Below are 45,656 nucleotides of genomic sequence, written 5' to 3' on the forward strand. Positions count from 1 at the left end.
CAGGTGACCGGGAGTCCCTCGGGGCCGGCGCCGCGCACCGATCGGTTCAGCTTGCGGTCGTCACTCCACAGGAAACAGCGCACGCCCCGGTCGCCCTCCTCCCACTCCCGCTGTGACGGCGGGTAGAAGATGGATCCGGCCCGGTACGGCAGTTCGGCGTTGTCCGGCACCTCGGCGAACGCGGCGATGAGCGTCATGCAGCGCCGGTGCGTGGCGGGCGCGCCCTTGGTGAACTCCGCCCAGCTCATGTCGCGTTCCTCGTACACGCCGACGAACTCCGCCCGGTGCGGTTCGGTGCACAGCACCGGGGCCATGTAGTTGAGGTTCTGGCCGATCAGCTTCGGGTCGAAGCACCTGTGCACCAGCGGGTTGTCGCCGACGAGCGCGCCGCGCAGGCTGCCGACCCGGTTGACCGGGCGGGTGTTGTCGATGCTGTCGGTCTCGGCCAGGTCGCAGCGGAACCAGCGGGCGCCGGACGTCCAGGCGGTGACGGTGGGCAGCGCGATGTTCAGTGTCAGCCGGGCGGCCCGCCAGTCCCCGCCGATCATCTCCCGGGCCCGCTGGTCGCACTCGGCGCGCGCGGTCCGCAGCGCCGGTGAGCCGGGTTCCGGGCGTACGCCCTGCGCCGCCGCCGGCCCGGTGAACCGGCCGACGTGCACGGTCTCGGCCAGGTGGCTGCCCGCGCAGTTGACCGTCTCGTAGGTGGCGGCGGCCACCACGGTGCTCAGCCGGGGCAGGCAGGCCTCGGTCGCCGGGACGAACAGCTGCGGCACCGGCAGCGCCGCCCAGTCGTCGATCAGGTCGCCGTCGGCCCGATGCACCTGAGCGCAACCCGCGAGCACCGCAGTCGCGGCGCCGGCCAGCGCGAGCACGTGGAGCCACCGTCGCATCGTCCGCCCCTTCCGGGAGAGATGACAGCCGGTCGTCATAGGCCCGACCGGCGTCCCCCGCGCCCGGGCGTGCAGCATACGTGACCGTCCCTGTAGGAGTTTCGTCATCTTTCAATCGATCGGCCAGTCACCGGCGACTATTCGTGCCGATTTTCTCTCCGGACGGCCGGATCGTGCACCACGGGTGACGGAAGGATCACCGCTGGTCGCTCCGGGAGCCGTGCCGCTACCTCCGGATCACCGCGTTCGTACACTGGCCCCGTGACCGTACCGCCGCCGATCGTCGCGCCCAGCATCCTGGCCGCCGATTTCGCCCGCCTCGCCGACGAGGTCCGTGCCGTGGAGCCCGCCGCCGACTGGCTGCACGTCGACGTCATGGACAACCACTTCGTACCCAACCTGACCATCGGGCTGCCGGTGGTGCAGAGCCTGCGCGCCGTCACCGGGATCCCGTTCGACGTGCACCTGATGATCACCGACCCGCGCCGCTGGGCGCCCGGGTACGCCGACGCCGGGGCGTACAACGTCACGTTCCACGCCGAGGCGTGCGACGACCCGGTGGCGCTGGCGAAGGACCTGCGCTCGGCCGGGGCGAAGGCCGGGCTGGCGATCGACCGGGACACCCCGATCGAGCCGTACCTGGAACTGCTGCCGAGCTTCGACACGCTGCTGATCATGACGATCAAGGCCGGCTTCGGCGGCCAGCGCTTCCTGCCGCAGCTGCTGGACAAGGTGCGCGCGGCCCGCCGGCACGTCGACAGCGGGCACCTGGAGCTGCGCATCGAGGTCGACGGCGGCATTGCCGCGGACACCATCGAGCAGGCCGCCGCGGCCGGCGCCGACGCGTTCGTCGCGGGCACCGCCGTCTACGGCGCCGACGATCCCGCGGAGGCGGTGCGCCGCCTGCGGGGCCTGGCGGAACGCGCGATGACCGGGGCCTGAGATGGAGCCGGCCGACGAGCGACCCGACGTGATCCTCGTCGTCGACGACGACGAGGACATCGCCCGCTTCGTCGAGTTCAACCTGCGCCTGCACGGCTTCGAGGTGCTGCACGCCGCCGACGGCCAGGAGGCGCTGGAGGTCATCGAGCGGCAGCGGCCCGACCTGGCAGTGGTCGACCTGATGATGCCGCGCATCGACGGGCTGGAACTGACCCGGCGGCTGCGCGCCGACCCGATGACCTCGGCCCTGCCGGTGATCATGCTGACCGCCAAGGGGATGACCCAGGACAAGGTCAACGGGCTCAGCGTCGGCGCGGACGATTACCTGGTCAAGCCGTTCGACACGCTGGAACTGGTGGCCCGGGTCAACTCCACGCTGCGGCGCAACAAGGAGTTCCGGGAGGTCTCGCCGCTGACCGGGCTGCCCGGCAACAGCCGGATCCGGCGGGAGATCAGCGACCGGGTCCGCAACGGCGTCGACTACGCCGTCGGCTACATCGACATCGACCGGTTCAAGAGCGTCAACGACCGGTACGGCTTCGTGCGCGGCGACGAGTTCATCTCGGCCCTGGCCCGCAGCCTGCACCGGGCGGTGGTGTCGATCGGGATTCCGCCGGCGTTCCTCGGCCACGTCGGCGGCGACGACTTCGTCATCGTCTGCGCCCCCAGCCAGGTCCGGCCGCTGACCAGCCGGGCCGTCGTCGACTTCGAGAAGGCCGCCGACGCGCTGTACGACGCCACCGACCGGGAACGCGGCTTCGTCGAGCTGAAGGACCGGCGCGGCAACATCCGCCGCGCCGCGCTGGTGACGCTCTCCATCGGCGTGTCGCTGTCCGATTCCGGCAAGCGGTTCACCGACCCGCTGGAGGCGATCGCGGTGGCCTCGGAGATGAAGACGGTGGCCAAGAGCCAGCCCGGCTCGTACGTGGCGGTGGACCGCCGGCGCGGCGTCACCTGACCGGTCCTGTGAGGTAGCTCGCCTCTGTGGCGCGCACCCGGGCGGAACGTGTAAGACTTCCCGTATACCCACCACGCGCTGGCGGGGCTCGGTGAAATTCCGAACCGGCGGTGATCCACGGTCCGACCGTGGTAAGCCCGCGACCCGGACGGCTTCGGCCGGACGGTGGACCTGGTGAGAATCCGGGGCCGACGGTTGGGGTGCGGCTCGTCCGCCCCCAGAAAGTCCGGATGGGAGACAGCGCGCGGAACGGGGGAGGCCCCTGCCGGCCGCTGAGCACCCTCAGCCGCCGCGTGGGCTCCCCGGGGTCGGCGTCGCCGTCCCCGGGTTCCCGCCGCCGCGTGTCCGCGGCATCCCTGCCGCTGCTCCCGAACCGCCCGCGCGCGACCGGCGAGCGGGAGGACAGGCGGCCATGGCGAGCGTCTCCGTCGACGAGGCGATGCGCCGTGCCATCGAACTGGCCGCGCGCGGCCTCGGCACCACGAGCCCCAACCCGGTGGTCGGCTGCGTGCTGCTCGACACCGAGGGCGAGGTCGTCGGCGAGGGCTTCCACGCGTACGCCGGCGGCCCGCACGCGGAGATCGTCGCGCTGGCCCAGGCCGGCACGCGCGCCCGCGGCGGCACCGCGGTGGTCACCCTGGAACCCTGCGACCACACCGGCCGCACCGGCCCCTGCAGCCACGCCCTGATCGCCGCCGGGGTGTCCCGCGTGGTGATCGCCGTGCCCGACCCCAACCCGGTCGCCTCCGGCGGCGCCGCCACGCTGCGGGCCGCCGGGGTCCAGGTCGCTCTCGGGGTACGCGCGCAGGAGGCCGAGGCCGGCAACGTCGCCTGGCTCACCTCGATGCGCCGCGGCTGGCCGTACGTGATCTGGAAGTACGCGGCCACGCTCGACGGGCGTTCCGCCGCGGCCGACGGCACCAGCATGTGGATCACCTCCGAGGCGGCCCGGATCGACGTGCACGCGCTGCGCGGCACCGTCGACGCGGTGCTCGCCGGCGTGGGCACCGTGCTCACCGACGACCCCCGCCTGACCGCCCGCAACCTGCGCGACGGCACCCTCGCCATCCGGCAGCCGCTGCGGGTGGTGGTGGACAGTTCGGGGCGTACCCCGGCCGACGCCCGGGTCCGCGACGGCGCCGCCCGCACCTGGGTGGCGACCGCCGCGGAGGTCGGCGCCGGGCCGGACGGCCGGGTCGACCTGGCGGCGCTGCTGGCGGAGCTGCACCACCGCGGCGTGCGGGCCGCGCTGCTGGAGGGCGGGCCGACGCTGGCCGGCGCGTTCCTCGCCGCCGGCCTGATCGACAAGATCGTCGGGTACGTCGCGCCGAAGCTGCTCGGCGCCGGCCCGACCGCGCTGCTCGACGCCGGCGTGAGCACCATCGCCGACGCCATCGATCTGGAGATCACCGACGTTACGCGGGTCGGTCCCGACCTGCGGATCACCGCGCTGCCCCGGAAGAGGGAGGGCTGACATGTTCACCGGCATCGTCGAGGAACTGGGCGAGATCGTCCGGAGCACCGAGACCGGCGACGACTCCGCGCTGGTCGCCATCCGCGGCCCGCTCGTCACCTCGGACGCCCGGCACGGCGACTCCATCGCCGTCAACGGCGTCTGCCTCACCGTGGTCGACGTCGACGGCGGTGTGTTCACCGCCGACGTGATGGGCGAGACGCTGCGCCGTACCGCGCTCGGCGCGCTGCGCCCCGGCGACCCGGTCAACCTGGAACGGGCCGCCGCGCTGAACAGCCGCCTCGGCGGCCACCTGGTGCAGGGCCACGTCGACGGCGTCGGCGAGATCGTCGCCCGGGAGCCGGCCGCGCAGTGGGAGACGGTCCGGTTCCGGCTGCCCGCCGGGCTGGCCCGGTACGTGGTGGAGAAGGGCTCGATCACCGTCGACGGCGTGTCCCTGACCGTCGCCGAGGCGGGCGACGACTGGTTCTCGGTCGGCCTGATCCCCACCACGCTGAAACTCACCGTGCTCGGCACGAAGCGGATCGGCGACCCGGTCAATCTGGAGGTCGACGTGCTGGCCAAGTACGTCGAGCGGCTGCTCGGCGACCGCAGCGCGGGGGGTGCCCGGTGATGGGCCCGCTCGGCTGGCTGCTCGACGCCCAGGTGCACCTGGCCGGCTCGCCGGTGCTGGTCCGGGAGATCGTCGGCAACGTCTTCGGGCTCGGCTCGGCGCTGCTCGGGCTGCGCCGCGTGGTCTGGGCCTGGCCGGTCGGCATGATCGGCAACGCGCTGCTGCTCACCGTGTTCCTCGGCGGCGTCTTCGTCACCCCGCAGGCGCACGACCTCTACGGCCAGGCCGGCCGGCAGGTCTTCTTCTTCGCCGTCAGCGTGTACGGCTGGTGGCGCTGGTCGCGCAACCGGCGTGCCGGTGGCGGGGACGAGCCGGCCGTGGTGCCGCGCTGGGCCACCTGGCCGGAGCGGCTCGGCCTGCTCGTGGCCGCCGCCGTCGGCACCGCCGCGGCGTACCCGGTGCTCGCCGCGCTCGGCTCGTGGGGGCCGCTGCCGGACGCCTGGATCCTGGTCGGCAGCCTGCTCGCCACGTACGGCATGGCACGCGGCTGGGTCGAGTTCTGGCTGATCTGGATCGCCGTCGACGCGGTCGGCGTACCGCTGCTGCTGCGCGGCGGCTTCTACCCGTCGGCCGCCATGTACCTGGTCTACGGCGCGTTCTGCGCCGCCGGCCTGTACAGCTGGTGGCGCACCTCCCGGGCCGTCGCGACCGCGCCCGCCCCGATCCCGGCGACGTACTCGGAGGCCGTGGCATGAGCACGTTCGGTTCGATCGAGCAGGCGGTGGCGGACATCGCCGCCGGGCGTCCGGTGGTCGTGGTCGACGACGAGGACCGCGAGAACGAGGGCGACCTGATCTTCGCGGCCGAGCTGGCCACGCCGGAGCTGGTCGCGTTCATGGTCCGCTACACCTCCGGCTACATCTGCGTGCCGCTGACCGAGGACGAGTGCGATCGGCTCGACCTCCCGCCGATGCACCACACCAACCAGGACCGGCGCGGCACCGCGTACACGGTGACCGTGGACGCCCGGGAGGGCGTCAGCACCGGCATCTCGGCCGCCGACCGGTCGCACACCATCCGGCTGCTCGCCGACGCCGCCACCGGCCCGACCGACCTGGCCCGGCCCGGGCACGTGGTGCCGCTGCGCGCCCGCGCCGGCGGGGTGCTGCGCCGTCCCGGGCACACCGAGGCGGCGGTGGACCTGACCCGGATGGCCGGGCTGCGCCCGGCCGGGGTGCTCTGCGAGCTGGTGAACGACGACGGCACCATGATGCGCCTGCCGGACCTGGAGAAGTTCTGCGCCGAGCACGGGCTGACGCTCGTCACCATCGCGGACCTGATCGCACACCGGCGGCGTACCGAGAAGCAGGTCGAGCTGGCCGCCGAGGCCCGGATGCCCACCCCGTACGGCGTGTTCCGGGCGCTCGGCTACCGCGCCGAGCACGACCCGGCCGAGCACGTCGCGCTGGTCATGGGCGACCTCGGCGACGGGCGGGACGTGCTGGTGCGGGTGCACTCCGAGTGCCTCACCGGCGACGTGTTCGGCTCGCTGCGCTGCGACTGCGGGCCGCAGCTGCAGGCCTCGCTGGCCCGGGTCGCCCAGGAGGGGCGCGGCGTGGTCCTCTACGTGCGCGGGCACGAGGGCCGGGGCATCGGCCTGCTGCACAAGCTCCAGGCGTACCAGCTCCAGGACCAGGGCCGCGACACCGTGGACGCGAACCTCGACCTGGGCCTGCCGGCCGACGCCCGCGACTACGGCACCGGCGCGCAGATCCTCTACGACCTGGGCGTCCGGTCGATGCGGCTGCTCACGAACAACCCGGCCAAGCGGGCCGGGCTGGAGGGGTACGGCCTCACCGTGACCGGCCGGGAGGGGCTGCCCGTGCGGTCCAACCCGGAGAACGTGCGCTACCTGCGCACCAAGCGGGACCGGATGGGTCACCTGCTGGACGGACTGGACGAGGTGACCGAGGCGCCGATGGGCCGCCCGGTCGCCGGTGACGAGATCGGAGCGTAGGGCGATGGCGGGTTTCGGTGAGCCGGGCGTGACCGCGGTGGACGCCGCCGGGATGACGGTCGGCGTGGTGGCCGCCCGGTGGCACGGCGACCTGACCGACCACATGACCGAGCGGGCGGTGGCCGCCGCGCAGGCCTGCGGGGCGCGAGCCGTGGTGGCCCGGGTGGCCGGTTCGGTGGAGCTGCCGGTGGTGGCCCAGGCGATGGCCCGCCGCTTCGACGTGGTGGTCGCGCTCGGCGTGGTGGTACGCGGCGCGACGGCACACTTCGACTACGTCTGCAAGTCGGTCACCGAGGGGCTGACCCGGGTGGCGCTGGACGAGGGCAAGCCGGTGGCGCACGGGGTGCTCACGGTGGACACCATCGAGCAGGCCCGGGACCGGGCCGGGCTGCCCGGCTCGGCCGAGGACAAGGGCTGGTCGGCGACGGTGGCCGCGCTGGACGCGGCGCTGGCCGTCCGCGCGCTGGACGCCCAGTCCGCCCACCGGGTCGGCTTCGCCTGACCCACCCGGCCCGTCACCGGGAGCGGCTGGAAGAATCGCCTTCCGTGAAGACGTTCGAGGAGTTGTTCGCCGAGCTGCAGGCCAAGGCCGCCGCCGGCACCCCGGGCTCGGGCACGGTCGAGGCGCTCGCCAAGGGCGTGCACTTCATCGGCAAGAAGGTCGTCGAGGAGGCGGCCGAGTCGTGGATGGCCGCCGAGCACGAGGGCCCGGAACGGGCCGCCGAGGAGATCTCCCAGCTGCTCTACCAGGCGCAGGTGCTGATGCTCGCCACCGGCCTGGAACTGAAGGACGTCTACCGACATCTGTGAGTGCCCGTCCGCTGATCATCCGATCGAACGAAGGAGCACTCCCATGCTGCGTGTCGCAGTACCCAACAAGGGCGCCCTGGCCGAGTCGGCCGCCGGGATGCTGCGCGAGGCGGGCTACCGCCAGCGCACCGACCCGAAGGACCTGGTCTGCCGGGACGAACCCAACGACATCGAGTTCTTCTACCTGCGTCCCAAGGACATCGCCACCTACGTCGGCTCCGGTGACCTGGACGTCGGCATCACCGGCCGCGACCTGCTGATCGACTCCGGCGCGCCGGCCGAGGAGGTGGTCGACCTCAACTTCGGGCGGGCCACCTTCCGGTTCGCCGCCCGGCCCGACGACGTCGCCTCCGTCCAGCAGCTCGGCGGGCACCGCATCGCCACCGCGTACCCCGGTCTGGTCGAGCGGCACCTGGCCGAGCTGGGCGTCAAGGCCGACGTGATCCGCCTGGACGGCGCGGTGGAGAACGCCATCCGTCTCGGCGTGGCCGACGTGGTCGCCGACGTGGTGGAGACCGGCGCGACGCTGCGCCAGGCCGGCCTGGTGGTGTTCGGCGAGCCGCTGCTGCGCTCCTCGGCGGTGCTGGTCCGCCGCGCGGGAGCGACGGGCGGCGCGCAGCAGGAGCAGTTGCAGCGCCGGCTGCACGGCGTGCTGGTCGCCCGCCGGTACGTGATGCTCGCCTACGACGTGCCGGCCGGCCTGCTCGACCGGGCCAGCTCGCTGACCCCCGGCATCGAGTCGCCGACCGTCTCGCCGCTGCACCGGGAGGGCTGGGTCGCGGTGCAGGCGATGGTGCTCCGCGACGACGTGCACCGGATCATGGACGAGCTGTACGAGCTGGGCGCCCGCGCGATCCTCGTCACCAACATCCACGCCTGCCGGCTGTGAGGCCGCTGCCGCTCCCGGCCGCGCTGGCCGTGGTCGTCGCCGGTGGCGTGGCCTCGGCCGCCCAGGGCGCGGTGAACGCCGAGATGGGGGAGCGGACCGGCGCCCCGGTCCTCGGCGCGGTGGTCAACAACCTCGGCGGCTGCCTGCTGGTGCTGGCCGGGATCGTGGCGCTGCCGTCGATGCGCGCCGGGCTGGCCGGGCTGCGCCGCTCCGGGCTGCCGTGGTGGGCGTACCTGGGCGGGGTGGGCGGTGCGGTGATCGTGCTGGTCGCCCCGGTGGTGGTGCCGGTGCTCGGGGTGGCGGTGTTCACGATCGCCCAGGTGGCCGGCGGCAGCCTCGGCGGCCTGGCGGTGGACCGGGCCGGGCTGGCCGCGACCGGGCGGATGCCGCTCACAGTGCCCCGGGTCGGCGGTGCGGTGCTCGGCGTCGGCGCTGTCGCGCTCGCGCAGCTCGGCCGCCCGATCGGTGACCTGGCGGTCGGACTGGTGCTGCTCTGCGTCCTGGGCGGGCTGGCGGTGGCCGGGCAGTCCGCGCTCAACGGCCGGGTCGCCGCCTCGGTCGGCCCGGCCGCCGGCCTCGCCGTCAACTTCGCGGTCAGCACCGTGGTGATCGGCGCCGTCGCGGCGCTGACCGGCGCGCTCGCGGGCCAGCCGCGCTGGCCTGCCCAGTGGTGGCTCTACCTCGGCGGCCTGCTCGGCGTCGGCATCGTGCTCTCGCTGCTGGTCGGGGTACGCGCCGCCGGGGTGCTGCGCACCGGCCTGGCGCTGGTGGCCGGGCAGCTCGGCGGCGCGCTGCTGCTGGACCTGGTGCTGCCCGGCGGCCCCGGTGTCCGGCTGCCGGTGCTGGCCGGCGCCCTCCTCACGCTGCTCGCCGTGGTGGTCGCCAGCCTGCGCCGACGTGGCGCGGACCGTGTGGCGGCCGAAGGCGCGCCCGAACCGGATGGCAGACTGGTCGGGTGAGCGATTCCGTGGTGACCGTGCGACCCCGCCGCGTCCGGGTCGTCTGCTGGGCCTCGGCCGTCACGCTGATCGTGGTGTTCAGCCTCGTTGCGACGTCGCTGACCGGCGCCACCGGCAACGGCTACGGCACGTTCCAGCGCGGCGACCAGTTCGCCATGATCGGTCTGGGTGTCTTCGGCGCGCTCGGCTTCTTACTGTTCACCCGCCCCCGGGTGATCGCCGACGCCAAGGGCGTCCGGGTGCGCAACGTGTTCAGCTCGTACGAGCTGCCGTGGGAGGTCGTCCGCGGTGTCCGGTTCGACAGGGGCGCACCGTGGGCCAGCCTGGAGCTGCACGACGACGACCTGCTGCCGATGGTCGCGTTGCAGGCCGCCGACAAGGAGAGCGCGGTCGAGGCGGTCCGCGCGCTGCGCCGCCTGCACCAGGCGCACCTGGTGGCGCTGTCCGCCGGCCAGTCGGCACCCCGCTGACCAGCGAGCCCGGTTTGGGCGGGCCTGGGCCGAGGGTGTAGTGTTGCGGAGTCGACCAGACTGCCCCCGTCCCTGACGCGCGGGCGGTCGAGAAGCGGAGCGCCCGCTCCCACCCGAGTCGCCGCCACGGTGGCCGGGTCCGGTCCCCGGTTTCGGGCACGTCCCGACGCCGGATGCGCGATCCTGTGATCGTGCCGACCGGTCGAGTGGGCCCTGGCATACGCCGGGGCCTTCTGCTTTCCGGGTCGGCTCCCACCCGGGAGCCCACGGAGTCGGCACCGTAGGAGACTCGACTCGAGGAGGCCCCATCAGCGTCGAACCACGCGTGAACGAGCAGATCCGGGCACGTGAGGTCCGACTGGTCGGCCCTGAGGGTGAGCAGGTGGGCATCGTCCCGCTTGAGCGCGCCCTGCAGCTGGCCGCGGACGTCGACCTGGACCTGGTCGAGGTTGCGCCGATGGCGCGCCCGCCGGTGTGCAAGCTCATGGACTTCGGCAAGTTCAAGTACGAGAGCGCACTGAAGGCGCGCGAAGCGCGGCGTAACCAGCAGCAGACCGTCATCAAGGAGATGAAGCTCCGGCCGAAGATCGACCCGCACGACTACGAGACCAAGAAGGGTCACGTGGTGCGGTTCCTCAAGGCCGGCGACAAGGTCAAGGTGACGATCATGTTCCGCGGTCGCGAGCAGAGCCGCCCGGAGCTGGGTTACCGGCTCCTGCGCCGGCTCGAGTCCGAGATCACGGACCTGGGATACGTCGAGGCCGCGCCGAAGCAGGACGGCCGAAACATGATCATGGTTCTCGCTCCGCACCGGGCCGTCAAGGCCTCCGCGGTCGCCGCCACGGCGTCCCGCGGTGGACCGCGCGACCGGGCGGCGGAGGAACCGGCCGCTCCGGCCGGCGAGACCCCGGCGGCCGGCGACACCGCAGCAGCCGGCGAGACCGGTACGACCGCTGAGACCAGCGGCCAGTAACAGGGGAGAAGACGTTCCAATGCCGAAGATGAAGAGCCACACGGGTATGGGCAAGCGGGTCAAGGTGACCGGCAAGGGCAAGATCGTTGCCCAGCAGGCCGGCCTTCGCCACAACCTGGAGAAGAAGCCCAGCACCCAGACCCGTCGGCTGACCGGCACCGTCGAGCTGGCCAAGGCCGACACCAAGCGCATCAAGAAGCTGCTCGGCCGCTGACGCGAGCCACCTGAACCGAAGAAGGAGTTGAGATGGCACGCGTCAAGCGGGCTGTGAACGCCCAGAAGAAGCGTCGTACCCTGCTGGAGACCGCGAGCGGCTACCGCGGTCAGCGCTCCCGGCTGTACCGCAAGGCCAAGGAGCAGGTGCTGCACTCGATGCAGTACTCCTACCGGGACCGTCGCGACCGCAAGGGCGACTTCCGGCAGCTCTGGATCCAGCGGATCAACGCCGGCGCCCGGGCCAACGGTCTGACCTACAACCGGCTGATCCAGGGCCTGCGCCTGGCCGGCATCGAGGTCGACCGGAAGATCCTGGCCGACATGGCCGTCAACGACGCCGCCGCGTTCGCGGCGATCGTCGAGCTGGCCCGCGCCGCCGTGGCGGCCGAGGGCACCGGTGGCGCCGCGGCTCAGGCCGCCTGACCCACCCCGTACGGCAGATCGAGGCGTCTCCCATGCAGTCACCGTCGCAGGGGAGGCGCCTCGACGCCGTTCCCGGACCGTTCACCCCGCGTACCCCCAGGGTCGTTGCCGCCCGCCGGCTGCAGCGCCGGCGCGACCGCGATCAGACCGGCCGGTTCCTGGCCGAGGGACCGCAGGCGGTCCGGGAGGCGCTCGCCCGCACCGGCACCGTGGTCGAGCTGTTCGGCACCCCGCCGGCGCTCGACAGGTACGCCGACCTCGCCGCCGCGGCCGCCCGGGCCGACGTGCCCGTCTCCGAGGTGACGGACGACGCCCTGGCCGCGCTGGCCGAGACCGTCGCGCCGCAGGGACTGGTGGCGGTGTGCCGGCACCTCGACGTACCCCTGGAACAGGCGGTGGCGCGCGGGCCGCGCCTGGTAGCGGTGCTCGCCGGGATCCGCGACCCGGGCAACGCCGGCACCGTGCTGCGCACCGCCGACGCGGCGGGCGCGGGCGCTGTGGTCTTCGCGGGCGAGGCGGTCGATCCCTACAACGGCAAGTGCGTGCGGGCCTCCGCCGGCAGCCTCTTCCACGTCGACGTGGTGCGCGCCGCCGACCCGCTCGCCGCCGTCGAGGCGCTGCGGGCCGCCGGCCTCACGATCCTGGCCACCACCGGGTACGGCGACAGCGACCTGGACGACCTCGCCGACGCCGGACGGCTGGCCGCCCCCACCGCGTGGCTGTTCGGCTCGGAGGCGCACGGCCTGCCCGAGGAGCTGACCGGCGCGGCCGACGCCCGGGTCCGGGTGCCGCTGCACGGGCGCGCGGAGAGCCTGAACCTGGCTGCGGCGGCGGCCGTCTGCCTGTATTCTTCCGCCAGAGCACTGCGTGTCCCCCGGGGCACGCGAGAGACAGCAGGGGAGTCCGCCTCGTCATGAACGCGCCACGGCGTTCGTTTAGCCAGCCCGCCGGTGTCGGCGGGCGGCGGGCCTGACCCTTCCCCCTGCACGACTCCTCACCGGCGGGCTGCGGCGAAGCCGCGCGTCCGTAGACTCGCCTAGCCACCCGCGAGGGTCGGCGCCGCCGTGAGGGAGTGCCCGTTCACCATGAGCTACCGCAACGATCCGTACGACCCGAAGCAGGTCGCCCTGCTCGACCCGGACGCCCTGGCCGCAGCAGTGGCCGACGCCGAGAAGGCGTTCGCCGACGCCACCGACCCGGACGCGCTCACCGCGCTGCGCCCCGCGCACCTCGGTGACCGGTCCCCGGTGTCGCTGGCCCGCCGGGAGATCGGCGCGCTGCCGCCGGCCGCGAAGGCCGACGCCGGCAAGCGGGTCAACGAGGCCCGCCGGACGATCGAGTCCGCGTACGCCGCCCGGCAGGAGATCCTGGACCGGGAACGGGCCGCGCGGGTGCTGGTCGAGGAGCGGGTCGACGTGACCCTGCCGTACGACCGCCGGCCGCGCGGCGCCCGCCACCCGCTGAGCGTGCTGATGGAGCAGATCAGTGACCTGTTCATCGGCATGGGCTACGAGGTGGCCGAGGGCCCCGAGGTCGAGCTGGAGTGGACCAACTTCGACGCGTTGAACATCCCGGCCGACCACCCGGCGCGCGGTCTGATGGACACGTTCCACATCGCACCCGAAGGCTCGGGCCTCGTTCTGCGCACGCACACGTCGCCGGTGCAGGCGCGTACCATGCTCAGCCGCAAGCCACCGATCTACGTGGTGGTGCCCGGCCGGGTCTACCGCACCGACGAGCTGGACGCCACCCACGCGCCGGTGTTCCACCAGGTCGAGGGCCTGGTGGTGGACAAGGGCATCACCATGGCGCACCTGCGCGGCACGCTCGACCACTTCGCCCGGGCCATGTTCGGCGAGGGCGCGAAGACGCGCTGGCGGCCGCACTACTTCCCGTTCACCGAGCCGTCGGCGGAGTTCGACGTCTGGTTCCCGGAGCACCGGGACGGTCCGCAGTGGGTCGAGTGGGGCGGCTGCGGCATGGTCAACCCGCGGGTGCTGCGCGCCTGCGGCATCGACCCGGAGGTCTACTCCGGATTCGCGTTCGGCATGGGCATCGACCGGACCGTGATGGTCCGGCACGGCGTCAGTGACATGCGGGACATGGCCGAGGGCGACGTGCGGTTCACCCGCGCGTTCGGCGCCTGAGCTACGGGAACGGTGGTTTAACAGTCATGCGAGTCTCTGTCAGTTGGCTGCGGGAGTACGTGGACCTGCCGGCCGACCTGCCCACCGGCGACCTGGAGCAGGCGCTGGTCGACCTCGGCATCGAGGTCGAGTCCGTGGTGGACCTGCGCGAGTCGGTCACCGGCCCGCTGGTCGTCGGCGAGGTCCTGGAGATCGAGGAGCTGACCGGCTTCAAGAAGCCGATCCGCTTCTGCCGGGTCGACGTCGGCGCCGCGAACGGCACCGGTGAGCCGCAGGAGATCGTCTGCGGGGCGCGCAACTTCGCCGTGGGCGACAAGGTCGTGGTGATCCTCCCCGGCGGCGTGCTGCCCGGCGGGTTCGCGATCGGCGCGCGCAAGACATACGGGCGCAACTCCCACGGCATGATCTGCTCGGCGCAGGAGCTGGGGCTCGGCGACGACCACTCGGGCATCGTCGTGCTGCCCGAGGACGTCAAGGCCCAGCCCGGTGACGACGCCCGGCCCGTCGTCGGCCTGGACGACGTCGTGGTCGAGATGGAGATCACCCCGGACCGCGGGTACGCGCTGAGCGTGCGCGGCATCGCCCGGGAGCTGTCGCACGCGCTCGGCGTGCCGTTCCGCGACCCGGCCGACGCGCCCGCGCCCGGCGCCACCGCCGAGCCGGCCTACCCGGTGCAGGTCCGCGACACTGTCGGCTGCGACCGGTTCGCGGCGCGGATGGTGCGCGGCGTCGACCCGACGGTGGAGACGCCCGGCTGGATGCGGCAGCGGCTCACGGTGGCCGGGGTGCGCAGCATCTCGCTCGCCGTCGACATCACCAACTACCTGATGCTGGAACTCGGCCAGCCGATGCACGCCTTCGACGCGGACCGGATCGCCGGGACGCTCGTGGTGCGCCGCGCCGAGGCGGGGGAGAAGCTGACCACGCTGGACGGGGTGAACCGCACGCTGTCCGCCGAGGACCTGGTGATCTGCGACGAGACCGGTCCGATCTCCCTGGCCGCGGTGATGGGCGGCGAGACCAGCGAGGTGCTCGCCTCCACCACGAACGTGCTGTTCGAGGCGGCGCACTGGGATCCGGCCACCGTCGGCCGTACCGCGCGGCGGCACAAGCTGTTCAGCGAGGCCGCGAAGCGGTGGGAGCGGGGCGTCGACCCGGCGCTGCCGCTGGTCGCGCTGGAGAAGGCGGTCCGGCTGCTCACCGACCTCGCCGGCGGCACCGCGGGCGAAGAGGTGCTCGACATCGACCACGTCGTGCCGCGTACGCCTGTGACGCTGCCGGTGGACCTGCCGTCGCGGCGCGTCGGCGTGACCTACTCGCCGGACCGGGTGGTGGAGCTGCTGGAGCAGGTCGGCTGCACCGTCGCCCGCGGCGCCGACCGGCTCGCCGAGGACCCGGGCACCGTCGGCACGAGCGGATCGAGCGCCGGTGAGGTGCTGACCGTGACGCCGCCGAGCTGGCGTCCCGACCTGACCGACCCGGCCGACCTGGTGGAGGAGGTGGTACGTCTCGACGGCTACGACCGGGTGCCGTCGGTGCTGCCCACCGCGCCGCCCGGCCGGAGCCTGACCTGGCAGCAGCAGCGCCGCCGGGCGGTCGCCCGCTCGCTCGCCGAGCGCGGCTACGTCGAGGTGCTGGCGCAGCCGTTCGTGGCGCCGGAACTGGTCGACCAGCTCGGCCTGCCCGCCGACGACCCGCGCCGCCCCGCGGTACGGCTGGCGAACCCGCTGTCGGAGGAGGAGCCGCTGCTGCGCACCACGCTGCTCGGCCCGCTGCTCGGCATCGTCAAGCGCAACGTCGGCCGGGGCCAGCGGGACGTGGCGATCTACGAGATCGGCACCGTCTTCCACCCGCGTCCCGGCGCCGGTGCCCCGCCCGCGATGGGCGTGGACCGGCGGCCCACCGACGAGGAGTTCGCCGCCGCCGACGCGGTGGTGCCCGCCCAGCCCCGGCACGTCGCGGTGGCGCTCACCGGCGAGATCGAACCGGCCGGCTGGTGGGGCGCGGGCCGCACGGCCGGCTGGGCGGACGCCGTCGAGGCGGGCCGGGCGGTGCTCGACGCCGCCGGGATCCCCGCCGACCGGGTGACGGTACGGGCCGGCGAGCGGGCGCCCTGGCACCCGGGCCGCTGCGCCGAACTGGTGGTGGACGACGTGGTCGTCGGCCACGCCGGTGAGCTGCACCCGGCCGTGCTGGCCGCGTTGGAGCTGCCCCGGCGTACCAGCGCCATGGAACTGGACCTGGACGCGCTGCCCGCCGCCCCGCTGGCGGCCGGCCCGACCATCTCCACGTTCCCGCCGGCCCTGATCGACGTGGCGCTGGTGGTGGACGACGCGGTGCCGGCCGCCGAGGTGCGGGCCGCGCTGGTCGAGGGCGCGGGGCCGCTGCTGGAGGACGTCCGCCTGTTCGACGTCTACACCTCCGAGCAGCTCGGCGAGGGACGCAAGTCGCTGGCGTACAAGCTGACGTTCCGTGCCCCGGACCGGACCCTCGCGGGCGAGGAGGCGGTGGCCGCGCGCGACGCGGCGGTCGCTGTCGCCGCCGAGCGCTTCGGCGCCACGCTGCGCGGCGCCTGACGCCCTGCCCGTCGTGGAGTTGCGGCCCGGTTCCGGGCCGCAACTCCGCAGCTGGCGAGAGACCCGCCTCATTCCTATGCACTCGACTGTATGACCTTGCGGTGGTGTGGCCCCGGCAGGTAACCTTCTCTGCATAGTCATGCGGAGGTGGGTATGGGCATTCGGGTTGCCGTGGCCGGGGCGAGTGGATACGCCGGGGGCGAACTGCTGCGCCTGCTCGCCGGTCACCCCGAGTTCGAGCTGATCGCCGCCACCGCGCACAGCCAGGCCGGCCAGCCAGTCACCGCCGTACACCCGCACCTCGCGGGCCTCGACCTGGTGTTCGCCGCGACCGAACCGGCGACCCTCGCCGACGCGGACCTGGTCTTCCTGGCCCTGCCGCACGGGCAGTCCGCGGCGCTCGCCGCGGCGCTGCCCGACACGGTCAAGGTGGTCGACCTCGGCGCGGACCACCGGCTGCGCGACGCCGGCGCCTGGTCCCGCTACTACGGCGGCGAGCACGCCGGCGCCTGGACCTACGGGCTGCCCGAACTGCCCGGGCAGCGGGCCGAGATCGCCGCCGCGACGCGGGTCGCCAGCACCGGCTGCTACGCGGTGGCGACCACGCTGGCGCTCGCGCCGCTGATCGCCGCCGGCACGGTACGCCCCGACGACGTGGTGGTGGTCGCCGCCTCCGGCACCTCCGGCGCGGGCCGGGCCGCCAAGGCCCACCTGCTCGGCAGCGAGGTGATGGGCGACCTGACCCCCTACAAGGTGGGCGCGCACCAGCACGTGCCGGAGATCAAGCAGGCCACCGGCGCGACCGGCCTGTCCTTCACCCCGGTGCTCGCGCCGATGCCCCGGGGGATCCTGGCCACCGTCACCGCGGTGCCCACCGGCGACGCCGACCCGCGCGCGGTGCTGGCCGCCGCATACGCCGACGCGCCGTTCGTGCACGTGCTGCCCGAGGGATCGTGGCCGCACACCGCGGCCACCGCCGGGTCGAACTCCGGCCACCTCCAGGCGACTGTGGACGTCGACTCGGGGCGGGTGATCGTGGTCAGCGCGATCGACAACCTGGGCAAGGGCGCGGCCGGTCAGGCCGTGCAGAACGCCAACCTGATGGTGGGTCTCCCCGAGACCACCGGTCTGTCCGTGTTTGGAGTGGCCCCGTGAGCGTCACCGTCCCCCGTGGGTTCCGCGCCGCAGGTGTCGCGGCCGGACTGAAGTCCTCCGGCGCCGCCGACGTCGCCCTCGTGATCAACGACGGCCCGGACGCCGGCGTGGCCGGTGTGTTCACCGCCAACCGGGTCAAGGCCGCGCCGGTGCTGTGGAGCCAGCAGGTCGTGCACGGCGGCGTCGTGCGCGCCGTGGTGCTCAACTCCGGCGGGGCGAACGCCTGCACCGGCCCGGCCGGCTTCCAGGACACCCACGCCACCGCCGAGCACACCGCCGCCGCGATCACCGCGGCGAACGCGCGGCTGATCGTCGGCGCGGGCGAGGTCGCGGTCTGCTCGACCGGCCTGATCGGCGAGCGGCTGCCGATGGACAAGCTGCTTCCCGGCGTACGCGAGGCGGTGCGCGGCCTGTCGCGCGACGGCGGCCCGGCCGCGGCCGAAGCGATCATGACCACCGACACCCGGCCCAAGACGACAGTGGCGCAGGGTACGGGCTGGACCGTCGGCGGCATGGCGAAGGGCGCGGGCATGCTCGCCCCGGCCATGGCGACCATGCTCTGCGTGCTCACCACCGACGCGGTGGCCGGGCCGGACGCCCTGGACGCCGCGCTGCGCGCCGCCACCCGGATCACGTTCGACCGGATCGACTCCGACGGCTGCATGTCCACCAACGACACGGTGCTGCTGCTGGCCAGCGGCGCCTCGGGCATCGAGCCGACCGAGGCGGAGCTGACCGCCGCGGTCACCGCCGCCTGCCACGACCTGGCCCAGCAGCTCCTGGCCGACGCCGAGGGCGCGACCAAGGAGGTAGCGATCGAGGTGGTCGGCGCGGCGAGCGAGGACGACGCGGTCGAGGTGGGCCGCACGGTGGCCCGCAACAACCTGGTGAAGACCGCGCTGTTCGGCAACGACCCGAACTGGGGCCGGATCCTCGCCGCGGTCGGCACCACGGCCGCCGTGTTCGAGCCGGACGGCGTGGACGTCGCGGTGAACGGCATCTGGGTGTGCCGGGGCGGCGCCGCCGCCGAGGACCGCGCCAAGGTGGACCTCACCGGCCGAGGCGTCACGGTCCGGATCGACCTGCACGCCGGTGCCGACGCGGCCACCATCTGGACCAACGACCTGTCGCACGCGTACGTCCACGAGAACTCGGCTTATTCGACGTGAGCGCGAGGAACGCAGCGAAGCGGAGTCCCGCAGTCGCGAACGAAAGGCGGGCTCAGCATGAATCTGAGTGCTGACCTCACCCGGGCCCAGGCCAAGGCCGCCACGCTGATCGAGGCGCTGCCCTGGCTGGCCCGTTTCTCCGGCGCCACGGTCGTGGTCAAGTACGGCGGCAACGCCATGGTCGACCCCGAACTCCAGCGGGCGTTCGCCGCCGACATGGTGTTCCTGCGCTACGCGGGCCTGAAGCCGGTCGTGGTGCACGGCGGTGGTCCGCAGATCTCCGCCATGCTCGGCCGCCTGGGCATCGCCAGCGAGTTCCGGGGCGGCCTGCGGGTCACCACCCCGGAGGCGATGGACGTGGTCCGGATGGTCCTGGTCGGTCAGGTCGGCCGGGAACTGGTCGGGCTGATCAACGCGCACGGCCCGTACGCGGTCGGCCTCTCCGGTGAGGACGCCGGGCTGTTCACGGCGGTGCGCCGTCCCGCGTACGTGGACGGGGAAGCGGTCGACGTGGGCCAGGTCGGCGACGTGGAGTCGGTGAACGTCTCGGCGGTGACCGACCTGATCGAGGCCGGCCGGATCCCGGTCATCTCGACAGTCGCGCCGGACGCCGACGGGGTGCTGCACAACCTCAACGCGGACACCGCCGCCGCCGCGCTCGCGGTGGCGCTGGACGCCCGCAAGCTGGTCGTGCTGACCGACGTGCCCGGCCTGTACGCGGATTGGCCGGACACGTCCAGCCTGGTCAGCGAGATCACCGCGGACGACCTGGCGAAGCTGCTGCCGTCCCTGGAGTCGGGCATGGTCCCGAAGATGGAGGCCTGCCTGCGGGCGGTGCGCGGGGGAGTGCCCGCCGCGCACGTCGTCGACGGCCGGGTCGCCCACTCCACGCTGCTGGAAGTGTTCACGTCGGAGGGCTTCGGAACGATGGTGATCGAGTCATGAGCACGCTCGTGCAGCGGTGGAACGCCACCATGATGGACAACTACGGCACGCCGCCGCTGGCGCTCGTGTCCGGCTCCGGCGCCGTCGTGACCGACGAGGCCGGCCGGGAGTACGTCGACCTGCTCGGCGGCATCGCCGTCAACGCGCTCGGCCACGCCCATCCGGCGGTGGTGGCCGCCGTCAGCAAGCAGGTCGCGACGCTCGGGCACGTGTCGAACCTGTTCGTCGCCGAGCCGCCGGTGGCGCTGGCCGAGCTGCTGCTCGCGCTGGCCGGCCGCCCGGGCCGGGTGTTCTTCGCCAACTCCGGCGCGGAGGCCAACGAGGCCGCGTTCAAGCTGTCCCGGCTCACCGGCCGCCGGCACGTGGTCGCCACCCACGGCGGGTTCCACGGCCGGACCATGGGCGCGCTGGCGCTGACCGGGCAGCCCGCGAAGGCCGACCCGTTCCGCCCGCTGCCCGGCGACGTGACGCACGTGCCGTTCGGCGACGCCGACGCGCTGGCCGAGGCCGTCACCGACGACACCGCCATGCTGATCATCGAGCCGATCCAGGGCGAGAACGGCGTGGTCGTCCCGCCGCCCGGCTACCTGGCCGCGGCCCGGCGGATCACCGCCGCGCACGGCGCTTTGCTGGTGCTGGACGAGGTGCAGACCGGTATCGGCCGCACCGGCCACTGGTTCGCCCACCAGGCCGAGGGCGTCGAGCCGGACGTCGTCACGCTCGCCAAGGGCCTCGGCGGCGGCCTGCCGCTGGGTGCCTGCCTGGCCTTCGGCCGGGCCGCCGACCTGCTCACCCCCGGCTCGCACGGCACCACGTTCGGCGGCAACCCGATCAGTTGCGCCGCCGCGCTCGCGGTGGTCTCCACGATCGCGCACGAGGGCCTGCTCGACCACGTCAAGCGCGTCGGCGAGCGGCTGCGGCGCGGCGTCGAGGCGCTCGGGCACCCGCTTGTCCGCGAGGTGCGCGGTGCCGGGCTGCTGCTCGGCGTCGTGCTCGACCAGCCGGTCTCCGCCGCCGCCGCGGCGGCGCTGCGCGAGGCGGGTTTCCTGGTCAACCCGGTGCAGCCGGACGTGGTCCGGCTCGCCCCGCCGCTGATCCTCACCGCCGCGCAGGCGGACGCGTTCCTCGCCGCGCTGCCGGCCGCGCTGTCCGCCGCCGGGCCGGCACCGTCCACCACCGGCACCGCCGCGCCGGCCGCGGCCGCCGTGCCCGGCCTTCCCGCCGACACCGCCGCGCCCGACGCCACGACCCCGACGGAGGCTCCCGCATGATCCGCCACTTCCTGCGCGACGACGACCTCACGCCCGCCGAGCAGGCCGCCGTGCTCGACCTCGCCGCCCGGATGAAGGCCGACCGGTACGCGCACCAGCCCCTGACCGGGCCGAAGTCGGTGGCGGTGCTGTTCGACAAGCAGAGCCTGCGTACCCGGATCTCGTTCGACGTGGGCATCGCCGAGCTGGGCGGGCACCCGCTCGTGGTGGACACCCAGGTCACCCACTTCGGCCGGGGCGAGACGCTGGCCGACGCGGGCCGGGTGCTGTCCCGCTACGTCGCCGCGATCGTGCTGCGCACTCACGGCGACGACCGGATCGCCGAGGTCGCCGAGCACGCCACGGTGCCCGTCGTGAACGCGCTCACCGACACGTACCACCCCTGCCAGCTGCTGGCCGACCTGCTCACCGTGCGGGAGCGTTTCGGCGGCACCGCCGGGCGGATCGTGACGTACGTGGGCGACGCGGCGAACAACATGGCCCACTCGTACCTGCTGGCCGGGACGACCGCCGGGATGCACGTGCGGATCGCCGGCCCGGACGGGTTCCAGCCGGACCCGGAGATCGTGGCCCGCGCCGAGAAGATCGCCGCCACCACGGGCGGGTCGGTGCAGCTGTTCACCGATCCGGTCGAGGCGGTACGCGGCGCGCACGTCGTCGCCACCGACACCTGGACGTCGATGGGGCAGGAGGACGACGGGCTGGACCGGATCACCCCGTTCCTGCCGTACCAGGTCAACGCCGCGCTGCTCGGCCATGCCGACGCCGACGTGATCGTGCTGCACTGCCTGCCCGCGCACCGGGGCGAGGAGATCACCGACGAGGCGCTCGACGGCCCGCACAGCGCGGTGTTCGACCAGGCGGAGAATCGGCTGCACGCCCAGAAGGCGCTGCTGACGTTTCTCCTGGAGGAATCCGTATGACCGCTCCGCTGACCCGCGCCGCGCGGCACGCCCGCATCGTCGAGCTGATCCGCGACACCCCCATCCACTCGCAGACCGAGCTGGCCGACCTGCTCGCCGGGGACGGCATCCAGGTCACCCAGGCCACGCTGTCGCGCGACCTGAAGGAACTGGGAGCGGTGACCGCGCGTGGCGGCGACGGGCGGGGCGTCTACCTGATCCCGGAGGACGGGCACCGGCCGCTGCGCGACGCCGAGGGCGCACCGGCCCGGCTGGTCCGGCTGCTGCGTGAGCTGCTCAACGGCGTCGACTCCAGCGGCAACATCGCGGTGCTGCGCACCCCGCCGGGCGCCGCCCAGTACCTCGCCAGCGCGCTGGACCGGGCCGGCCTGTCCGAGATCGTCGGCACCATCGCCGGCGACGACACCATCCTCGTCGTGGCCCGCGAGGCCGACGGCGGCGCCGCGCTGGGTGAGCGGCTCGCCGCGTGGGCCCGCCGCGACGACACAGTCGAAGGGGGCACCTCGTGACCGGGCGGGTCGTGCTCGCGTACTCCGGGGGGCTGGACACCTCGGTCGCGATCCCGTACCTGGCCGAGCGGACCGGCGCGGAGGTGATCGCGGTCGCCGTCGACGTCGGTCAGGGCGGCGAGGACATGTCAGTGATCCGGCAGCGCGCGCTCGACTGCGGCGCCGTCGAGTCCGAGGTGGTCGACGCCCGCGACGAGTTCGCCGCCGACTACTGCCTGCCGGCGATCCGGGCCAACGCCCTCTACATGGACCGCTACCCGCTGGTGTCCGCACTGTCCCGGCCGCTGATCGTCAAGCATCTGGTCGCGGCGGCGCGCGCCCACGGCGGCACGATCGTGTCGCACGGCTGCACCGGCAAGGGCAACGACCAGGTCCGGTTCGAGGTCGGCCTGGCCGCCCTCGCGCCCGACCTGACGGTCGTCGCGCCGGCCCGGGACTTCGCCTGGACCCGGGACAAGGCGATCGCGTACGCCGAGGAGAAGGGCCTGCCGATCGACGTGTCGGCCAAGTCCCCGTACTCGATCGACCAGAACCTGTGGGGCCGGGCCGTGGAGACCGGCTTCCTGGAGGACATCTGGAACGCCCCGGTCGAGGACCTCTACGCGTACACCGAGGACCCGGCGTCGGAACGCGACCCGGACGACCTGGTGATCACGTTCGACGGCGGCGTCCCGGTCGCGATCGACGGCGAGACGGTCACGCCCTACGAGGCGATCCGGGAGCTGAACCGGCGGGCCGGGGCGCACGGCGTGGGCCGGCTGGACATGGTCGAGGACCGGCTGGTCGGCATCAAGAGCCGCGAGGTGTACGAGGCGCCAGGCGCGCTCGCCCTGATCACCGCCCACCAGGAGCTGGAGGCGGTCACCGTCGAGCGGGATCTCGCCCGGTTCAAGCGCGGCGTCGACCAGCGCTGGGGTGAGCTGGTCTACGACGGGCTCTGGTTCTCGCCGCTGAAGCGCGCGCTGGACGCGTTCATCGACGACGCCCAGCGGCACGTCAGCGGCGAGGTACGGCTGCGCCTGCACGGCGGCCGGGCGGTCGTCACCGGCCGGCGCTCCGAGGCGAGCCTCTACGACTTCGGCCTCGCCACCTACGACACCGGCGACACGTTCGACCAGTCGCTGGCGAAGGGATTCGTACGACTGTGGGGACTGCCCAGCACGATGGCCGCGCAACGGGACGCCCGGATGGGAGGGGCCTGATGGGGGGCACCACAATGGGTGGGGTGGACGACAAGAGCCTGACCGAGAACAGCGCCCCCGCCAACCGGACGAGCCTCTGGGGCGGCCGGTTCGCGGGCGGTCCCGCCGAGGCGCTCGCGCGGCTGTCGGTGAGCGTCCAGTTCGACTGGCGCCTCGCCCCGTACGACATCGCCGGTTCCCGCGCGCACGCCCGGGTCCTCGCCGGCGCCGGCCTGCTCGACCCGGACGAACTGGGCCGGATGCTTGCGGCGCTGGACGACCTGGAGGCGGCCTGCGCCTCCGGCGCGTTCCGCCCGACGGTGGACGACGAGGACGTGCACACCGCGCTGGAACGCGGCCTGCTGGAACGGCTCGGCAGCCTCGGCGGCAAGCTGCGCGCCGGCCGGTCCCGCAACGACCAGGTCGCCACCGACCTGCGGCTCTACCTGCGCGACCACGCCCGCGGCGTGGCGGCCCGGCTGGTCGAGCTGGCCGAGGCGCTCGTCGAGCAGGCGGAGCGGCACGTGGACACCGCCGCGCCGGGCATGACGCATCTGCAGCACGCCCAGCCGGTGACGTTCGGGCACTGGCTGCTGGCGCACGTGCAGCCGCTGCTGCGCGACCTGGAACGGATGCGCGACTGGGACGAGCGGACCGCGATCAGCCCGCTCGGCGCGGGCGCGCTGGCCGGCTCGGGACTGCCGCTGGACCCGGTGGCGGTCGCCAAGGAGCTGGGTTTCCGCACCTCGTTCGCCAACTCGATGGACGCGGTCGCCGACCGCGACTTCGTGGCCGAGTTCCTGTTCGTCACCGCCATGATCGGCGTGCACCTGTCCCGCCTCGGCGAGGAGGTGGTGCTCTGGACGTCGCAGGAGTTCGGCTGGGTCGAGCTGGACGACGCCTTCGCCACCGGCTCGTCGATCATGCCGCAGAAGAAGAACGCGGACATCGCCGAGCTGGCTCGGGGCAAGTCCGGCCGGCTGGTCGGCGGCCTGATGAGCGTGCTCACCATGCTCAAGGGCCTGCCCATGACGTACGACCGGGACATGCAGGAGGACAAGGAGCCGGCGTTCGACGCGGTCGACACGCTGGAGCTGCTGCTGCCCGCGCTGGCCGGGATGATCTCCACGATGACGGTCCGGGTGGACCGGCTGGTCGCGAGCGCCCCGTCGGGCTTCTCGCTGGCCACCGAGGTCGCCGACTGGCTGGTCCGGCGCAACGTGCCGTTCCGCGACGCGCACGAGATCACCGGCAAGCTGGTGGCGCTCTGCGCCGCCCGCGACTGCGCGCTGGACGAGGTGTCCGACGCCGACCTGGCCGCGGTCAGCGAGCACCTGGACCCGTCGGTGCGCGACGTGCTCTCGGTGCGCTCGGCGCTGGCCGCCCGCATCACGCCCGGCTCCACCGGCCCCGGTCCGGTCGCCGACCAGCTCGCCGCCGCGGCGGACAAGCTGACCGGCTGGCGGGAGTGGGCCGCCGAGCGGGTCGTCCCCCGCTGACCTGCGGCTGATCCGGGGCAGGCGTCCGCCTGCCCCGGGCCAGCGCCGAGATCTTGGTACGAAATGGCCCCCATAGGGGCGCTAATCTTCCAAGATCTGCGAGAGGTCCTGCTTTGTGGAACGCGGATTCCAGTTGCCGGACGCGTCCCCCGGGTCAGGCTGTGGGGCGCTCGCGTTTCGGGAGCTTGGCCACGACCGCGTCGTACGACCCGTCGACCGCCTCGATCAGCTCGTCGTCCGGGATGCCGCCGGAGAGCCGCAGCGTGTTCCAGCCGGACCGGCCGATGTAGGGGGAGGGGCGCGCGTCGGCCGGGAACCGGTGCAGCCACTCGTCGGCCACCTCCCGGGACGCCCCGCACTTCACCCCGAGCCGGGCCTCACCGTCGGGGGAGCCGAGGAACGCGAAGATGCGGCTGCCCACCTTCACCACCTCGTCGCCCTCCCACGGCCGGTCGAGCCAGGCTCCCGGCTTGGCCAGGCAGTAGGCCAGCATCTCCTCGCGCGTCATCGCGTCCTCCCGTGCCGTCGTCCGGCACAGTCTCGCCTGCCGCTGTGACACCCCGCGCCGCCGGGCGGCCGGTCAGTCGCCGGTGCCGGTGCGGACGGTGAGCCGCTCGTAGCGCTGCCGGGCCGCCTGGGCGCTGCCCAGCCCCAGCCCGAAGGCGATCGCCTGCCAGGTCATGCCCCGCCCGCGGGCCACCTGCAACAGGCCGGCCTCCAGCGCGTCCACCTCGGCCCGCACGTGCGGGATCAGCGTCAGCGCGGCCATCAGGTCGGCCTGGTCGACGGGCTCCTCACCCTCGTCCAGCTCGGCGCCTCCGGCGAGCGCCATCACCAGCGTGGCCGCCTCGTACGCGTCGGGCACGTCGGGGTGGGCGTAGCGACGGCGGCGGGAGTTGGTGCCGGCGTGCCGCTCGGCGATCCGCAGCAGCGCAGCGTAGTTGCGGTGCGCCCGGGCCTGGGCAGCATCCGGAGCGGTGAACGGGTCGTTGTCCACGGTGACCATGCCGTCCATCCCACACCCAAGAATGGCCTGTTGTCAACACCCCGTTGAAAGCCCTTCGTGTAAAACACCGTGACCTCAACGTGTGGTGAACATTCGGCGCGTCATGCCACCACAGACGCGTCGCGGGGTGTCCCGGGTTGCCCGGAACGGGCCGATTCAGGCCGGCGAGTTCCGCGCCGAGGCGGCGGGGGCGGGCCGGCGGCGCGGGGTGTGCCGCCGGTAGACGCTCACGCTCGGCTCGTCCGCCAGCCAGAACCGCCACGGCAGGTCGTGCGCGGCGGCGACCCCGACGCGCGGCCCGGCGACGATCCGCGCCGGGTCGACAGGGCTCGCCGGCGGCGTCAGCAGCAGCGGGCCGCTGCCGTCGATCGCCGAGGTGCCGTTCGCGTCCCGCCCGAGCCCGAGCGCGGTGACCAGCCGGGCCGGCCCGCGGGCCAGCTCCCGGTCGGCGGCGCGCGGCCGGCGCTCGCGGGCGATCTCGACGCCGTCGACCACCTCGCCCGCGCGCAGCAGCACCGCCGCCGCCTCGCCGTCGCGACCGCAGACGATGTTCGCGCACCAGTGCATGCCGAACACGAAGTACACGTAGACGTGCCCGGCGGGCCCGAACATGACCTTGTTGCGCGGCGTCGGCCCGCGGTGGGCGTGCGACGCCGGGTCCTCGCCGGTGCCCGCGTACGCCTCGACCTCGGTGAGCCTGATGGTGACGCCGCCGGCCGACACGGTCCAGCCGAGCAGCGTCCGCGCGGTGTCGGCGACCTGCGCGGCGGGTGCGTCGAGCCAGGGGTACGTCATCGCGGCAAGGGTAGTCGGTGGGTGGCGCGTGATCCGGGCCACGAGGGGGTGGGCGGCCACCGGAATAGTTGACTCGTCAAATATGTTGTGAGGAGCGATCCCGGGCGACCGGTCCGGACCCCACGCGAGGAGCTGGTCATGCAGTTCGGAGTCTTCACCGTCGGTGACGTCACCGTCGACCCCACGAACGGGCGGCTGCCGTCCGAGCGTGAGCGGATCAAGGCCATGACCGCCATCGCGCTCAAGGCCGAGGAGGTCGGCCTGGACGTCTTCGCCACCGGCGAGCACCACAACCCGCCGTTCGTGCCGTCGTCGCCGACCACCATGCTCGGCTGGATCGCCGCGCGTACCGAACGGCTGCTGCTGTCCACCTCGACCACGCTGATCACCACGAACGACCCGGTGAAGATCGCCGAGGACTACGCGATGCTCCAGCACCTGGCCGACGGCCGGGTGGACCTGATGATGGGCCGCGGCAACACCGGCCCGGTCTACCCGTGGTTCGGGCAGGACATCCGCAACGGCATCCCGCTGGCCATCGAGAACTACGACCTGCTGCACCGGCTGTGGCGCGAGGACGTGGTCGACTGGAAGGGCCGCTTCCGGACACCGTTGCAGTCGTTCACCTCGACCCCGCGCCCGCTCGACGGCGTGCCGCCGTTCGTCTGGCACGGCTCGATCCGCAGCCCCGAGATCGCCGAGCAGGCCGCGTACTACGGTGACGGCTTCTTCGCCAACCACATCTTCTGGCCCAAGGAGCACACGCAGCGGATGGTCGGCCTCTACCGGGAGCGGTACGCGCACTACGGCCACGGCTCGCCGGACCAGGCCATCGTCGGCCTCGGCGGGCAGGTGTTCATGCGCCGCAACTCCCAGGACGCGGTACGCGAGTTCCGCCCCTACTTCGACAACGCCCCGGTCTACGGGCACGGCCCGTCGCTGGAGGAGTTCACCCGGGAGACGCCGCTGACCGTCGGCAGCCCGCAGCAGGTCATCGACCGCACGCTGGGCTTCCGCGAGTACGTCGGCGACTACCAGCGGCAGCTGTTCCTGATGGACCACGCCGGGTTGCCGCTGAAGACCGTGCTGGAGCAGCTCGACCTGCTGGGCGAGGAGGTGGTCCCGGTGCTGCGCAAGGAGTTCGACTCGCTGCGTCCGGCGCACGTGCCCGAGGCGCCCACCCACGCGAGCCTGCTCGCCGCCCGCGACGCCGCCCCGGCCGGGGAGCAGCGATGACCAGCCGTACCCTCGCGGTCGTCTCGGCCGGTCTCGGCCAGCCGTCGTCCACCCGCCTGCTCGCCGACCAGCTCGCCGCGGCCGCCCGCGACGAGCTGGCCGGCCGCGGCGCCACTGTGGAACTGCGCGTGATCGAGCTGCGCGAGCACGCCCACGACGTGGTGAACCACCTGCTCACCGGCTTCGCGCCGGCCGCGCTGCGGCGGACGCTCGACGAGGTGGCCGCCGCCGACGGGCTGATCGCGGTGACGCCGATCTTCAACGCGTCCTACAACGGGCTGTTCAAGTCGTTCTTCGACGTGGTCGACCGGGACGCGCTGGCCGGCAAGCCGGTGCTGCTCGGGGCGACCGGCGGCACCGCCCGGCACTCGCTGGCGCTGGAGCACGCGGTCCGGCCGATGTTCACGTACCTGCGGGCCGCGACGCTGCCCACCGCGGTCTTCGCCGCACCCGAGGACTGGGCCGGCGACGACGGCGACAGCGCGCTGCGGTCCCGGATCCGCCGGGCCGGAGCCGAGCTGGCCGAGCAGGTGGACCGCCGCCCGCCCGCGACCGGCCCGGCCGACCCGTTCGCGCTCACCACCGACTTCGCCGACCTGCTCGCCGGCCGCGACCCGTCCTGACGCCTGGGCGGACCGGACCGGCCCGGCCAGCCGCGCGGCGCGTCAGTCGTCGGCCGGCTCGGGCCGGTGGGCGACGAGCACCGGGCAGTGGGAGTGCTGCACCAGCGCCTGGCTGACCGAGCCGAGCAGCAGCCCGGCGAAGCCGCCCCGGCCCCGGGAACCGACCACCACGAGCGACGCCTCGCCGCTGGCCTCCCGGAGCGCGGTCTCCGGCGAGGCGGCGGTCACGGCCCGCTCCGTCACCCGCAGGTCCGGGTGCGCCGCCCGGACCCGGGCCGCGGCCTCGGCCAGCAGCCCGGCCGCCTCGGCCCGCGCGGCGGTGGACGCCTCCGCCGCGACCTCCGGCGCCACCGCGCCGCGTTCCGGCGACCGGACGTGCATCAGCACCAGCTCCGCGTCGCGCCGGTCGGCCTCGTCCGCCGCCAGCTCGATCGCGTACGCGGCCGAGTCGGAGCCGTCCACGCCGACCAGCACCGGGCCGTCCACCGGGATCGGCTGCTCCTCCGGGCGGACGATCAGCACCGGGCAGTGCCCGTGCTGCGCGAGCTGCCCGCTGACCGAGCCGAGCAGCAGGCCGGCGAAGCCGCCCACGCCCCGGCTGCCCACCACGACCAGTTCGGCGCGGCGGGACTCCTCGACCATGGTGGCGCCGGGGCCGCCGGCGACCTGGCGTACCTGCACCCGCAGGCCCGGGTGCCGCTCGGCCAGGTCGGCGGCGACCGACTCCAGCATCTTCTCCGACTCCGCGGTGGGCGCCGGCACCCCCAGGTCGTACGGGTTGAGCGGCACGCCGTAGCCCATCGGATGCAGATAGCCGTGCACGAGCAGCAGCGGCCGGGAACGGGCGACGGCGGTCGCGGCGGCCAGGTCGGCGGCGGCCAGGCTGGACGGCGATCCGTCCACTCCCGCCACGACGGGTCGGTTCATCTGGTGCTTTCCCTCCGGTCGGCTCAGGCCATTGTGGCGGTACCGGCCCCGCCCGGGCCGGGGAACCGGCTCAGTGGGTCCGGTCGCCCCGGTGCCGGACGACGGCCAGCGGGCTGTGGCAGTGGTGCAGCACGGCGTGGCTGACCGAGCCGAGCAGCAGCGCACCGAGGCTACCGCGCCCGTGCGCGCCGACCACCGTCAGCTGCGCGCCGACGGACTCCTCGACGAGCACCCGGGACGGGGTGGCGGCGGCGACCAGCTTCGGCCGTACCGTGACCTCCGGGTAGCGCTCGGCCCAGCCGGCGACGGCCTCGGCCAGCACCCGCTGCTCGTCGGCGCGCAGCTCCTGCGGGTCGTACGCCAGCGGCACGACGTCGCCGAACGCCTCCCGGTAGGTCACCGGCTGCGGGTAGAGCCAGGTGTGCACCACGACGAGTTCGGCGCCGCGCGCCGCGGCCTCGGCGAACGCGAAGCCGACCGCCTCGTCCGACAGCGCCGAGCCGTCCACGCCGACCACCACCGGGCCGTCGGCGCGGGCCTCACCCCGGGCCACGAGCACCGGGCAGTCGGCGCGGGCGGAGAGCTGCACCGCGGCGGAGCCGACGAGGAGTTCGGCGAAGCCGCCCAGTCCCCGGTGACCCAGCACGAGCAGCGCGGCGTCGCGGCTCTCCCGCAGCAGCACCGCCACCGGCCCGCCGTCGACGACCGCGCCGGTCACCGCCAGCTCCGCGTCGACCTTGCGAGCCTCGTCCACCGCCTCCTCGACCAGCTTCTCGGCCTCCTGGCGCAGCTCGATGTCGGGCAGCACCGGGGCGACCATGCCCAGCGGCGTGCCGACCAGCGGCCACAGGAAGGCGTTCACCACCCGCAGCGGCCGGTGCCGCAGCACCGCCTCGCGTGCGGCCAGCCGTACCGCGTCCAGCGCGGACGGGGAGCCGTCCACGCCCACCACGACGGGGGCACCGGTTCTGTCGGTCATCACGTCCTCCTTCGGTTCCCCTTCAGCCTGCGCCGACGGCCCCGGCCTGGGCAGAGTCGATCCGCCCGGCACGTCCGGGACCATCGGCCCCTACCGGCCGGGGCGGCGGCGGGGTGGAATGGAACCAGTGCTCCCCTCCTGTCGACCCTGGAGGCGCGATGACCCCGCTGGAGATGCTCCGCGTCCACCCCTTCCTGGCCGGGCTGCCCGACGAGTGGCTGCCCCGGCTCACCGGTTACGCCCGTCCGGTGGTCTGGCATCCCGGGCACCGGCTGTTCCGCGCCGGCCAGCCGGCCGACCGGTTCTGGCTGGTCCGCGGCGGCCAGGTGGCGCTGGACTTCCCGGTGCCGGGCCGCGGTGACGTGGGCATCGAGACGATCGGGCCGGGCGGCGTGCTCGGCTGGTCCTGGCTGTTCCCGCCGTACCGCTGGCAGTTCGGCGCGGTCGCCACCCAGCGCAGTACCGCTGTGGAACTCGACGCCGACGGGGTACGCCGGCTGATGGAGTCCGACGACACGCTCGGCCGTCAGCTCACCACCCGATTCATGAGCGTGGTGGTGGACCGGCTCCAGGCGTCCCGGGTCCGGCTGCTCGACCTGTACGGCTACCCGACGGCCGCCGCCAGCTGAACCGGCGGCCGGTCAGCGGTCGCGGACGACCAGCTCGTCCACCTCGAGCCGGCCGATGCGCAGCTCGCGGATCACCGCGCGGCGCACGGCGAGCCGGCCGACCACGAGTGAGCCCACCGCCACGGCGCCGAGCGCGATCGCGCCGAAGGCCAGCGCGCCGATCGCGGTCGCACCCAGCGCCCGCGCGCCTGTCGCACCGGCGCCGGTGGCCTGCGCCCCGACGGCCCGCGCTCCGGTCACGGCCAGCGGGCGGACACGGGCGATCGGGCGCAGACGAGACATGCCCCGATCCTAGTGGCGCGACGGCGGGCCGGTCAGGTGACGGTGAGACCGCGGGTGGCGAACTGGCCGCGTACCCGGGTCAGCAGGCCGGCATCCGGCGGCTCGGTGTCCGCCAGCGGGAACGTCAGCCCCAGCTCGGCGTACTTGTGCGCGCCGAGCCGGTGGAACGGCAGCACCTCGACGCGCTGCACCGTGGCCAGCCCGGCGGCCACGTCGGCCACCCGCTCCACCTCGTCGGCCGCGTCGGTCAGGCCGGGCACCAGCACGTACCGGATCCAGATCGGCGTACCCCGGTCGGCCAGCCGTTGCGCGAAGCGCAGCGTCGGCGCGAGCCGGCCGGTTCCGGTGACCCGGCGGTACGTCTGCGGGTTGCCCGCCTTGACGTCGAGCAGCACCAGGTCGGTGGCGTCCAGCAGCGCGTCGTCGGCGCGGACGCCGAGGAAGCCGGAGGTGTCCAGCGCGGTGTGCAGGCCGAGGTCGTCGTGGCAGCGGCGTAGCAGTTCCCGAGTGAACGCCGGTTGCAGCAGCGGCTCCCCGCCGCTGACCGTGACGCCACCGCCCGCCACCTGGATGAACCGGCGGTAGCGGGTGGCGAGCGTGACCATCTCGTCCACGGTGCGGCGGCGGCCACTGCGGCCGTACCAGGTGTCCGGGCTGTGGCAGTAGCGGCAGCGCAGCGGGCAGCCGGCCAGGAAGACCACGAACCGGGTGCCCGGACCGTCCACCCCGACCGAGGTGTCCCACGAGTGCACCGCACCGGAGACGGCACCCGGCGCCGCCGGAGTCACCTCCGGCGGCGCGGGCAGGCGGCCGTTCACAGCGACCCGTGGAAGGTCCGCGACACCACGTCGCGCTGCTGTTCCGGCGTGAGCCGGACGAAGTTCACCGCGTACCCGGAGACCCGGACGGTGAGCTGCGGGTACCGCTCCGGGTGCGCCATCGCGTCCAGCAGCGTCGCCCGGTCCAGCACGTTGACGTTGAGGTGGAACCCACCGGCGTCGGCGTAGCCGTCGAGCACCCCGGCCAGGTTCGCGATCCGCTCGTCGCGGGTGTGGCCCAGGCCGTCCGGCGTCACGGTGCCGGTCAGCGAGATGCCGTCGCGGGCCGCGTCGTACGGCAGCTTCGCCACCGACAGCGCCGACGCGACCAGGCCGTGCGTGTCCCGCCCGTTCATCGGGTTCGCCCCCGGCGCGAACGGCTCACCGGCGCGCCGGCCGTCCGGCGTGTTGCCGGTGTGCTTGCCGTACACCACGTTCGAGGTGATGGTGAGCACCGACATGGTCAGCTCCGCGTCGCGGTACGTGCGCTGCCGGCGCAGCTTCTCCGCGAACGTCTCGACCAGCCACACCGCGATCTCGTCGGCCCGGTCGTCGTCGTTGCCGTACGTCGGGAACTCGCCCTCGACCGCGAAGTCGACGGCCAGGCCGGTGGCGTCGCGCAGCACCTTCACCCGGCCGTACCGGATGGCCGACAGGCTGTCCACGGCGACCGACAGGCCGGCGATGCCGGTGGCCATGAACCGGCGCACCGGGTGGTCGTGCAGCGCCATCTCGAGGCGCTCGTACGCGTACCTGTCGTGCTGGTGGTGGATCACGTTCAGCGCGTCCACGTACGTCTGCGCCAGCCAGTCCAGCGTCCGGTCGTACGCGGCCAGCACCTCGTCGTAGTCGAGCGTCTCGCCGCCCACCGGCGCGGCCGGCGGGGCCACCTGCGTGCCGGTCAGCTCGTCCCGGCCGCCGTTGATCGCGTACAGCAGCGCCTTCGCCAGGTTCGCCCGGGCGCCGAAGAACTGCATGTCCCGGCCGACCCGCATGGCCGACACGCAGCAGGCGATAGCGGTGTCGTCGTCGTACGCCGGGCGGATCAGCTCGTCGTTCTCGTACTGGATGGCGCTGGTGTCCAGCGACACCTGGGCGCAGAACCGCTTGAACCCCTCGGGCAGCCGCGGCGACCAGAGCACAGTCAGGTTCGGCTCGGGCGCCGGACCGAGGTTGTAGAGCGTCTGGAGGTAGCGGAACGCGGTGCGGGTGACCAGCGGCCGGCCGTCCACGCCCATCCCGCCGAGCGACTCGGTGACCCAGGTCGGGTCGCCGGAGAACAGCTGGTCGTACTCGGGGGTGCGCAGGAAGCGAATGATCCGCAGCTTGATCACGAAGTCGTCGATCAGCTCCTGCGCGCCGCTCTCGTCCAGCCGCCCCTCGGCGATGTCCCGCCGCAGGTAGGCGTCGACGAACCCGGCCGTGCGGCCGAGCGACATCGCGGCGCCGTTCTGCTCCTTCGTGGCGGCCAGGTAGGCGAAGTAGAGCCACTGGATCGCCTGCGCGCCGGTGGCGGCCGGGCGGGAGATGTCGAAGCCGTACGAGGCGGCCATCTCCCTCAGCTCACCGAGCGCGCGGATCTGCTCGGCCAGTTCCTCCCGGTCGCGGATCACGTCGTCTGTGCTGCGCCGGCCGTCCAGCGCCGCCTTGAGCGCACGGCGCTCCTCGACCAGCCGGTCCACGCCGTACAGCGCCACCCGGCGGTAGTCGCCGATGATCCGCCCGCGCCCGTACGCGTCGGGCAGCCCGGTGATCACGTGCGAGCGCCGCGCGGCCAGCACGTCCGCCGGGTACGCGTCGAAGACCGCGTCGTTGTGGGTGCGGCGGTACCGGGTGAAGATCTCGTGCACGCGCGGGTCCGGTTCGCGCCCGTACGCGCGCAGCGCGGTCTCCACCATCCGCAGCCCGCCGGCCGGCATGATCGCCCGCCGCAGCGGCGCGTCGGTCTGCAACCCGACGATCAGCTCCCGCTCCCGGTCGATGTAGCCGGGCGCGTGCGAGGTGATCGTGGACGGGGTGGCCGCGTCGACGTCGTACACGCCGCGCCGCCGCTCCTCGCCGAACATCTCCCGCAGCCGGTCCCACACAGCGAGCGTGCGCGGCGTCGGCCCGGCGAGGAACGACGCGTCCCCGGTGTACGGCTCGTGGTTGTGGCGGACGAAGTCGGCCACGTCGATCGTCTCCTGCCACGCTCCGGCGTGGAATCCGCGCCAGGGGGCAAGGGGTGCGGTGGCGGTCATGTCGGTCCCTCTCCGGGCGTCGGCGGTGGCCCGGTCCCCGCCGGGTGCGGGGACCGGGGGCGGGGGTCAGGGCTGGAGCACGACCCGGCCGGCGACCCGGCCGGCGAGGACGTCGTCCACCGCGTCGTTGATGTCGTCCAGCTTGCGGGTCTCGTAGACGACCCGGGTACGGCCGGCGGCGTGCAGCGCGAAGACCTCGGCCAGGTCGGCGCGGGTGCCGACGATCGAGCCGAGCACCGTGATGCCCTTGAGCACCGTCTCGAAGACGGGCAGGGTGATCGCGTTGTCGGCGGGCAGCGACACCAGCACCAGCCGGCCGCCGCGGCGCAGCGAGCGGTGCGCCTGCTCGATCACGCGAGGGCTCGCGGCGAGCACGATCGCCACGTCCACGCCGCCCAGCGCGGTGATCCGCTCGACCGGGTCGGTGGTGGCGGCGTCGACCGTGTGCGCGGCGCCGAGCGAGGTGGCCAGTTCCAGCTTCTCGGCGGTCACGTCCACCGCGACCGTCTCGGCGCCGAAGATCTGCGCGTACTGCTGGGCGAGGTGCCCCAGGCCGCCGATGCCGAAGATCGCGACCCGCTCGCCCGGCCGCACCCCGGCGACCTTGACGGCCTTGTACGTGGTGACGCCCGCGCAGGTCAGCGGCGCGGCCTCGAACGGGTCCACGCCGTCGGGCACGCGTACCGCGTACCGGGCGGCGGCGACCGCGTACTCGGCGTGCGCGCCGTCGATGCTGTAGCCGGTGTTGCGCTGCGACTCGCACAGCGTCTCCCAGCCGGTCACGCAGTACTTGCAGGTGCCGCAGGCCCAGCCCAGCCAGGGCAACGCGACGCGGTCGCCGACGGCGTGCTCGGTGACGCCGGGGCCGACCCGCTCGACCAGGCCGACGCCCTCGTGACCGGGGACGAACGGCGGGGTGGGCTTCACCGGCCACTCGCCGCGGGCGGCGTGGATGTCGGTGTGGCAGAGTCCGCTGGCTTCGATGCGGACCAGGATCTCGCCCGGGCCGACCTCCGGCACGGGACGCTCGGTGATCTCCATCGGACGGTCGAACGCGGTGACGACACTGGCGCGCATCGGGGGCCTCCCTCTCTCGTTCTCCCCCTCAGCGTCGTCCACCCGCGAGAATCCGGGCAGGGGCGCAGGACCGCGGTGACCCGGGACCAACGGCCCCTCCCGGACCGGAACGGCGGTACGGCCGCCGGTGACGTACCGGCGGCCGTACCCCTGGGGTGCTCAGCGGTCGACGACCAGGCGGCGGGCCCGCAGCAGGCGCGCCCACCAGGGCCTGTGGTCCGGGCGCAGCCGAGGCGCCGGCACGCCGCGCAGGCTGACCCATCCGCCCGGCCCCATGGTGACGGTGCCGACCGACGGCGGGCGGCGCCGCGACCAGACCGCCACGGCGGCGGTGAGCGCGGCCACCGCGAACGCGCCGGTGGCGGCGGCGACCAACTGGTCGGGTTCGACCACGCGGCGGTAGCGGACCCGGCCGCCGGCCGCGACGAACACGCCGACCGGGCGGCCGTCGCGGTTCACCGGCACCAGCGCGGCGTCCCCGGGCAGCTCCAGCACCGGGCCGACCGGCCCGGCCGGGGCGGGGACGGGCGTCGCGGCCTGCCGCGGCGCGGGCCGGGGGAGCGGCGTGACAGCCGGTCCGGTCGGGTTGAAGATGGCGGTCATGGTGCTGCCCTCCTAGCGGGAGTCGGACTTCTCGGTGCGGGCCTCGACGGCGGCCCGGCCGGCGGCCAGCCGCGCCACCGGCACCCGGTACGGCGAGCAGGAGACGTAGTCGAGCCCGGCGTCGGCGAAGAACCCGATCGAGTCCGGATCGCCGCCGTGCTCACCGCAGACGCCGATGGTCAGGTCCGGCCGGGCCGCCCGCCCCTCGGCGACGGCGAGGCGGACCAGCCGGCCCACGCCGGTGGCGTCGATGCTCTCGAACGGCGACACCGGGAAGATCCCCCGTTCCAGGTACGTGGAGAAGAATGCGCCCTCCACGTCGTCCCGGGAGAACGCCCAGGTCATCTGCGTCAGGTCGTTGGTGCCGAAGGAGAAGAAGTGCGCCTCGGCGGCGATGTCCCCGGCGGTCAGCGCCGCCCGGGGCGTTTCGATCATGGTGCCGACCGGGATGTCCGGTGCGTCGGGCACCTCGGCCAGCACCCGCCGTGCCTCGTCCGCCACCGCGGCGAGTTCCCGCACGTCACCGACCAGCGGCACCATGATCTCCGGGCGTGGGTCACCGCCGGCCCGGACCCGCTGCGCGGCCGCCTCGGCCAGCGCCCGCACCTGCATCGCGAACAGGCCCGGCACCACCAGTCCGAGCCGTACGCCCCGCAGCCCCAGCATCGGGTTCGTCTCGTGCATCCGGCGCACCGCCGTCAGCAGCACGCCGTCGTGGCCCGGTTCCTCGCCGCGTGCCTGCGCGCCCGCCACCCGGGCGGTCAGCTCGGCGAGCGGAGGCAGGAACTCGTGCAGCGGCGGGTCGAGCAGCCGGACGGTGACCGGCAGCCCGTCCATAGCGGTGAGCAGCCCGAGGAAGTCGGCCCGCTGCAACGGCAGCAGCTCGTCCAGCGCGGCGCCGACCTCGGCCGGGCCGTCGGCCAGGATCAGCCGCTCGACCAGTTCCCGGCGCTCGCCGAGGAACATGTGCTCGGTGCGGCACAGCCCGATCCCGGCGGCGCCCAGCTCGCGGGCCCGGCGGGCGTCGTCCGGGGTGTCCGCGTTGGCACGGACGCCGAGCGTGCGGACCGCGTCGGCGTGGCCGAGCAGCCGGTGCACGGCGGCGACCAGCGGGTCGGCCTCCGGCCGCAGCTCGCCGGTCAGGTACCGGGCCACCGGCGACGGCTGCACCGGCACCTCGCCGAGCCAGATCCGTCCGCTGGTGCCGTCGATCGAGATCACGTCGCCGGCGCGCACCACCTGCTCGCCCACCGTGAACTCGCCGCGCTCGACGTCGATGACCAGCGCCTCGGCGCCGCACACGCAGGTCCGGCCCATGCCCCGGGCCACCACGGCGGCGTGCGAGGTCTTCCCGCCGCGCGAGGTGAGCACCCCGGCCGCGGCGATCATGCCGGGCAGGTCGTCCGGGTTGGTCTCCGGCCGGACCAGGATCACCGGTCCGTCGGCCGCCGCCGCGGCGGCGGAGTCGAAGACCACCCGGCCGACCGCGGCGCCGGGCGAGGCGCCGACGCCGACCGCGAGCGGCTCGGGCGCGCCGGCGGCGTCGAAGGCCGGGAACATCAGCTGGGCGAGCTGCGCCCCGCTGACCCGGGTGAGCGCCTCGTCGGCCGTGATCAGGCCCTCCTCGGCCAGTTGCGCGGCGATCACGAACGCCGCCGCCGCGGTGCGCTTGCCGACCCGGGTCTGCAGCATCCACAGCCGGCCGCGCTCGATGGTGAACTCGACGTCGCACAGGTCGCGGTAGTGCCGCTCCAGCGTCGCCATGATCTCCCGCAGCCGGTGGAAGCTCGCCGGGTCCAGCCGCTCCAGGTCGGTCAGCGGCACCGTGTTGCGGATGCCCGCCACCACGTCCTCGCCCTGCGCGTCGGTCAGGTAGTCGCCGTACACGCCGGGGGCGCCGGTGGCCGGGTCGCGGGTGAACGCCACACCGGTGCCGGAGTCCGGGCCGAGGTTGCCGAACACCATCGCCATCACGTTGACGGCGGTGCCCAGGTCGTCCGGGATGCGCTCCTGCCGCCGGTAGATCCGGGCCCGCTCCGAGTGCCAGGACTCGAACACCGCGCGCACGGCCAGGAACAGCTGCTCGTGCGGGGCCTGCGGGAAGTCGTGCCCGACGTGCCGGACGAAGATCTTCTTGTACGTCTCGACCAGGTCGCGCAACTGCCCGGCGCCCGGACCGTCCGGCCCGGCGGTGGCCCGCAGCGCGGCCAGCTCGTGCTCGAACTCGTCGGCCGGGATGCCGTGCACGGTCCGGCCGAACATCTGGATCAGCCGCCGGTACGAGTCCCAGGCGAACCGCTCGTCACCGGTGCGGGCGGCCAGCCCGGCCACGGTGGTGTCGTTGAGCCCGATGTCGAGGATCGTCTCCATCATCCCCGGCATCGAGTACCGCCCGCCGGAACGCACCGCCAGCAGCAGCGGGTCACGCGGGTCGCCCAGCCACCGGTCCAGCCGCGCCTCCACCTCCCGCAGGTGCGCGTTGATCTCCTCGTACAGGCCGTCCGGCGGCGCGCCGGTGGCCAGGTACGCCCGGCACGCGTCGGTGGTGACGGTGAACCCGGGCGGCACCGGCAACCCGAGCCGGGTCATCTCGGCGAGGTTCGCGCCCTTGCCGCCGAGCAGGTCGGCCCGGCTGCGGTCACCCTCGATGAAGTCGTAGACGTACTTCGACATGGTCCGGCCTCCTCGACTGCGTCGTTCCACCTCCTTGGTAACCGGGCCGGGCGGCGGCGCGGCAGGGCCGGACGGGACACACACCGGGCCGGAGGTCCCGAGAGTGTCGGTGGGTGCCCGTATCGTTCCGGCCGTGACGAACGAGGTGCTGCTCCGCCCGGTGCGCGACGACGACCTGCCCGCCTTCTTCGCCCACGAGCAGGACCCGCAGGCGAACTGGATGGCCGCGTTCGGCCCGAAGGACCCGTCCGACCGGGCCGCGTTCGACGCGCACTGGGCGCGCATCCGCGCCGACGAGCGGATCGTCAACCGCGCCGTCACCGTCGACGGCCGGTTGGTCGGGCGGGTCGCCGCGTTCCCGGTCGGCGAGCAGACCGAGGTCAGCTACTGGATCGACGCGGCGCACTGGGGGCGGGGCCACGCCACCGCCGCGCTGCGCGCGCTGCTGCGCGAGGTGCCGCACCGGCCGCTGCACGCCCGCGCCGCGAAGGACAACGCCGCCTCGCTCGCGGTGCTGCGCAAGTGCGGCTTCGTCGTGGTCGGCGAGGACTCCGGGTACGCCCCGTCGCGCGGCACCGAGGTCGAGGAGTACGTGCTGGAGCTGCCCGCCGAGGGGTCTGACCAGGCAGACCGCTAGTCTCCCCGGGGTGAACTGGCTGGAACTCACCGGCTGGGCCGGCTCCGCGCTGCTGGTCTGGTCCCTGCTGCAGACCCGGATCCTGCGGCTGCGCGCGCTCAACCTCGTCGGCTGCCTCATCCTGATCGGCTACAACACCGCGGTGCAGGTCTGGCCGATGGTGGGGCTGAACGTGGTCCTCGCCGTGATCAACGTGTGGTACCTGCGCAAATTGCTGGCCACCCGGCACGACGAGCAGACCTACCAGGTGGTCGAGGTGGGCACCGGCGACGCCTTCCTGGCGCACACGCTGCGGGTGCACGCCGCCGACATCGCCCGGTTCAACCCCGGCTTCCACTGGGACCCGGCCGCCGCCGACCGCTCGGCGTTCCTTGTGGTACGCGCCGACGAGGTGGTCGGCGTGATGCTCTCGCACGCCGAACCGGGCGGTGTGGCCCAGGTCGACCTGGACTACGTGACCCCGCCGTTCCGCGACTTCACCCCGGGTGAGTTCGTCTACCGGCGCAGCCGCCTGTTCACCGACCGGGGTTTCCGCCGGGTGGTCAGCCCGCCCGGCATGATCGCCCCCTACTACCACCGGCTCGGGTTCCGCCCCGAGGGCGGCGCGTACGTGCTCGACCTGCCCGTACCGGCCTGAACCGGGCTCCGGCGGGCGACGCCCGGGGCCGGTCATGATTCGGCGGCGGGCCCGCGGGGCAACACAGGGGCCACGCCGACCGGATCTACCGGCCGGCGAGTCGGCCATCGGCCGACCCGGATCGGGCCGAGGGAGATAACCGGTCGTGCAGAGCTACTGGAGCCAGCTTGCCCTGGTCGGTGTGCTGGTGATCCTCAACGCGGTGTTCGCCGGCAGCGAGATGGCCCTGGTCTCCCTGCGCGACAGCCAGGTGCAGCGGCTGGAGCGCAGCAGCCGCGGCGGGCGCACCCTCGCCCGTCTCGCGAAGGACCCGAACCGGTTCCTGGCCACGATCCAGATCGGCATCACACTCGCCGGCTTCCTCGCCTCCGCCGCCGCGGCGGTCTCCCTGGCCAAGCCGCTCGTCCCGCTGCTGGGCGTCTTCGGCAACGCCGCCGAGACCGTCGCCATCGTCGCGGTCACGCTGGTGCTCACGTTCGTCACGCTCGTCTTCGGTGAGCTGGCTCCGAAGCGGATCGCCATGCAGTCGGCCGAGCGGTGGGCGCTGCTGGTGGCCCGCCCGCTGGACGTGCTGTCCAGCATCACCCGGCCCGCCGTCTGGCTGCTGGGCGCGACCACCGACCTGGTGGTACGCCTGTTCGGCCTGGACCCGAAGGCCGAGCCGGACGAGATCGGCCCGGACGAGCTGCGCGACATCGTGGCCGGCAACCACGGCTTCACCAAGGAACAGCGAACGATCATCGCCGGCGCGGTGGAGATCGCCGACCGGCAGTTGCGGGCTGTGCTCGTACCCCGGTTGCAGGTCTTCACGCTCGACAGCGGCACCACGGCGGAGGCCGCCCGGCTCGTCCTGGCGGCGACCGGCCATTCCCGGGCGCCGGTGGTGCGCCACGGCGGCCTGGACGAGGCGGTGGGCGTGATCCACCTGCGGGACCTGGTCGGCGTCTCCGACGACCGGCCGGTCGACGAGATCGCCCGCCCGCCGATGCTGCTGCCCGACTCGCTGCCGGTGGTCGACGCGCTGCGCCAGTTCAAGGCCGAGCGCCAGCACATCGCGCTCGTGGTCGACGAGCGCGGCGCGGTCGACGGGATCGTGACGCTGGAGGACATCCTGGAGGAGATCGTCGGCGAGATCTACGACGAGACCGACCGGGACCTGCGCGCCGTGCGCACCGAGGCCGACGGCACGCTGGTGCTGCCCGGCACGTTCCCGGTGCACGACCTGACCGACCTCGGCGTGGAGCTGCCGAACCGGCCCGCCGGCGACTACACGACTGTCGCCGGGCTGGTGCTGATCTGCCTCGGGCACATCCCGACGGTGGCGGGGGAGCAGGTGACCGTGGACGGCTGGGAGCTGTCGGTGGCCGGCGTCGACCAGCGGGCCATCACCGAGGTGCACGTGCGCCGCCGCGGCCACGGCGAGCACTCGGCGGACGACGACGCGGCGACCGGCAGCCCGGGCGACGACGCGGCCGATCCGGCCGACGCCCCCGAACTCGACGACGCCCGCCGCTGACCGGCGCCGGGCAGTCGCCTCACCGGCGTCCGGAGCTGCCTGGCGCGCCTGCCTGGCGCCCCGGCGTCCGCCGCCCGGTTCAGCGGCCTGCGGCCGGCGGGCCGAACGGGAAACCGGGCACCGGCGGAATCAGCTGCACCGCGTCGGCGGGCAGCTGACGGGTGCTCCGCCCGACCAGCCGGGCCACCACCCGCAGCAGCCACGGCCCGGACGGGTGCAGCTCGGGGCCGATCAGCCTGCTGATCACCCGGGTCCACCAGTGCCCGGCGACGATCACGTCGGTGATCCGCAGCCGGTCCGGCGGCCACCCGCCCCGCACCACCACGTCCACCACCCGGCCCAGCCGCCGCCCGTGCAGGTCGTACGCGGTGCGGCCGAGCAGCTCACCCGCTCGCACGGCCGGACCCCGGAATGCGTTCGATCAGGTGCCGGCGCAGCCACGCCTCCACCGGCGACGGCGGCAGGTCCGCCGCCGGGCAGCGCAGCCGCACCGCGCTGTCCACGCGGGCGACCTGCGACAGCGGTACGCGCAACGGCGGCACCGGCGGGTCGTCGGTGAACCGGTCCGCCACCGCCACCAGCAGCCGCCCGACCCGCCCGCCGATCCGCTGCCCGAGCGCGCCCTGCCCGGTGAGCAGGCAGTCCACGTACGGGTAGCCCTCGTCGTCGACGGCGAACGCGATGTCGTCGACCCGCCCGACCAGCCGCCCGTCCACGTCGACGATCTGCCGGTCGAGCAGCCGCTTGGCGAGCTGAACCCTCATGGCCCCATCCCCGTCATGATCGCCAGTGGGATCGCCGCCACCGAGGCCGCGACGATGAGCAGCAGGAACACCGCGCCGAGCAGGTTCATCCACCGCCCGTTGACCCGGTCGCCGAGGTACCCGCGGTCGTTGGCGACCACCAGGATCGGCAGGTACGTCAGCGGCAGCACCACCGCGCTCAGCACCAGCATGTACTCGGTGAGCCGCACCGGGTCCACCGTCGTCATCAGCATCACCACACCGAGCAGCAGACCGACGAGCAGCACGCTGTGGAACCGGGCCGCCTCCCGGGGGCGGACCCGCTTGCCCCACTGCCACCCGAAGTACTGCGCCGCCGCGTACGCCGCCGACAGCCCGGTCTCCAGCGCCGCCCCGAACGTCACCGCGAAGAACGCCAGCACCGCGGCGGCCAGGCCGGCGCCGCCGAGCGCCGTCGCCACCGGCCGCGCCACCTCGTCGAGAGTGCTCAACGTCGCCTCGGACGGGTGGTAGGCCACCGTCGCCACGGCAACCAGCGACAACGCCAGGAACCCGCCCACCGGGAAGCCGATCAGCACGTTCGAGCGGGCCCGCGCCAGGTCCGCCGCGCTCCACCGCTCCTCCACGCCGCCGGAGGAGAAGAAGAACACCTCGTACGGGCTCACCGTCGAGGCGAACAACGCCACCGCCACGAACCAGTACAGCGGCCAGCCGTGCCCGGACGCGCTGACCTGCCACACGCCCTGCCCGAGTGCCGGCCAGTCGGTCGGCAGCGCCACCAGCGCGACAGCGAACACCAGCAGCGCCAGCCCGGCCAGCCCGAAGATCCGCTCCATCAGCTCGAACCGCAGCCGCCACAGCACCAGCCAGACCGCCAGTGCCGCGAGCGGCACCCAGAACAGGTGGCTCAGCCGGGTCGCCAGTTGCAGCGCCAGCGCCACCCCGCCCAGCTCCGCGGCGAGCGTGACCACAGTGACGAGCCACGACGCGACCAGGTTGAGCAGCGCAACGCGTGGCCCGAGCCGCTCCCGGACCAGGTCGAACACCGCCCGTCCGCTCACCGCTGCGATCCGGCCGGCCATCTCCGCGTACGCGCAGATGCCGACCACGCCGACCAGCAGCACCCAGGTGTGGGCCATGCCGAACAGCGCGCCGGCCTGACTGGCCGCCACCAGGTCACCGATGTCGACGAAACCGCCGACTGCCGACAGCACGCCGAGCGTGGCGGCGAACAGCTTCCTCACGTCGGGTCGGGAGCGGACGATCTCACCGAGGCGACGATATCGGCGTCAGTGCCCCTTTTCGGGCTGAATCGGCCAGCCCGCGGCTGTCAGGCGGCGGTGAGGTTCTGCAGCCGCACCTGACCGCGCGCCACCAACCGGCTGTCGGCGTCGGTGATCTCCACGAGCCAGAGCTGCTGGCTGCGGCCCCGGTGCACCGGCGTGCCGACAGCGGTCAGCTCGCCGTCACGCACCGCGCGCAGGAAGTCGGTCTGGTTCGACACCCCGACGACGTTGCCCTTGTCGCCCAGCCAGAGCGCGCCGCCGATGCTGGCCGCCGTCTCCACCACCGAGCAGTAGACCCCGCCGTGCTGGATCCCGTACGGCTGGTGCAGCTCCGGGCGCACCTTCCAGCGGATCACCACCCGGTCCCCGCTGACCTCGTCGAACGTCAGGCCCAGCAGGGCCACGAAGCCACCGGTCAGGTTCGGCATGTCCACCGCGGTTCCTCCTCGCGTTCGACGGCGCCGCCAGCCTAGTCGGCCGCACCTCGGCAAACCCGGTACGGGCCGGGCCCGGTCATGGGGGAGAATCGGTGACCGTGACCGACAGCAACCTCCCGCAGGGGCGGGACTCCCTGACCGACGACCTGCTGTGGCGGGGCCTGATCCAGGACTCGACCGGCCTCGACGAACTGCGCGAGCTGCTCGACGGCGGGAGCACCACCTTCTACGTGGGCTTCGATCCCACCGCGCCGAGCCTGCACATCGGCAACCTGATGCAGGTCGTCATGGCCCGCCGGCTCCAGCAGGCCGGGCACCGGCCGCTGCTGCTCGTCGGTGGCGCCACCGGGCAGATCGGCGACCCGAAGGAGAGCGCGGAGCGGACGCTGAACCCACCCGAGGTGATCGCCGGCTGGGTGGAGCGCATCCGCGAGCAGCTCTCGCCGTTCGTCACGTACACCGGGGAGAACGCGGCGCAACTGGTCAACAACCTGGACTGGACCGGCGAGATGTCGGTGGTCGAGTTCCTCCGGGACGTCGGCAAGCACTTCCCGGTGAACAAGATGCTCGCCCGCGAGGTGGTCAAGGCGCGGCTGGAGACGGGCATCAGCTACACCGAGTTCAGCTACCAGCTCCTCCAGGCCAACGACTACTTCGAGCTGCACCGCCGGCACGGCTGCCGGCTCCAGTACGGCGGCTCCGATCAGTGGGGCAACATCACCGCCGGGGTGGACTACATCCGGCGGCGCGGCGCCGGGCCGGTGGAGGCGTTCACCACGCCGCTGGTCACCAAGGCCGACGGCACGAAGTTCGGCAAGAGCGAGACCGGCACGGTCTGGCTCGACCCGCAGATGACCAGCCCGTACGCGTTCTACCAGTTCTGGGTCAACGCCGACGACCGCGACGTCAGCCGCTACCTGCGGTACTTCAGCTTCCGCTCCCGTGAGGAGCTGGAGGAGCTGGAGAAGGCGACAGCGGAGCGCCCGCAGGCGCGCCTGGCCCAGCGGGCGCTCGCCGAGGAGCTGACCACGCTGGTGCACGGCGAGCGGGAGATGGCCCAGGCGGTCGCCGCGAGCCAGGCGCTGTTCGGGCGCGGCTCGCTCGACGAGCTGGCCCCGGAGACGCTGCGCGCCGCGCTGACCGAGGCCGGCCTGGTGCACCTCGACGAGCTGCCGGACGTGGCCGGCCTGCTCAAGGAGTCGGGCCTGGTGTCGAGCATGAAGGAGGCACGGCGGGTGATCGCCGAGGGTGGCGCGTACGTCAACAACACGCGTATCTCCGAGGTGGACGCCACCGTGTCGGCGGGCGACCTGCTGCACGGCCGGTACCTCGTGCTGCGCCGGGGCAAGCGCTCGTTCGCGGGCGTCGAGCTGCGCGGATAGCCGCCTGTCGACTGTGTGACGCGGGACGCGCCCAGCGGATTTGACGATCACTCCGCTGGGCGCGTAACTTTCTCTCTGCCAGCGCGGAACGGACGAAACAGGGCGAAAGACCTGGAAGGCCGGAGCGCAGGACCTGAGAACCGGGTGGTGCCCCGGATTCGCCGGGAGGCGGATTTGGCGA

47 protein-coding genes, 1 pseudogene and 1 riboswitch (1 of these 49 only partly in view) are annotated in these 45,656 nt (G+C 73.7%); of the genes and pseudogenes, 32 read left to right on the plus strand and 16 right to left on the minus strand.

What is annotated here, in order from left to right:
- A protein-coding gene (locus CLT75_RS03405; RefSeq protein WP_135239439.1) for a septum formation family protein crosses the window boundary here: on the minus strand, positions 1-890 show its 5' portion. Its footprint begins 1 nt before the window's first position; the window shows 890 of its 891 coding nt (coding positions 1-890); the start codon lies at positions 888-890; its stop codon straddles the left edge of the window (only 2 of its three bases are visible, at positions 1-2).
- Positions 891-1,151: 261 nt separating this feature from the next.
- Here CLT75_RS03405 and rpe point away from each other — a divergent pair, with 261 nt between their 5' ends.
- The 25 genes and pseudogenes from rpe to argH all read left to right on the plus strand — a co-directional run bounded on the left by rpe (position 1,152) and on the right by argH (position 24,949).
- On the plus strand, positions 1,152-1,832 hold the full coding sequence (rpe, locus tag CLT75_RS03410) for a ribulose-phosphate 3-epimerase (protein WP_013285529.1): 681 nt from the start codon (positions 1,152-1,154) through the stop codon (positions 1,830-1,832).
- Position 1,833: 1 nt separating this feature from the next.
- Positions 1,834-2,790, plus strand: a complete 957-nt coding sequence (locus tag CLT75_RS03415; protein WP_135239440.1) for a response regulator — start codon at positions 1,834-1,836, stop codon at positions 2,788-2,790.
- 73 nt (positions 2,791-2,863) lie between these two features.
- Positions 2,864-3,036, plus strand: a riboswitch (FMN riboswitch).
- Between the two features lie 166 nt (positions 3,037-3,202).
- Positions 3,203-4,264, plus strand: coding sequence for a bifunctional diaminohydroxyphosphoribosylaminopyrimidine deaminase/5-amino-6-(5-phosphoribosylamino)uracil reductase RibD (ribD, locus tag CLT75_RS03420; RefSeq protein ID WP_135239441.1), 1,062 nt, complete (start codon positions 3,203-3,205; stop codon positions 4,262-4,264).
- A gap of 1 nt (position 4,265) precedes the next feature.
- Positions 4,266-4,941, plus strand: a pseudogene (locus CLT75_RS03425) (riboflavin synthase); the annotation flags it as partial.
- Positions 4,877-5,572, plus strand: coding sequence for a nicotinamide riboside transporter PnuC (gene pnuC / locus CLT75_RS03430; protein ID WP_135239443.1), 696 nt, complete (start codon positions 4,877-4,879; stop codon positions 5,570-5,572). The pseudogene CLT75_RS03425 and the gene pnuC, both read left to right, overlap by 65 nt.
- A complete protein-coding gene (locus CLT75_RS03435; RefSeq protein ID WP_135239444.1) occupies positions 5,569-6,834 on the plus strand; it encodes a bifunctional 3,4-dihydroxy-2-butanone-4-phosphate synthase/GTP cyclohydrolase II in 1,266 nt (421 codons plus the stop codon). The genes pnuC and CLT75_RS03435 overlap by 4 nt, the downstream gene beginning before the upstream one ends.
- Positions 6,835-6,838: 4 nt before the next feature.
- Positions 6,839-7,336 (plus strand): 6,7-dimethyl-8-ribityllumazine synthase, encoded by a 498-nt coding sequence (ribH, locus tag CLT75_RS03440; RefSeq protein WP_135239445.1) that lies wholly within the window; start codon positions 6,839-6,841, stop codon positions 7,334-7,336.
- Between the two features lie 44 nt (positions 7,337-7,380).
- Positions 7,381-7,644: a phosphoribosyl-ATP diphosphatase gene (locus CLT75_RS03445; RefSeq protein ID WP_013285536.1), complete on the plus strand. Its 264-nt coding sequence runs from the start codon at positions 7,381-7,383 to the stop codon at positions 7,642-7,644.
- A 43-nt stretch (positions 7,645-7,687) separates the two neighbouring features.
- The gene (gene hisG, locus CLT75_RS03450; protein WP_120570489.1) at positions 7,688-8,533 is read left to right on the plus strand and encodes an ATP phosphoribosyltransferase; all 846 of its coding nucleotides are present in this window, start codon (positions 7,688-7,690) and stop codon (positions 8,531-8,533) included.
- Complete coding sequence (locus CLT75_RS03455; protein ID WP_135239446.1) at positions 8,530-9,492, plus strand: DMT family transporter; 963 nt, start codon at positions 8,530-8,532, stop codon at positions 9,490-9,492. The genes hisG and CLT75_RS03455 overlap by 4 nt, the downstream gene beginning before the upstream one ends.
- The gene (locus CLT75_RS03460; RefSeq protein WP_209310260.1) at positions 9,489-9,962 is read left to right on the plus strand and encodes a PH domain-containing protein; all 474 of its coding nucleotides are present in this window, start codon (positions 9,489-9,491) and stop codon (positions 9,960-9,962) included. Before CLT75_RS03455 ends, CLT75_RS03460 begins: the two co-directional genes overlap by 4 nt.
- A 325-nt stretch (positions 9,963-10,287) precedes the next feature.
- Entirely contained in the window at positions 10,288-10,935 is a 648-nt protein-coding gene (gene infC, locus CLT75_RS03465; protein ID WP_043324929.1) for a translation initiation factor IF-3, read from the plus strand.
- Positions 10,936-10,954: 19 nt separating this feature from the next.
- Positions 10,955-11,149 (plus strand): 50S ribosomal protein L35, encoded by a 195-nt coding sequence (rpmI, locus tag CLT75_RS03470; RefSeq protein WP_007075851.1) that lies wholly within the window; start codon positions 10,955-10,957, stop codon positions 11,147-11,149.
- A 32-nt stretch (positions 11,150-11,181) separates the two neighbouring features.
- On the plus strand, positions 11,182-11,574 hold the full coding sequence (gene rplT / locus CLT75_RS03475) for a 50S ribosomal protein L20 (protein WP_013285541.1): 393 nt from the start codon (positions 11,182-11,184) through the stop codon (positions 11,572-11,574).
- 32 nt (positions 11,575-11,606) lie between these two features.
- On the plus strand, positions 11,607-12,491 hold the full coding sequence (locus CLT75_RS03480) for a TrmH family RNA methyltransferase (protein ID WP_135239447.1): 885 nt from the start codon (positions 11,607-11,609) through the stop codon (positions 12,489-12,491).
- Between the two features lie 168 nt (positions 12,492-12,659).
- Complete coding sequence (pheS, locus tag CLT75_RS03485; RefSeq protein ID WP_135239448.1) at positions 12,660-13,721, plus strand: phenylalanine--tRNA ligase subunit alpha; 1,062 nt, start codon at positions 12,660-12,662, stop codon at positions 13,719-13,721.
- 26 nt (positions 13,722-13,747) lie between these two features.
- A complete protein-coding gene (gene pheT / locus CLT75_RS03490) occupies positions 13,748-16,297 on the plus strand; it encodes a phenylalanine--tRNA ligase subunit beta (RefSeq protein ID WP_135239449.1) in 2,550 nt (849 codons plus the stop codon).
- 153 nt (positions 16,298-16,450) lie between these two features.
- Positions 16,451-17,452 (plus strand): N-acetyl-gamma-glutamyl-phosphate reductase, encoded by a 1,002-nt coding sequence (gene argC, locus CLT75_RS03495; protein ID WP_135239450.1) that lies wholly within the window; start codon positions 16,451-16,453, stop codon positions 17,450-17,452.
- Positions 17,449-18,621 (plus strand): bifunctional glutamate N-acetyltransferase/amino-acid acetyltransferase ArgJ, encoded by a 1,173-nt coding sequence (gene argJ / locus CLT75_RS03500; RefSeq protein WP_123109669.1) that lies wholly within the window; start codon positions 17,449-17,451, stop codon positions 18,619-18,621. The genes argC and argJ overlap by 4 nt, the downstream gene beginning before the upstream one ends.
- A 57-nt stretch (positions 18,622-18,678) precedes the next feature.
- The gene (gene argB / locus CLT75_RS03505; RefSeq protein WP_135239451.1) at positions 18,679-19,566 is read left to right on the plus strand and encodes an acetylglutamate kinase; all 888 of its coding nucleotides are present in this window, start codon (positions 18,679-18,681) and stop codon (positions 19,564-19,566) included.
- Positions 19,563-20,837, plus strand: coding sequence for an acetylornithine transaminase (locus CLT75_RS03510; RefSeq protein ID WP_135239452.1), 1,275 nt, complete (start codon positions 19,563-19,565; stop codon positions 20,835-20,837). Before argB ends, CLT75_RS03510 begins: the two co-directional genes overlap by 4 nt.
- The gene (argF, locus tag CLT75_RS03515; protein WP_135239453.1) at positions 20,834-21,760 is read left to right on the plus strand and encodes an ornithine carbamoyltransferase; all 927 of its coding nucleotides are present in this window, start codon (positions 20,834-20,836) and stop codon (positions 21,758-21,760) included. The genes CLT75_RS03510 and argF overlap by 4 nt, the downstream gene beginning before the upstream one ends.
- Positions 21,757-22,269 carry an arginine repressor gene (locus CLT75_RS03520; RefSeq protein WP_135239454.1) on the plus strand — a complete coding sequence of 171 codons (513 nt, stop codon included), beginning with the start codon at positions 21,757-21,759 and terminating at the stop codon, positions 22,267-22,269. Before argF ends, CLT75_RS03520 begins: the two co-directional genes overlap by 4 nt.
- Positions 22,266-23,471, plus strand: a complete 1,206-nt coding sequence (locus tag CLT75_RS03525; RefSeq protein WP_135239455.1) for an argininosuccinate synthase — start codon at positions 22,266-22,268, stop codon at positions 23,469-23,471. The genes CLT75_RS03520 and CLT75_RS03525 overlap by 4 nt, the downstream gene beginning before the upstream one ends.
- 14 nt (positions 23,472-23,485) lie before the next feature.
- Positions 23,486-24,949, plus strand: a complete 1,464-nt coding sequence (gene argH, locus CLT75_RS03530; RefSeq protein ID WP_030271078.1) for an argininosuccinate lyase — start codon at positions 23,486-23,488, stop codon at positions 24,947-24,949.
- 154 nt (positions 24,950-25,103) lie between these two features.
- Here the strand turns inward: argH and CLT75_RS03535 are convergent, their stop codons facing one another.
- The 3 genes from CLT75_RS03535 to CLT75_RS03545 form a co-directional block, all read right to left on the minus strand.
- Entirely contained in the window at positions 25,104-25,457 is a 354-nt protein-coding gene (locus CLT75_RS03535) for an MmcQ/YjbR family DNA-binding protein (protein ID WP_135239456.1), read from the minus strand.
- A 72-nt stretch (positions 25,458-25,529) separates the two neighbouring features.
- Positions 25,530-25,955, minus strand: a complete 426-nt coding sequence (locus tag CLT75_RS03540; RefSeq protein WP_013285554.1) for a hypothetical protein — start codon at positions 25,953-25,955, stop codon at positions 25,530-25,532.
- A gap of 156 nt (positions 25,956-26,111) precedes the next feature.
- Complete coding sequence (locus tag CLT75_RS03545) at positions 26,112-26,750, minus strand: DNA-3-methyladenine glycosylase (protein WP_135239457.1); 639 nt, start codon at positions 26,748-26,750, stop codon at positions 26,112-26,114.
- Positions 26,751-26,888: 138 nt separating this feature from the next.
- Here CLT75_RS03545 and CLT75_RS03550 point away from each other — a divergent pair, with 138 nt between their 5' ends.
- Both CLT75_RS03550 and CLT75_RS03555 read left to right on the plus strand, forming a co-directional pair.
- Positions 26,889-27,986 carry an LLM class flavin-dependent oxidoreductase gene (locus CLT75_RS03550; RefSeq protein ID WP_135239458.1) on the plus strand — a complete coding sequence of 366 codons (1,098 nt, stop codon included), beginning with the start codon at positions 26,889-26,891 and terminating at the stop codon, positions 27,984-27,986.
- On the plus strand, positions 27,983-28,609 hold the full coding sequence (locus CLT75_RS03555; protein ID WP_135239459.1) for a CE1759 family FMN reductase: 627 nt from the start codon (positions 27,983-27,985) through the stop codon (positions 28,607-28,609). The genes CLT75_RS03550 and CLT75_RS03555 overlap by 4 nt, the downstream gene beginning before the upstream one ends.
- Before the next feature lie 42 nt (positions 28,610-28,651).
- Here CLT75_RS03555 and CLT75_RS03560 read toward each other — a convergent pair whose 3' ends face one another.
- Together CLT75_RS03560 and CLT75_RS03565 are read right to left on the minus strand one after the other, a co-directional pair.
- Positions 28,652-29,536: a universal stress protein gene (locus tag CLT75_RS03560; protein WP_135239460.1), complete on the minus strand. Its 885-nt coding sequence runs from the start codon at positions 29,534-29,536 to the stop codon at positions 28,652-28,654.
- 70 nt (positions 29,537-29,606) lie between these two features.
- Positions 29,607-30,515, minus strand: a complete 909-nt coding sequence (locus CLT75_RS03565) for a universal stress protein (protein ID WP_135239461.1) — start codon at positions 30,513-30,515, stop codon at positions 29,607-29,609.
- A 158-nt stretch (positions 30,516-30,673) separates the two neighbouring features.
- Between CLT75_RS03565 and CLT75_RS03570 the strand changes: the two genes are divergently transcribed.
- On the plus strand, positions 30,674-31,144 hold the full coding sequence (locus tag CLT75_RS03570) for a cyclic nucleotide-binding domain-containing protein (protein WP_013285560.1): 471 nt from the start codon (positions 30,674-30,676) through the stop codon (positions 31,142-31,144).
- A 12-nt stretch (positions 31,145-31,156) separates the two neighbouring features.
- Here the strand turns inward: CLT75_RS03570 and CLT75_RS03575 are convergent, their stop codons facing one another.
- The 6 genes from CLT75_RS03575 to ppdK all read right to left on the minus strand — a co-directional run bounded on the left by CLT75_RS03575 (position 31,157) and on the right by ppdK (position 38,837).
- Positions 31,157-31,426: a hypothetical protein gene (locus CLT75_RS03575; protein ID WP_486485050.1), complete on the minus strand. Its 270-nt coding sequence runs from the start codon at positions 31,424-31,426 to the stop codon at positions 31,157-31,159.
- Positions 31,427-31,458: 32 nt separating this feature from the next.
- Positions 31,459-32,244, minus strand: coding sequence for a pyruvate formate-lyase-activating protein (pflA, locus tag CLT75_RS03580; RefSeq protein ID WP_135239462.1), 786 nt, complete (start codon positions 32,242-32,244; stop codon positions 31,459-31,461).
- Entirely contained in the window at positions 32,241-34,484 is a 2,244-nt protein-coding gene (pflB, locus tag CLT75_RS03585; protein WP_135239463.1) for a formate C-acetyltransferase, read from the minus strand. Before pflB ends, pflA begins: the two co-directional genes overlap by 4 nt.
- Positions 34,485-34,550: 66 nt before the next feature.
- Positions 34,551-35,561, minus strand: a complete 1,011-nt coding sequence (gene adhP / locus CLT75_RS03590; RefSeq protein ID WP_135239464.1) for an alcohol dehydrogenase AdhP — start codon at positions 35,559-35,561, stop codon at positions 34,551-34,553.
- A gap of 159 nt (positions 35,562-35,720) precedes the next feature.
- On the minus strand, positions 35,721-36,164 hold the full coding sequence (locus CLT75_RS03595; protein ID WP_135239465.1) for a hypothetical protein: 444 nt from the start codon (positions 36,162-36,164) through the stop codon (positions 35,721-35,723).
- 12 nt (positions 36,165-36,176) lie between these two features.
- The gene (gene ppdK / locus CLT75_RS03600; protein WP_135239466.1) at positions 36,177-38,837 is read right to left on the minus strand and encodes a pyruvate, phosphate dikinase; all 2,661 of its coding nucleotides are present in this window, start codon (positions 38,835-38,837) and stop codon (positions 36,177-36,179) included.
- Positions 38,838-38,970: 133 nt separating this feature from the next.
- On the opposite strand from ppdK, the gene CLT75_RS03605 reads away from it, so the two are divergent.
- The 3 genes from CLT75_RS03605 (at position 38,971) to CLT75_RS03615 (ending at position 41,627) form a co-directional block, all read left to right on the plus strand.
- On the plus strand, positions 38,971-39,474 hold the full coding sequence (locus tag CLT75_RS03605; RefSeq protein ID WP_135239467.1) for a GNAT family N-acetyltransferase: 504 nt from the start codon (positions 38,971-38,973) through the stop codon (positions 39,472-39,474).
- A 10-nt stretch (positions 39,475-39,484) separates the two neighbouring features.
- Positions 39,485-40,111, plus strand: a complete 627-nt coding sequence (locus tag CLT75_RS03610; protein ID WP_135239468.1) for a hypothetical protein — start codon at positions 39,485-39,487, stop codon at positions 40,109-40,111.
- A gap of 145 nt (positions 40,112-40,256) precedes the next feature.
- Positions 40,257-41,627, plus strand: coding sequence for a hemolysin family protein (locus CLT75_RS03615; RefSeq protein ID WP_135239469.1), 1,371 nt, complete (start codon positions 40,257-40,259; stop codon positions 41,625-41,627).
- A 79-nt stretch (positions 41,628-41,706) separates the two neighbouring features.
- Here the strand turns inward: CLT75_RS03615 and CLT75_RS03620 are convergent, their stop codons facing one another.
- From CLT75_RS03620 to CLT75_RS03635, 4 genes are all read right to left on the minus strand, one after another.
- Positions 41,707-42,024 carry a PRC-barrel domain containing protein gene (locus CLT75_RS03620; protein ID WP_135239470.1) on the minus strand — a complete coding sequence of 106 codons (318 nt, stop codon included), beginning with the start codon at positions 42,022-42,024 and terminating at the stop codon, positions 41,707-41,709.
- Complete coding sequence (locus tag CLT75_RS03625; protein WP_135239471.1) at positions 42,011-42,391, minus strand: hypothetical protein; 381 nt, start codon at positions 42,389-42,391, stop codon at positions 42,011-42,013. Before CLT75_RS03625 ends, CLT75_RS03620 begins: the two co-directional genes overlap by 14 nt.
- Complete coding sequence (locus tag CLT75_RS03630; protein ID WP_135239472.1) at positions 42,388-43,614, minus strand: divalent metal cation transporter; 1,227 nt, start codon at positions 43,612-43,614, stop codon at positions 42,388-42,390. Before CLT75_RS03630 ends, CLT75_RS03625 begins: the two co-directional genes overlap by 4 nt.
- 86 nt (positions 43,615-43,700) lie before the next feature.
- Entirely contained in the window at positions 43,701-44,090 is a 390-nt protein-coding gene (locus CLT75_RS03635) for a PaaI family thioesterase (RefSeq protein WP_030502439.1), read from the minus strand.
- A 101-nt stretch (positions 44,091-44,191) separates the two neighbouring features.
- On the opposite strand from CLT75_RS03635, the gene tyrS reads away from it, so the two are divergent.
- Positions 44,192-45,475 carry a tyrosine--tRNA ligase gene (gene tyrS, locus CLT75_RS03640; RefSeq protein ID WP_135243893.1) on the plus strand — a complete coding sequence of 428 codons (1,284 nt, stop codon included), beginning with the start codon at positions 44,192-44,194 and terminating at the stop codon, positions 45,473-45,475.
- Positions 45,476-45,656 lie beyond the last annotated feature (181 nt).

It is taken from the genome of Micromonospora sp. CNZ285 (genome assembly GCF_004637285.1).

Excerpts from the sequence above, each read along its gene's own strand:
- CLT75_RS03415 (WP_135239440.1), top strand. The coding sequence starts at position 1,834 with ATGGAGCCGGCCGACGAGCGACCCGACGTGATCCTCGTCGTCGACGAC.
- ribD (WP_135239441.1), top strand. The coding sequence starts at position 3,203 with ATGGCGAGCGTCTCCGTCGACGAGGCGATGCGCCGTGCCATCGAACTG.
- pnuC (WP_135239443.1), top strand. The coding sequence starts at position 4,877 with ATGGGCCCGCTCGGCTGGCTGCTCGACGCCCAGGTGCACCTGGCCGGC.
- CLT75_RS03435 (WP_135239444.1), top strand. The coding sequence starts at position 5,569 with ATGAGCACGTTCGGTTCGATCGAGCAGGCGGTGGCGGACATCGCCGCC.
- ribH (WP_135239445.1), top strand. The coding sequence starts at position 6,839 with ATGGCGGGTTTCGGTGAGCCGGGCGTGACCGCGGTGGACGCCGCCGGG.
- hisG (WP_120570489.1), top strand. The coding sequence starts at position 7,688 with ATGCTGCGTGTCGCAGTACCCAACAAGGGCGCCCTGGCCGAGTCGGCC.
- rpmI (WP_007075851.1), top strand. The coding sequence starts at position 10,955 with ATGCCGAAGATGAAGAGCCACACGGGTATGGGCAAGCGGGTCAAGGTG.
- rplT (WP_013285541.1), top strand. The coding sequence starts at position 11,182 with ATGGCACGCGTCAAGCGGGCTGTGAACGCCCAGAAGAAGCGTCGTACC.
- CLT75_RS03480 (WP_135239447.1), top strand. The coding sequence starts at position 11,607 with ATGCAGTCACCGTCGCAGGGGAGGCGCCTCGACGCCGTTCCCGGACCG.
- pheS (WP_135239448.1), top strand. The coding sequence starts at position 12,660 with ATGAGCTACCGCAACGATCCGTACGACCCGAAGCAGGTCGCCCTGCTC.
- pheT (WP_135239449.1), top strand. The coding sequence starts at position 13,748 with ATGCGAGTCTCTGTCAGTTGGCTGCGGGAGTACGTGGACCTGCCGGCC.
- argC (WP_135239450.1), top strand. The coding sequence starts at position 16,451 with ATGGGCATTCGGGTTGCCGTGGCCGGGGCGAGTGGATACGCCGGGGGC.
- argB (WP_135239451.1), top strand. The coding sequence starts at position 18,679 with ATGAATCTGAGTGCTGACCTCACCCGGGCCCAGGCCAAGGCCGCCACG.
- CLT75_RS03510 (WP_135239452.1), top strand. The coding sequence starts at position 19,563 with ATGAGCACGCTCGTGCAGCGGTGGAACGCCACCATGATGGACAACTAC.
- argF (WP_135239453.1), top strand. The coding sequence starts at position 20,834 with ATGATCCGCCACTTCCTGCGCGACGACGACCTCACGCCCGCCGAGCAG.
- CLT75_RS03520 (WP_135239454.1), top strand. The coding sequence starts at position 21,757 with ATGACCGCTCCGCTGACCCGCGCCGCGCGGCACGCCCGCATCGTCGAG.
- argH (WP_030271078.1), top strand. The coding sequence starts at position 23,486 with ATGGGTGGGGTGGACGACAAGAGCCTGACCGAGAACAGCGCCCCCGCC.
- CLT75_RS03535 (WP_135239456.1), bottom strand. The coding sequence starts at position 25,457 with ATGACGCGCGAGGAGATGCTGGCCTACTGCCTGGCCAAGCCGGGAGCC.
- CLT75_RS03540 (WP_013285554.1), bottom strand. The coding sequence starts at position 25,955 with ATGGTCACCGTGGACAACGACCCGTTCACCGCTCCGGATGCTGCCCAG.
- CLT75_RS03545 (WP_135239457.1), bottom strand. The coding sequence starts at position 26,750 with ATGACGTACCCCTGGCTCGACGCACCCGCCGCGCAGGTCGCCGACACC.
- CLT75_RS03550 (WP_135239458.1), top strand. The coding sequence starts at position 26,889 with ATGCAGTTCGGAGTCTTCACCGTCGGTGACGTCACCGTCGACCCCACG.
- CLT75_RS03555 (WP_135239459.1), top strand. The coding sequence starts at position 27,983 with ATGACCAGCCGTACCCTCGCGGTCGTCTCGGCCGGTCTCGGCCAGCCG.
- CLT75_RS03560 (WP_135239460.1), bottom strand. The coding sequence starts at position 29,536 with ATGAACCGACCCGTCGTGGCGGGAGTGGACGGATCGCCGTCCAGCCTG.
- CLT75_RS03565 (WP_135239461.1), bottom strand. The coding sequence starts at position 30,515 with ATGACCGACAGAACCGGTGCCCCCGTCGTGGTGGGCGTGGACGGCTCC.
- CLT75_RS03570 (WP_013285560.1), top strand. The coding sequence starts at position 30,674 with ATGACCCCGCTGGAGATGCTCCGCGTCCACCCCTTCCTGGCCGGGCTG.
- CLT75_RS03575 (WP_486485050.1), bottom strand. The coding sequence starts at position 31,426 with ATGTCTCGTCTGCGCCCGATCGCCCGTGTCCGCCCGCTGGCCGTGACC.
- pflB (WP_135239463.1), bottom strand. The coding sequence starts at position 34,484 with ATGACCGCCACCGCACCCCTTGCCCCCTGGCGCGGATTCCACGCCGGA.
- adhP (WP_135239464.1), bottom strand. The coding sequence starts at position 35,561 with ATGCGCGCCAGTGTCGTCACCGCGTTCGACCGTCCGATGGAGATCACC.
- CLT75_RS03595 (WP_135239465.1), bottom strand. The coding sequence starts at position 36,164 with ATGACCGCCATCTTCAACCCGACCGGACCGGCTGTCACGCCGCTCCCC.
- ppdK (WP_135239466.1), bottom strand. The coding sequence starts at position 38,837 with ATGTCGAAGTACGTCTACGACTTCATCGAGGGTGACCGCAGCCGGGCC.
- CLT75_RS03625 (WP_135239471.1), bottom strand. The coding sequence starts at position 42,391 with ATGAGGGTTCAGCTCGCCAAGCGGCTGCTCGACCGGCAGATCGTCGAC.